Source organism: Nocardia africana NBRC 100379, assembly GCF_001612635.1.
Lineage (GTDB): Bacteria > Actinomycetota > Actinomycetes > Mycobacteriales > Mycobacteriaceae > Nocardia > Nocardia africana.
The window spans coordinates 341,003-396,688 of sequence record NZ_BDAV01000006.1 but is presented as its reverse complement, the minus strand read 5'-3'; the positions used below and the strand labels follow the sequence as shown (position 1 = coordinate 396,688).

The window sequence follows — 55,686 nt, the reverse complement described above, 5'->3', positions numbered from 1 at the left end:
ATCGTGGCCCGGGCCCTTCGACATCGTGCTCGACGGTGTCGGCGGTGAGCTGGTGCAGCGCGGGGTGGACAGCCTGGGCCCGCACGGCACGCTGGTCGCCTTCAGCGCCGGTGGTGGCGCGGTCGATACCTCCACACTGCTGGGTGAACTCAAAACGGTCACCGGCTTCTCGATGGGACTGCTGTCGCGAACCGAACCCGAACTGATCGAGCAGTACCGGGCGCAGCTGTGGAAGCTGGTGGAGGAGAAGGCGTTACGTCCCCGGGTGGAGGTGCGTGACTGGACCGAGCTGGACACCGTCGTCGATCTGATCGCCACCCGCCGCACTGTGGGGCGGATGGCGATCAGCGCCGGTTCCGGCGTGTGACGAGGGCGCTCGCGCTCACAACACCGCTTGCGTCTGGGTGACCTTGCCGACGAGTTTGCCTGCGTCGTCGTGGATTTCGGTCTCCACCACGATGAAGCTGCGTCCCGCGTGCAACGGCGTCGACGAGGCCACCGCGTAGCCGGACTTGATCGCCCGCAGGAAATTCGTCTTCGACTCCACCGTCGTGGTGCCCTGTTTGCCCTCCGGCAGATTCAGGTACGCGCACACCGCGCCGGTGGCGTCGGCCAGCGACATCAGCACTCCGCCGTGCAGGACGCCGCCGAGGGTGCACAGGCTCTCGTCCCAGGCGAGCCGGCTGCGCACCAGCTTGGGTCCGTGCTCGAGGACCTCGACGCCGAGCTTTTCGGTGAACGGCATGGTGCTGTGGAACAGCCGGGTTCCTTCGGTATCGATCATGATGTCGAGCTTGCCCGCACGCGTGCGCGAGGTCCATTACCTTCGGGGTAACGATCGCGGGCGGGCCGCATCGGCCACCAGTTCATCGGGCCCATCAACCGAACCAGCGCCGGCACCAGCAGCATCCGCACCAGCGTGGCGTCGATGACCAGCGCCAGGATCATGCCGAGGCCGAGAAATCGCATCGGCGTCAACGGGGACAGGGTGAAGGCGCCGGTGATGATCACCAGCAGCGTTGCGGCGGCGGTGATCACGCGGGCGGTGCGGACCGTGCCGGTGCGGACCGCGGTCACGGTGTCGCCACCGGCGTGACGGGCCTCGACCATGCGCGAGAGCAGAAAGACCTCGTAGTCGGTCGAGAGCCCGAAGACGACGGCGATGATCAGCACCATCATTCCCGCCGAGAGTGGTCCCACGCTCACCTGCAGCAGGCCGGCGAGATGGCCCCGGCAGAAGATCCAGGTCAGGATGCCGAAGGTTGCGGCCAGGCTGAGGAAGGCCAGCAGTACCGCTTTCACCGGCAGCACCGCCGAGCGGAACGCCGCGCCGAGCAGGATCAGCGTGGCGAGCACCATCACCGCGATCATCAGCGGCATCCGGGAGGCGATGGCCGCGACGCTGTCCACGGTGGCCGCGGTCTCGCCGCCGACCTGGATGTCGACGCCGGTGGGTGGCTCGAGATTCCGGATCCGCGTGACGGTGTCGGTGGCGGCGGGGGAGCGGTCCGGATCGTCGAAGGCCGCGTGCAGCACGACCGCGTCGTCCACCGTGGCGAGTCGCTGCACGTCGTGTACACCCGGAACCGCGCCCAGCGCACGGATCGCGGCGGCGGTGGGCCGGGAGTCGGGTGGGGCGCCGTCACCGCGCAGCAGGACGGTCGCGCCACTGCCGGCCTCCGGGAAACGCGCGGCGAGTTCGTCGACACCGGCGCGCACGGCATTGCCCGCCGGGAGGGCCGTGTGGTCGACATCGCCCAGCCGCACGCTCAGCACCGGGGTGGCGAGCACGAGCAGCAGTCCGCCGACCGTGACGGCCACGAGACCGGGCCGGCGCATCACCGCGTCCACCACCCGGCCCCACCACCGCTCGGCGCGCCGCTGTCCGCGGTCGAAGGCGTCGCGCCGCCAGCTCCAGGCGCCGACGCGATGACCCAGCAGGGCGAGTGCGGCGGGCAGGACGGTCAGCGACAGTCCGGCGGCCAGCAGCACCGCCGCGATGGCCCCGAAGCCCAGCGATCGCAGTACCGCCTGCGGGAAGACGAACGTTCCGGCGAAGGCACAGGCCAGCAACAGCGCCGAGAATCCGACGGTGCGACCGGCGGTGGCCAGGGTGCGGATCACCGCATCGGACACCGCGGCGCCCGCGGCGAGTTCCTCCCGGAACCGGGTGACCACGAACAGTCCGTAGTCGATGGCCAGGCCGAGTCCCAGTAGCGAGGCGACGTTCACGGCGAAGACACTCACCTCGGTGACGTGCGCGATTACTCCGACCGCGCCCAGTGAGCCCACGACGGTGAGCACACCCACCAGCAGCGGCAGGCCGGCGGCGACGACCCCGCCGAACACCAGGACGAGGATGGCCGCGGTGACCGGCAGCGAGACGGATTCGGCGAGCACCAGATCGTGCCGGGACTGCCGGTCGATCTCGTCGGCCAGGGCGCTGTAGCCGGTGAAGCGGACCGAGACGCCGGGAATGTCCAGTGCCGCGGCGATGTCGTGGTAGGCCGCGATGCGCTGATTGTCGTCGCCGGCGGCGAACACCACGGCCAGCCCCTGCCGGCCGTCCGCCGACCGCAGGAAACCCTGTCGCGGTGGGGCATTGTTCCAATAGGTCTGCACCGGCTGGTCCAGCAGCGCCGGATCGATGTGGTCGACCGCCTGCTGGACGCGCGGGCCGAGTGCGGTGAGGTCCTGTCCTTCCGGTGCGGTGAAGATCGCGATCACATCGGGGTTCTGGCGGCCCAGCTGCGCGGTGACCACCCGGTCGACGAGCGCGGATTCGCTTCCGGGATCGGCGAATCCGGCCGCGCTCACGCGCTGCTGGACGTCGGCGCCGAACAGCCCGCACACGATCGCGAACCCGATCGCCGCGAGCAGTACCAGTTTCGGTCGGGTACCGACCAGCCGCGCCCAGCGCGTCATGCGAGGGCCGGATCCCGCTGCGGCAGTTCGCTTTCCAGGCTGGCTGCGATGCGGTCCAACAGTGCCTCGAGCCTATCCTCGATGCCGCGGCCGTTGCGTGCGGAGACCGTCAATTCGGTGCGGCCGCCCGCCTCGACCATCGCGAACAGCAGCGGCATCGCGACGCTGTGCTGGGGCAGCACGCGCACCGATGTGGGGGACCAGCCGGGCACCGCAAGTTCGCCGAGCTCGAAGCGGCCCATGTGCGAGACCGTCGCCGAGGCGAGGTTGCGCCCGAAGCGGGCGCCGAGCGCGTTGGTGGTGCGCAGAATGGTGCGGCCGACGGCGTGCGGTGCGTTGGCGATCGTGCTAGCGGCCATTTGGTTGAGTTCCGTACGGTCCCGCAGACCCGCCCGCATGTGTTCGCGCACCTGCCGCCAATCCCGGCCGGGGCGGATGTCGAGGAACAGCGGCAACGCCAGATTCGCCGTCGACCGCAACTGTGCGTCGTGGCGGCGCAGATCGACCGGCACCATGATCCGCTGCGTGCTGCCCGCGGCGTCGGCCAGCAGCGCCGACACCCGTGCCACCGCACCGGGACCGGTGGCCGCGATGGTGCGATGCCGCAGCAGATGCCGGGAGTTGCCCACCTCCTGACGGCCGTGGCCGACCGCCGAGCGGAATCGGGGAATCATGGCGGTGGGACGGCCCGGTGCGCCGAGGCGCCGCACCAGTTCGCGGTCGGCGACCGGGTCGCGAAGTTCTTCCGGCTGCTCACCGCGCAGCGCGGCGAGGACGTTGCGAGCCCACAGCACCATGCCCATCCCGTCCATGACACCGTGGAACACCCGGAAGATCACGGTGACCGGATCACCGGTCAGCAGCAGCACCTCACAGGTGCTCTCGGGAGTGGGGCCGATGGGCGAAGCGAGTACCGGATCGGCCTCGAGACGGCCGTAGTTCACGACGTGACCGGGAACCTCGCGCACGGCGGGGGGTACGCCGGTGTCCACCCAGTACGCGCCGTCGCGTCGCAGCCGGGCCCCTGGGCAGGCGGCGGCCGCGACCGCGACCGCCCGGCGCAGCCGTTCCGCATCCAGGGTTCCGGTTCCCGGAATCGCCAGTTGCATCAGAAACGGCGGGGCCATGTCGCGCATGGGAAAGTACATCCGCTCGGTGGGCGAGATCCGCCGCCGGAAGACGGTACTCATGATCGGCTCCTGACTCTGCGTTACCGCAGATCGCGGGTGAGTTGCTCGATGCCGCCCTCGGATTCGAGCCAGGACAGGAATCGGGCCAGGCCCTGGTCGCGGTCGATGATCGGCGCGTAACCGAAATCGCGTGCCGCCGCGCCGGTGTCGTAGGTCGCGGTGCGGGTCAGCAACGCCACCACGTAGCGCGACAGCGGTGGCGACCAGCGCCGTGCGATCGCCGGTATGCGCCAGACGGTGTCGATCACCGACACGGCTGCCGCCAGCACGCGCGGATCGGGGCGGCGGCTGGGGGCCGGGTAGCCGAGACCGCTCGCCACCTCGGCGAGAAAGGCCCAGACGTCGGTCTTCTCCGCGTCGGCGACGAAATACGCCTTGCCGCCGACCCGATCGGAGCCGGCGGCGCCGAGGCAGGCGTGCACGATGTTGTCCACATGGCACAGCGACGCCTGGACCGAGCGGCCGAACGACAGATCGGGCAGGCGCCCCTGTGCGGTCCGGCCGAGCAGGCGCACGATCGGGCCGGAGCGGTCGCCGGCTCCCCAGATCGCGCGCGGCCGTAACGCGCAGGTGGTGAAACCCGGAGTGTCGGCGGCCAGTACGGCACGCTCGGCGGCGGCCTTGGTCTCGGAGTACAGGTTCAGATAGTGGCGCGGATACGGCACCGATTCGTCGATGTCGATCTGATCGCCGCCGTCGCGATCCATCAGGGCGCTCGGGCTGGAGATGAACACGAAACGCGTGGCTCCGGCGGCGCGGGCGCCGCGCAGCAGAACTTCGGTGGCGCGCAGGTTCTCGGCGCGAAACTGTGCGCGGGTGCCGCGCTCGTCGACCCGGGCGGCACTGTGGAACACGACATCGACTCCCGCGCAGGCGCTTTCTAGAGACGCCTCGTCGGTGAGGTCGCCGTAGGCGATCCGCACACCGTCGAGATCGGGCAGATCGCCGAGATCGCTGGTGCGCCGCGCGAGCACGGTCACCTCGTGGCCGCCCTCACGGACCAGGCGCCGGACCAGCGCGCCGCCGAGGAATCCGGATGCGCCCGTGACGAGTGCCTTCATCGCGTCTCCTCGAAAGTGCCAGTGCCACGAATGGTTTCGGTGCGCCACCAGGTGAGCCCGAACAGCTGCGTCATGACCGCGGTGTACACGCGGGACCGGCCGTTGCCTCGCCCGGCGCGCACGGCGACCGGAATCTGGGCGGCGTGTACCCCGATGCTCAGCACCGCGTCGATCCACCACAGCGCGCGTAGCCAGCGACGGCCGGAGTCCCGGACCGCCGGACCGGCCAGCAGAAACCACCACCCGGCAATCGGAACAGCGCGCAGCGCAACAACTTTCACATTCATCGAGCCGCCTTCGCGCTCTGCCGGGCCGCCCACACCGCGAGCTGTTCGCGCCCGATCTTGGCGTTGTGCCGGATATCGACGGGAAATCCCGGATGGAACAGGAACTCCGAGATCTTCGTGGTGAGCTCGAATTCCGCGCCCCGCGCGCGCAGCACGGCGGCCACGTCGTCGCGATCGGCATCCGGGCGTAGTTCCACGCACAGCACGGGACGTTGTGCTCCGGCCGGGCCCACCCCGACCAATGCCGTGCGCGCCACACCGGCGACGGCATTGAAGATCTGCTCGACCTGCACCGTGAACATCGGCCCGTCGGCGGTGCGGACCCGCTGGGATTTGCGCCCGCAGAACCAGATTCGCTGCTCATCGTCGATCCACGCGAGGTCGCCGGTGCGGTGCCAGACGGTCTCGCCGTCGACGATCTTGCCCGTCGCGTTCGCCGCGGCGGGCCAGTAGTAGCGAGTGCTCACATTCGGCCCGGCCACCACCAGTTCGCCGATGCCGCGGGTGGCCGCCAATTCCCCCTCCCGGGCCTGGGCGTCGGCCCAGGTGGGCAGCGGGTCGTCGGTGATCGCCACGACTCGCGCCCGCACCCGGTCGGCCGGTCGGCCGAGGCAGGTGCCGGCGCCGGCGCGGGCGCGTTCGGACGGGCCGGCCAGGAGCTCGCGCGATTCGATCGTCGACATCGGCAGCGCCTCGGTCGACCCGTATCCGGCGTAGACCAGCACATCCTCGTCGAGCACCGCGCGCAGGCCGGCGATACACCAATCCGGGACCGGCGCGCCACCGGAATAGATACTGCGCAGCGTCGGCAGCCGGATGCCGGTCTGCTCGAGGTGGCGCAGCAGCGGAATCAGCACCGCGGGGGAGGCGAACATGGTGTGTACGCCGAACCGGCCGATGGCGTCGGCCACCTGCGCCGGATCGGTCGAACCCACCTTGCTGGGGATCAGCGGCGGCAGCACGCACTGCGAACCGAGCAGCAGATCCAGAATGCCGACCAGCGGCAACGTGATCAGCGAGGTTTGCGGCGGCACATGCCCGCGTGCCGCGTGCACCTGCTCGACCATGGCCGACAGATTGCCGTGGGTCATCTCCACGGCCTTGGCCGGTCCGGTGCTGCCGGTGGTGAACGCGATCATCAGCAGGTCGTCGTCGGGCGCCGGAGTGCGGTCCGGCGCAGTGCCGGAGGGGTGACGACCCCAGCTGTCGAAGGTCGCGCCACCCCAGAACCAGCGCCGCCCGACCGTGACCGCGACCCGCACTCCCCGGAAGTAGCGGCGGAACAGCACCCGCGCCGCATGCGCCTGCGGAATGCCGATGAACGCCTCGGCGTCGGCCGCCTGCAGGCATCGCAGCATCCGGCGCAACCCCATACCCGGATCGATGACCACCGGCACCGCCCCGATCTTCAACAGCCCCAGCATGATCGCGTAGAGCTCCGGCCCCGGCAGTACCAGCACGATGGTGCGGGTTCCGCTGCCCACGCCCGCGGCGGTGAGCCGCTCACCGACCGTGTCGGACCAGCGATCCAGGTCGGCGTAGCTCAGCCGCCGGTAGTGCGGCGTGCCCGCGTGTCCGGCATCGGCGAAGTACACCGCGGTGCGGTCCGGTTCGGCGGCCGCGACCACGCGGAACCGGTCGACCGCCCGCCAGTAGGTACCGCTCACGCCGCCGCACCCGCGGCGACCGGCAGGCGGTACACCGCGGCCGCCGCGGCCGGACCCGCGCCCGCCGCCACGAACAGCACGGTGCCGAAGCCGATGAGCGAATCCTCCTCCACCGCACGGTGATAGGCCAGCGGCAGCGAGGCGGTGTGCGGATCGCCGGCGGACAGGTCCGGGGTGCGGACCGCCCCGATACCGAGGGTCTCGGCCAGCAGTTGCGGGAACTTCGGCGTCGGTGTGGACGCGATGAGAACCGTTGCGTCGGGATCGATGTCGTCGGCGTCCAGGGCGCGGCGGCCGGCCTCGGCCGCGACCTCCAGCAGCCGATCCTCGAATCCGGGTTCGCGTTCCACCGTCATCAGTCCGCGTCCGGCCGTGCCCATCGTGGTGACGTCGACGTACGACCGCACCGCGGGGGAACCCGAACCGGCGACGGTGTGCACGCGGCCGAAGCCGACCGGCTCGTCGGTGTGCGCGAGCAGCAGCGCGGCACCGGCGGTGGCATAGGGGAATTCGTCGTCGGCCGCCGACCGGGCCAGCGACGGATGGGTGTCCCCGGAGACGATCAGGACGTGTCCCGAACCGGCGGTCTCGAGAATCGATTGGGCGACCTGAACCGCGTTGAGCACACCGGTGGCGCCGTTCATCAGGTCGAAGGAGAACGAGCGCGGATCGCCGAACCGGTAGTCCAGTCCGATTCCCGCCTCCTTCTGGATCAGCGCCGACACCGCCGGTTCCACGGTGTTGGAGTCGCGGAAGATTCCCGCGTTGATGAGCACGCCGACCTGCTCCGGCGCCACCCCGGCGCGTTCGAGGCTGCGGCGCGCGGCCCGGCCACTGTGCTCGACGATGCTGAACGTGTCGCCCTCGCGACTGATTCCGGTGGATGTGATGGCAACGCCCATGACCAGTACCTCAGACCTTCAGAGACGAAATCGTGGTGGACAGGAAGCCGCCGACCACCCCGGAGGCGGCCGGAACCATCAGCAATTTCGAGCCGGCCGGAATCTCGCCGCGGCTCAGATGGTCGTGCAGCACGATGAAATGCGAAGTGCTGGAGGTATTTCCGTATTCGGTCAGCACATTGAGGTCGGGCGGCATCGGGGCGCCGAATTCCCGTTCGGCGATGGCGTTCATGTACGGGATCGCCGCCGCGCCGAACTGGTGGTGGATCACGAAGTCGAAGTTCTCCTCGGCGAACGTGGTGCCACGCTTCTCGTAGAACATGCGCTGGGTGTCGGTCCACAGCAGAAACCGCGCCTCGTTGTGCATCTTGCGGTTGTCGGTGTAGAGCGCCACACCCTGGGTCTTGTCGCTGGGCATGCCCAGGCACAGGTGGGAGAACTCCGAGGCCGTGACCAGTTCGATGTAGTCGATACGGTCGGCCTCGTCGACGGAACGGTCGAGCACCACCGCGGCCGCGGAATCACCCACGGTGAGCGACGCGAATTGCAGATCGTAGGTGTCGGAAATTTCGCGCACCGCGGTATCGGCGATCGGAGTAATCGCCTCACCGCTCACCACGATGCCGTTGCGCACCATTCCGGATCGAATCATGCGATCGAGAATGTAGGTTCCGCTGAGCATTCCGGCGCAGGCATTCGAAAGGTCGAAGGTAATTGCGTTCTGTGCGCCGATCCGTTGGGCCAGAGCCGAGGCGAACGAGGGCTCCATGTATATTTTGTCGGCATCTTTGCTCCGGGTGATGGAGGTGGAGATGATCACCTCGATCTCGGAGCCGGAATACTGTGACCTCGATAAACACTCGTCGAGAGCCGTGCAGGCCAGCACGAAGGAGTCCTCGTAGGATTCCGGGCGAGTGTCGTGAACGCGGCGTTCGCGCACGCCTGTGATTTTTTCGAGATCGAAGGCGGGCGGGACGGCGAGGCGCGATATCAATTCCTCCGTGGTGACCCGTTTTTCGGGTAGATATGCGCCGATCGCTTCGAAACGAGAATGCGGCACGCCGCCTCCTGAATTGGCATGACGAATGCTTGCGGAATTTGTTCGGGACGTGATGCTACCCGAGAGTAACTAGCGCATTCTCGAGCCGCATCTCGGCGCTTCGGCCGGCCAGGGGTGGAGGCGTTGTATTTGTGACATCGAGTCGCGGCAAGTGGTAACTATCCGGCAATCGGCGAATAGCCTCTCTACATCGATGCTTCTGCCGCGTGGCGACGCTAAGCGGCGAGTCCGCTAACTCGCAGTGTGTCGGATCGGTGGTGAAACTTCACATCGATCGGGGCGGTCGATTGTGAGAGACCTCACCGGGTGTGGGGCCGTCCGGCCCGGTTCAGCCGAGCCGTGCCATGACCGCCCGCGGCAGCCGTGGCAGCACGAGGTTCAGTGCGCGCCAAGGCCATTGCGGAACACAGGCGCGCACCGGTTCGGCCTCGATCGCGGCGACCATCGCGGCCACACCGCGTTCGAGCGGTACGACCAGCCGGGCGTCGTCGGCGCGCGCCGACATCTCGGTGGCGATGAAGCCCGGCTGCACGGTGGTCACGGCGATCGGGCCGCGTCGCAGTTCGATCGCCAAACCCTCACCGAGAGCGGACAATCCGGCCTTGCTCGCCGCATACGCGGCCTTCTTGCCGGGCAGTCCGCGCACCGCGCTCATCGACGAGATCAGCACCAGATGTCCGGCATTCTGTTCGCGGAAGATCTGTAGGGCGGCCTCGGCCTGGGCCAGCGCACTCACGAAATTCGTTGTGGCCGTCGCGATATTCGCATCCGCACGCCCGGTGCCCAGCGCCGCACCCTTGCCCAGGCCGGCGTTGACGATCACCCGATCGAGGCCGCCGAATTCCTCGCGGAATTCCTCGAAGACGCGTGGGACCGCGTCGTGGTCGTCCACATCGAGGGCCCGCAGCGACACCCGGATATCGGGATGGGCCGCCAGCAAATGGTCTCGCAGTGTGCGCAGGTTATCCACGCGGCGCGCGCACAGCGCGAGATCGCGTCCGCGCGCGGCGAACTGCCGAGCCATTTCGGCCCCCAGGCCCGCACTCGCTCCGGTGATGAGAATTCTGCGCCTGGTCATGGCATTCCACCCTAGTGCCGCCCGGCCGCCCGATCAGGAAATCCGGCGGGCTCCGGGGGCGGGGACGGCGACGAAGAATCGCGGCGGGGAGAAACCGTCGTCGCGAAACCGGCGCCGGATCGCGGCTGCGGTCGAATCGGTCCGCTCGATATCCGTCACGGCGATGATGCTGCCGCCGAATCCGCCGCCGACCATGCGCGCACCGTAGGCCCCGGCGTCGAGCGCGGCCGCCACCGCAGCGTCCAGTTCCGGCGTGGAGACCTCGAAATCGTCGCGCAGCGAGGCGTGCCCGCTGGTGAGCAGCGGCCCGATCGCGCGCGGATCACACCCGTCGCGCAGCAACTCCACCACGGTCAGCACCCGCGCGTTCTCGGTGACGACGTGGCGGGCGCGCCGCCGCAGCACCGGATCGGCCGGCCGCTGCGTTTCCGCCACGTCGGTGACGGCCCGCAGTGAATGCACGCCCAGAGCGTGCGCGGCCTGCTCACATTCGCGCCGGCGCCGGCCGTAACCGCTGTCGGCGAGCCGGTGCGGGGTGTGGGTGTCGGCCACCAGCAAGTGCAGTCCGGCCGCGGCGAGATCGAAGGGAACCTGCGCGGATTCCCCGGTGGCGAAGTCGAGGAACAGGGCGTGACCCGCCGTGCAGAGCAACGAGGCGGACTGGTCCAGGGTCCCGGTCGCGGCACCGACATAGGAGTTCTCGGCGGCCCTGCCGATGTCGATCAGCTCGGCGCTGTCGGCGTCGATCGCGAACAGATCGCGAATCGCCAGTGCCACAGCGCATTCCAGCGCGGCCGAGGACGACAGCCCGGCGCCCACCGGGACCGCCCCGTCGATCTCCAGCACCAGCCCGGACAGGTCGTGCCCGCGGCGCCGATATTCGTGCACCACGCCCAGGGGATAGCGGGCCCAGCCGGTGACCGCCGAATCGGCGAGTCCGTCGAGCCGTTCGCACACCTGCCCGGCGTGTTGTTTCGAACTCACCCGCACCGTGCCGTCCGTCGCGGCCTCGGCGGTGCAGGTCACGACCTGAGGCAGCGCGATCGGCAGGGCGTAACCGTCGTTGTAGTCGGTGTGCTCGCCGATGATGTTGACCCGGCCGGGCGCGACCCATACCCCGCGCCCGGGTGCCGCGCTCACCGCACCTCCCGCAGCTCGGCGGCCACCGTCTCCGGTGTGGTGTCACTGATGAAGACGTTCATCCCCGCAGTCCTCGCCCGGCGCACCGGCCCACGCGTCCACCACCAGGCGCGCCCGGCTCGAGCCCGGCGAACGAACTGTTGTGGTCGCTGGTGAAGCACACCACCTCACAGCGCCCGAAACCGTTGCGCAGCAACATCTCCGGCGCCCCTTCGACGTGATCGGGAAGTTCGGCGCGACCGGTGGACAGCGACGGAAAGCGATTCTCGAACACCACCACCTGATAGTCGGCCTCCGGAACCTCGGTGGGATGACCGGGGCGCGAGGGGCACAGCGGGCCGTCGGCCAGCGACCGACGACTCATCACCGGACTCGGCCGCGCCATCGCATCCCTCCGCTCGATCCACCGGATCTCAGCGGGACACTAACATCGCGGCCGCGGCGTGCGCCGGATCCGGCGCGGCGCACCCGATCGGATATACCGCGCCGGACGGGGCCCGACTCAGACCTCGCTGCCGAACAACCCTCCCGGCCCGTAGGAGCCGGTCGGCGGCGGGGCCGGCATCATCACCCAGCCGCCGCAATTGGCCGAGGCGAACGCGACATCGGATGGTTTGATCAGCACTCGCACGGGAGCCGTGTGGGTGCGATCGCTGGCCACGATGGCGGCGTTCGGGTCCGGCGGATCACCGGCTTCCGGAATCTTCCACAGGCGTTCCCAGGAACAGTCGTGCGCCGGGTCCGCCGGTCCCGCCGACTGATAGATACCGGGCGCGATATCGACCCCTACCCGGTACATCCCGTCTCCGGGAATGGTCGTCGCCGGATCAGCGGCCGCGGTGCCGGATCCGAGCATCGTCGCCGCGGACGCGACGGCCCCGGCGATCACAAACGTGCGTCCACGCACGGCGGTCCTCCTCGATATAGCAGACGGCCGTCGACTATCGGGCGGCCGGAGAAGATCCCCGCATCTTCCGGGGCCTTGGTCTATCAGAAGTCCGGTAGGTGCGGACCGGATCGAGGAAATATCTGGAGATTCGACAACGCCCCGGTGGGCGGTGGGCAGGCGACCGGAAAATACGGTCGCAGAACGTCCCCGCGGGATCCCCTCGCGCCCACGGGGACGGCACCCGCGTGCGGTTCGACCGCCGAGGTGCGAGATGGGAACGTACTGCAGCGCCGTCGGCACGTGCAACACAGTGGTATTTCAGAATTAAATTACTACGGCGAATGATTCGGATTCAGCATTCCCGCATTTTCATCTACGGCCCTGGCTAGCGGCGGATCACGCGGATTCGAACGGCCGCAGCGACATTCGGGCAATGATGCGCATTCCCTCCGGATTCCCCCAGATGTGGTCAGCAACACAAACCTGCCGGTTGTTCCGTGACTCGGGTGACCGTGGCAGCGGTGAGATAGCTAGCGATGTCCGTTTATCTCGCTGTCTGACGCCAGTTCGACCGCTCGACCGGCGTGTCTGTGGAAATGGCGCGTCGCAACGGCTCTAATGGGGGTAACGGTTCGGTAACTGAACTTGCGCATGTGATGCTGCCGTTGCAACAGTGAACCACTGGGTTTGATGTTACTAGTGGGAAGGGAGGGGTGCGCCCGTCCCGGGTGCGCCGTCCGAACATGAACCATCCACGCATCATCAAGACCGGAGTCAGGCTCGCCGTCGCCGCGGTCACCACGGCCGGTGTGCTGGCGCCCGCCGCGGCCCTCGCCGCGCCGGCCGCGCCCGCAGATCCCGATATGTCGACCACATTGGCGGGTAAGACGGTATTTCTCGACCCGGGCCATCAAGGCAGCAACCACAGCGAAGACCTCAATCGTCAAGTGAACGACGGCCGCGGTGGCACCAAGGAGTGCCAGACCACCGGAATGACGAGCCGCGGCGGCGTACCCGAGCACACCATCAACTGGAATGTGGCACAGCTGGTCCGGCAGTCGCTCGAGGCGCTCGGCGCGCACGTGGTGATGAGCCGCCAGGACGACACCGGCTGGGGCGGATGTGTCGACGAACGCGCCGCGGCGGCCAACAACTCCGGCGCCGCGGTGGCCGTCAGCATCCACGCCGACAGCGCACCGGAACAGGATCACGGCTTTCATCTGATCGTGCCGCAGTTGCCGGTTCCCGATGCCAAGGCGAACGAAGCGCAGTCGGGCCCCGGTCAGGTCGCCACGAAGGCCGTGCGCGACGCGTACAAACAGGCGGGGTTCACGCCCGCTGATTACGCGGGCGCGGTCGACGGTCTGCAGACCCGATCCGATATCGCGGGCCCGGCGCTGACCGAGGTGCCCGACGTCTTCATCGAAATGGGCAACGGCGCGAATGCCGACGACGCGAAGACGCTCGAATCGCCCGACGGGCAACTGAAGCACGCCATCGCGATCACGACCGGGCTGGTGAGTTATCTGATCGGAGTGACCCCGGGCGGTACCTCGCCGGCCGCGTCACCCGCCGACAGCCCCGCGAGCGCGCCGCAGACCGGTGCGTCCGAGGGCACCACGTCGCCGAGCACTACCCCGCAGAGTCCGGCACCGCAGAATGCCGCACCGGAAAGTGCGTCCCCGCAAGGATCGGCGACACCGAATTCCGGCGCTCAGAATTCCGGCACCCAGAATTCGGTTGCACCGCAGCAGAATTCGGCAACCGATGCGTTGCGTGGCGCGCCCAACTCCGGCACCACGCAGTCCGCGCCGGCGTCCACCTCGCCGTCCGCGCCGGCCACGACGCAGCCGGGTTCGAATCCGGCGGGCGCTCCGGCCGGTACCTATCGAACGGCGCCGGGGACCTATTCGAACACCGATCCGGGCACGTCCGGGGCCGCACCGCAGACCTCGACCGCGCCCGGCGCCAGCGGCACTCAGAAAACGCCGCAATCCGGTTCCGCCGCCGGTAATCTCGTTACCACCGCCATGCAGTTGCTGTTGCCGCTGGCAAAATCGCTCGGCCTGGGCAACGGCGCGCTCGATTCCGAACTGATGAATCTGGCCTACACCCTGGTCGCCACCCTCCTGGGGTCGAGCAAGTAATCGGCCCCGCTCGTGCCCGCCCCTCCGCACGAAGGGGCGGGCACGACCTCGTCCGGGCCTCGGTAAGCTCGGCCGAATGGATCGGCGCATACCTGTTCTGGTGGTCGCGGGATTTCTGGGAGCCGGTAAGACCACGCTGCTGAACCATCTGCTGCGGCGACGCGAGGCCCGGATCGGGGTCGTGGTCAACGACTTCGGCGCGGTGAATATCGACGCGATGCTGGTGGCGGGCCAGGTGGACGCCATGGTCTCGCTGGGCAACGGCTGCGTGTGCTGTGCGGTGGACGTCACCGAACTCGACGAGATGTTCGCCCGGCTCGCCGAGCCACGCCACGGCATCGATGTGATCGTGGTCGAGGCCAGCGGCCTCGCCGAACCCCGCAACCTGATCCGCATGGTCATCGGCAGCGACAATCCGCGCATCCGCTACGGCGGATTGGTCGAGGTCGTGGATGCCGAGCATTTCGACGACAGCCGAGCCCGCCATCCCGAACTGGCCACACATCTGCGCCTGGCGGATCTGATCGTGCTGAACAAGGCGGACCGGGTACCGGGTGCGCGGCTGGACGAACTGCGCGCGGACATCGAGAGAATCGCCGCGGGAGTGCCGGTCTATGCCACCGCGCACGGCCGCATCGATCCGCGGCTGCTGTTCGACGTTCCCGAACGCGGCGCGTCGACGGTCGCCCGGCAGTTGTCGTTCGACGAACTGCTCGACGACCACGACCACGATCACGATCACGATCACGACCACGAGGCGCCCGGCCACCGCCATCTGCACGACGGCTACGACAGCGTATCGTTCACCACCGCAACCGATCTCGACCCGCGCCGCCTGGTCGGATTCCTGGAGGATCCGCCGTCGGGGCTGTTCCGCGCCAAGGGCGCCACCGCTTTCCGCGTGCGCGGTGAAAGCCGAAAGTTCCTGCTGCACATGGTCGGCCGGCATGTGGTGTTCGAGCCGGCCGCCTGGTCGCGCGGCGAAACCCGCGAAACCCGGCTGGTACTCATCGGATCCGGTCTCGACGCGGAATCCGCGACGGCCCGCCTGCACGCCACCGCTCACACCGGACCCGAACCGCTGGACGAGCAGGCGTTGTTGCCGGTGTGGCGGTACGTGCCGAGGGACGCCTCGGATCAGAGCGCGTGAATCTCCGGCGCCATCTCGATGAGGCGTTGCAGGCGCGCCCGCGTCCACGGCCCGTCCGGTCCGAGAATCGCGTGGTCGATGCCCGTGGCGGCCAGGGTTTTCAAATGGTCCAGCACCGGTCCGCGATCCGCGTCGATATCCAGGGCCGTGGTGACGGTCTTCTCGATCGTGGAATAGTCGCGTCCGATCTCGTCGCACAGCCGCCGCAGCACCGCGAGTTTGTGCGCGAGGTTGTCGGCGTAGCCGCTACCGGGAAGGTCGAACAGATTGCAGGCGTCGGCATATCGGGCCACCAGCGGCAGGGTTTTGCGCTCGCCACTGCCGCCGATCAGGATCGGCGGATGCGGGCGCTGAATGGAATTCGGTGAGTTGAGCGGCCGCGCCAACTCGTAATGCCTTCCCTGATAGGGCGTCTCGTCCTCGCTCCACATGCGATGTGCGATCTGCAGCAGTTCCTCCAATTGTTCGAAGCGTCGCGGCAGTCGCGGGAACGGAATGCCCAGGCCCTCGGCCTCGAAGGTGGTGTTCGGGCCCATCGGTTCCGGATCGAAGGGCGCCCCGGCGCCGACGCCGAAGATCAGGCGGCCGCCGCTGAGTACGTCGAGGGTGGTCGCGGATTTGATCAGCACTCCGGGATGGCGATACGGCACCGCCGTGACCAGGGTGCCGAGCCGGATGCGGTCGGTGATTCCGGCGAGAAATCCCAGCGCGGCGTAGGCCTCGAGCATCGGCGACTCCGGCGGATGTCCGCTGATGCCGATCTGGAAGAAGTGGTCCATCACCCAGAGGCTGTCGATACCCGACGCGTCGGCCGCCTGCGCGAGTTCCGTGACCGCCGAACCGATTTCGCTACCCGGGACGGGCCAGGAGAAGTCGGTGAGCGCGATGCCGATTTTCACGTATATCTCCCGTTCAAAGTTATTAGCCGGGTAACGACTATAACGTGAGTCGGCTAACGAATACAATACCTCTACGCTGAACACACCATGACCGACGACGACTTCCAGACCGCGTTCTGGTCCACCAAACACGCCCTCGCGGTGGCGGCGGCCGCCGCCTACGCCCGGCACGGCGTGTACGAGGGCCAGCAGTTCATCCTGCGACAGCTCTGGCAGGAGGACGGACTGACGCCCGGTCAGGTGGCCAAACGACTCGGCCTGGCGACGCCCACGGTCACCCGGGCGACCACCCGGATGGAAGCGGCCGGACTGGTCCGGCGCGAACCGCATCCGACCGACCGCCGGCTGGTCCGTCTGCACCTGACCGCACGAGGGCGGGAGCTCGAGCACGAGATCGAAGCCGAGAGCGCGCGGCTGACCGAACGGGCGCTGACCTCGTTCAGCGCGGCCGAACGCGCCGGCCTCTTCAGGGCGCTGCGCCGCATCGAGGCGAATCTCACCGAGCCGACGCCGGCCGAGGCGAATCCCGGCCACGAACCACGCTGACGCCGTGGCCTAGCCGCAGGCGTTGACCCACTCGGAGAGGCCGTCGGCGAACAGCTGGCGCTTCCAGATCGGGACCTCGTGCTTGATCCGGTCCACCAATTCCGCGCAGGTCTCGAAGGCCTCGCGGCGGTGCGGAGCGGCGACGGCCACCGCGATCGCCAGATCGCCGACGGTCAGCGCGCCCACCCGGTGCACCGCGGCGACCGGGAGGCCGGCGGACTTGCCGACCTCGGCGCACACTCGGGTCAGGAACTTCTCCGCCTCGGGGTGGGCCGAATACTCCAGGGCCGAAACCGACTGTCCGCCATCGTGATTGCGGACCTTTCCGGTGAAGACGACGACCGCGCCGTGTTCGGGGCCGGTGACCGCGCGCTCGACCTCCTCGGGCCGCAACGGCTGATCGCTGATGCGGGTGAGCGGCGTGTACTCACTCATGGCGGCCTCCTCCGGCGACCTGGGCCAGCAGATGATCCAGCAACGGTTCCAGGACCGTGATCCCATCGCGGACCCCGCCCGGCGAACCGGGCAGATTCACGACCACCGTAGTGCCGGACAGGCCGGCGACGCCACGGCTCAAGGCCGCCAACGGAAAGGCGGCCGCACCGCGCTGACGGATCGCCTCGGCGACGCCCGGCAATTCCCGATCCAGCACCGCCAGCGTCGCTTCCGGAGTGGCATCCGAGGGTGAGGCGCCGGTGCCGCCGGTGGTGATCACCAGTCCCGGCGTGCCGTCGAGTGCGTCGCGCAGACCGGCCGCGATATCGGCATCGGCGTAGACCAGCGGCCCGCGCACCGAAAAGCCCAGCCCCGCAAGCCATTCCGCCAGCACCGGACCGGTCGTGTCGACCCGAGTGCCGGCCGCGACGCCGGTCGAGGCGACGACCACGACCGCGGTCCGGGATCCCTCGCCGATGTGCGTCGCATCGCCGTGGCTCGGGCCGGCGGGGGAGTGCGCGCCCCCGGGCGATTCCGTGTGATGGTGAACCGGCCGGTCCTCGGTCGCCGCTCGGTGTTGTGTGTCCGCCGTGGCCGCGGTGTGCGGCTGCGGAGACGTCCCGGCGTCGGGTCGCTCCCAATGACCGTGCTTACCACCGTCTTTCGTCAACAGGCGCACACCGTCCAGGACGGCCGCCGGATCCACCGCCTTCACCATGTCGTGCAGTGTGAGGCCGGCGATCGCGACCGCGGTCAGCGCCTCCATCTCGACGCCGGTGGGGCCCTTCGTCTTCGCTCGCGCTTCGATGGTGATGGCGGACTCGGCGAAACCGAAGCGCACATCCACCGACGACAGCGCCAGCTGATGGCACAGCGGAATCAGCTCCGAGGTCTTCTTCGCGCCCGAGATACCGGCGATGCGAGCCGTCGACAGCACATCGGCCTTCGGCAGATCGTCCGCGCGCACCAGCGCCACCACCTCCGGCGTCGTCCGCAGCAGGCCGGCCGCGACCGCCACCCGGGTCGTCTCCGCCTTCGCGCTCACATCGACCATGCGCGCCCGGCCTTCCGCATCGACATGCGACAAGGTGCCGGCGTCGGCTTCCGGCACGGCGCCGGATTCGGCAGGGGACAGTTCGTTCACAGTTCGCGCACCCTCACCAGCGAACCGGCCGCCACCGTCGTGACCTCGGCCGGGATTTCGATCAGAACATCGGCCTGCGCCATCGCCGCCACGAGATGCGACCCGGGGCCCGATACCGAACGAACCCCCGCACCTTCTCGCCGCCCCCGCAGGAACTGCCGCCGGCCTGCCGGGGACCGCACCGGATCCAGCAGCGCCACCTCGTAATTCGGCACCGGGGCCCAACCGCTCAGCTGCCGCAGGATCGGCCGGGCGAACACCTCGAACGACACCATCGTGCTCACCGGATTTCCCGGAAAGCTCAGAACCGGAATCCCGTCGACCACACTGATGCCCTGCGGGCCGCCGGGCTGCACGGCCACCGAACCGAACTCGCCGCCGACCTCGGCCAGCACCTCCTTGACCACTTCGAAATCGCCCTGCGACACCCCGCCCGACGTGAACACCACATCCGCGGCCGCCGTCGCGACCGACAACTTGCGGCGGAACTCGCCCGGATTGTCGCGGCTGTGGGAAACATCCACCACATCGATTCCGTTGGCGCCCAACGCAGCAGCCAGCGCGATGCCGTTCGAGTTGTAGATCTGGCCCGGGCGCAACGCGACACCGGCCGACACCAGCTCGTCGCCCGTCGTCAGGACCGCCGCCCGGATCGGCCGCGCGACCGTCACCGCGGCGATGCCCACCGCCGCCAGCGCCGCGATCCGATGCGGCGACAACAGCGACCCGGCCGCCACCAGCAGCTCACCGCGCCGAATATCGGTTCCCGCCTCCCGCACGAAATCGCCTGCGTTGCGGCCCCGTTCGATCGACACCCCGCCGTCGACGGCGCGGGTGTCCTCCACCGGCACCACACAGTCGGCGCCCGGCGGAATCGGCGCGCCCGTCATCACCTTGACCGCCGCCCCGTCCGGCAACCGATCCGGACCACCTTGCCCGGCGGCCACCACACCGGCCACCGGCAGCGTCACCGGCGTCACCGCGACCGACTCCGCCCGGACCGCATATCCGTCCATGCCCGAATTGCGGAAGACCGGGAGATCCAGCGGCGACCGCACATCCTCGGCCAGCATCCGGCCCCGCGCCCCGTGCAAGGCCAACTGCTCCACCTGCCGCACTGCCAGCGGTCGCAGCAGCTGTTCGATCCGCTCCCGATGATCCTCGACGGACCGAGCCACAGTCTTGGCAGGCTGACTCATAGCCGTCAGCCTAGCTGTGTATATGGCCTTCGCTTCGCTGCGGCGGGTCTCGGCCCCTTGGGCCTCGATTTTTCACTCCTCCGCTCGGTCGCTGCGCTCCCTCGCTCCGTCGCTGCAAAATCGAGGCGGGCCGAGACCTTTGGGGGTTCACCGTCGCGGATGGGGCGGACGATGCATGGGTTTCGCGTTCACCGGCTCCGGCGGTGCTCACCTACCTCACAGGTGGTGACTTGCGGGACGTGAGGTGGCGGCGGCCCCCATAATGGAGGAGTGACCGTCGTTCTCATGGGGATTCCCGCCGTCCGGGGCGGGCGGCCCTCGCTGGATGGACGGCCCGATACGGACCTGCTCGTCGACAAATTCGGTCGCACGGCCCGGGATCTGCGAGTGTCGATCACCGAGAAGTGCTCGTTGCGGTGCACCTATTGCATGCCGGAGGAGGGGTTGCCGGCCATCCCCGCGGACGAATTGCTCTCGGCCGCGGAGATCGTGCGGTTGGTGGAACTCGCGGTGCGGCGCCTGGGGGTACGCGAGGTGCGATTCACCGGCGGCGAACCGCTGATGCGGCGCGATCTCGAGCAGATCGTCGCCGGTTGCCATGCCGCCGTTCCCGACACGCCGCTGGCGATGACCAGTAACGGCGTCGGGCTGGAACACCGCGCTCGCGGGCTGGCGGACGCGGGGCTCGGGCGGGTCAACGTCTCCCTCGATACGGTCGACCCCGCCGGATTCGCCCGGCTCACCCGCCGGGACCGGCTCGGCTCGGTGCTCACCGGCATCCGCGCCGCCCATGCCGCCGGTCTCTACCCGGTCAAGGTGAACGCCGTCCTGATGCGCGAAACCCTGTCCGGCGCGGTCGATCTGCTGCGGTGGTGCCTGAACGAGGGATGCGAACTGCGCTTCATCGAGGAGATGCCGCTCGATGCCGACCACGAATGGGCGCGGACCAATATGGTCACCGCGGCCGAACTGCTCGACGTTCTCGGCACGGCCTTCACCCTCACCGAAGCAGGACGCGGCGACCCCTCCGCCCCGGCGGAGACCTGGCTGGTGAACGGCGGTCCCGCCACGGTCGGCATCATCGCCTCGGTCACCCGCCAATTCTGCGGCGACTGCGACCGCACCCGCCTCACCGCCGACGGCATGATCCGATCCTGCCTGTTCAGCGACCAGGAATACGATCTGCGCTCACTGCTGCGCGCCGGCGCGAGCGACGACGAACTGGCGCAGCTGTGGCGCGGCGCGATGTGGAACAAATGGGCCGGGCACGGCATCGACGCCGCCGATTTCGTCCCCCCGGAACGGACGATGGGAGCCATCGGTGGTTGAGGTCAGATATTTCGCCGCGATCGCCGACGCGGTCGGCAAATCCAGCGAACATCTCGACCTGCCCGAGTCGGCAACGGTCGGTGACCTGCGCGCGGCCTTGCGCTCGGCCTACGGCGCCGATCTCGATCCGATGCTGAAGGTCTGCGCCTATCTGGTGGGCGAGGAGCTCACCCGCGACGACAGCACTCCCCTCACCGCCCGCGTCGACGTCCTACCGCCGTTCGCGGGCGGCTGAGCAGCGCCCGTTCTCTCGTGCGGTGGAGTCGCTCTCAGTTCTTCCACCAGCTGTCGAGCGGCGACACCGGCACGGTCCGCTTGTGCCGGGTGTTGCAGTAGATCGTCTCGATGCGCTCGGCCACCTCCGGCGCCACATCCTTGCCCTCGAGATAATCATCGATCTGGGCGTACTTCAGGCCGAGCGCCTCCTCGTCCGGCAGGGCCGGGCGATCGTCCTCGAGGTCGGCGGTGGGCACCTTCTCCCACAGGCTCGGCGGAGCGCCCAATTCCTGGAGCAATGCCGCACCCTGGCGCTTGGTCAGGCCCGTCAGCGGAGTGATGTCGACTCCGCCGTCACCGTGTTTGGTGAAGAACCCGGTGACCGCCTCGGCCGCGTGGTCGGTGCCGACGACCACCAGATTCAACTGCCCCGCGATCGCGTACTGGATGATCATCCGTTCGCGCGCTTTGATGTTGCCGCGGACGAAATCACGCAGCTCTGTCTCATGTCCCAGTAGTTTGCGCACACCCTCGGCGGTCGCGGCCGCCACCGCGTCCGCCCCGGGCTTCACATTGACCTCGACCACATGGTCCGGGCCGATGAAATCCAGTGCCCGCTGCGCGTCGTCGGCATCGGCCTGCGCACCGTAGGGAAGCCGGACCGCGACGAAGGTCGCCTCCTGTCCCCGGGCGCGTAACTCGTCCACGGCCAGCTGGCACAGTTTGCCGGTCAGCGAGCTGTCCTGACCACCGCTGATGCCGAGAACGAAACCCGTTGCCGGGGTGGAACTCAGATAGTCGGCCAGGAATTCGACGCGGCGCCGCACCTCGACCTTCGGCTCGATCTCGGCCGCGACACCCAATTCGGCGATGATCTGTTCGCGCAGGTTCCCCATGCGGCCACTCTACTGGGCGGGCGCTACCAGTGCGCGGACCACGTTTTCCCAGTGGTCGGCGATCTGTTCGGGCCGATAACCGAGGACCCGCAGTTGATGCAGTACCAGGCCGGCGTCGAGGATGGCCAGCAGCGTGTCCGCCGTCAGCGCGATATCGCCGCTCACGTCGAGCTGCCGAAGCAACAGCGAGACATGGGTTTTCGAGATGTTGTACGGAGCGCTGGCGTAACGGCCGGATTCGTCGGCGGCGCGGCGCATTTCGCCCTCCACCTCGATCCCGGCCAAACGGGCGCGCCCGTAGGCGATCAGCCGCTGCAGCGGCGGAGCGCCCGGGCCCAGCGGCGGGGGCCCGAACATGAACGCCGCCTGCAATTTCTGCTCGGACTGGTCGAGCAGCGCCAGCATGAGACCGGCCCGGTTGCCGAATCTGCGGAATACGGTGCCCTTGCCGACGCCCGCGCGTTTGGCGACCGCGTCCATCGTGACGCCGTCGGCGCCGAATTCGCGGACCAGTTCCTCGGCGGCGTCGAGTAGCAGCTGCCGGTTGCGTACGGCATCGCTGCGCTCGGAGTGTTCGGCTACCGGCAGCGCGGTGGTGAGCGCCGTCGGTGGCAGCTCGACGGCCACGGCCTCGAGCGGCAGCGCGCCGGGACGCGGCACGGCGGCGAAGGCCGGATCCGAGACGTGCGGATCGGACGAATGGGACGAATTCGACGGCGTCGAATCCGGAGTGTCGCAGTTCACAGTTCGTTACCCCATGACCCGGGAATGAAAGCGGACCGTAGTCCGGTTATCGTGTCGTGACAGCGGAAGCCACCGCCGCCCCACCGCACAAGGAGTGATCATGTCACAGACTCGCATCCTGGCTCTCGTCGGCAGCTTGCGTGCCGGTTCGATCAACCGGCAGCTGGCCGAGGCTGCCGCCCAGACCGCACCGGAAGGTGTCGAGGTCGATATCTACGACGGTCTCGGAGATATTCCTTTCTACAACGAGGACATCGATGTGCCGGGTCAGGTGCCCGCGCCGGCGCAGGCGCTGCGTGACGCCGTCGCCGCCGTCGACGCTCTGGTGCTGTTCGTTCCCGAATACAACGGCACCATCCCGGCCGTGCTGAAGAACGCGATCGACTGGGCCTCGCGGCCCTACGGCGCCGGTTCGATCAAGGGCAAGCCCGTCGCCGTGGTCAGCGCCTCGATCAGCCAGAACGCCGCGAAGTGGGCGCACGGTGACACGGTGAAGGCGGTCGGCGTGGCCGGCGGCACCGTCGTCGAGAGCGCGCACCTGCACTTCGGCACCATCGGCCAGCGCTTCGGCGAGGCGCATCCGCGCGACGACGCCGAGGCTCTGACCCAGCTCGCCGCCGCGGTCACCGAACTGGTCGCCGCGCGGGAATCGGTCAACGCCTGAGCGTGAGACGGTAACCGGCTTCGAGCCGTTCCGAGGGGTCGCACCCGATGGTGCGGCCCCTCGACGGCGTTGGGGCGGGCAGTCGCCGGCCGATGAAGGGTGACGTGACGGGCGTCCTAACGCTCTCGCCGCACACCTCTATAGGATATGAAAACCATTTCCAATAGGAGGCTGTCATGAAGGTGCGGAACTCGCTGCGTTCGCTGAAGGACAAGCCGGGCGCTCAGGTGGTGCGACGCCGTGGCAAGACCTATGTGATCAACAAGAAGGAGCCGCGGTTCAAGGCTCGCCAGGGCTGATCCGGTCCGGCTGCGACACGCCGGAGTAAGCGACCGAATGCCGCGTTCGTTCCCTGGGAACGGGCGCGGCATTCGGGCGTTCCGAGTGTGCCGATACGGGCCTGCTGAGGTTGGCGTGACCGATGTGACCAGAGGTGACATTGGGTTTGCTGGGAGAGAGCTGCGACATGAAATCGTGATCTGCGCCACTGTCGTGTCGGGTTGCGAATCGACTGTCCTGGTACTTACGGCCGTCGAATTTCATCTTTGTGGTTCGCAACATGTCGTGTTGTATGAATCTGTCGGCCACTAGGTGTAGTGTCTACGGCACTGGAAGGGGAGACGAATTCCGAGCCGATCGCCGCAGCGTGATTGCCGGTGGTGCCCCTACTTCCAGGGGTTTGCGCAGTACCAGATGGATCGTGCTCAGTACGGATGCTCACAGCAGAGGGCGTACCGATTCAAGGCTGCATCGGATAAGGCAAGGAGAGAGGGTCACCCATGAGTATCACGGTCTACACCAAGCCCGCTTGTGTCCAGTGCAACGCCACCTACCGCGCGCTCGACAAGGCCGGTGTGGAGTACGAGGTCGTCGATATCTCCGAGAACCCCGAGGCCCGCGACTACGTGATGGCGCTGGGATATCTGCAGGCCCCCGTCGTCGTCGCCGGCGACGAGCACTGGTCCGGTTTCCGTCCGGACCGCATCAAGTCCCTGGTGACCGCCGCGGCCTGATCCGCTCCGGTCACCGTTCGTCCGACGAGCAGAGTAAGGGGGAGTGGGATGGCTGGGTTGTCCGGGGAAGGAGCCCAATCGACGCCCGCTCTGGTCTACTTCTCGAGCGCGTCGGAGAACACGCACCGCTTCGTCGAACGGCTGGGTTTGCCGGCCGTTCGCATTCCGCTCCACACCGCCGATTCGCTGCGCGTCGACACGCCCTATGTGCTGATCTGCCCCACCTACGGTGGCGGCCGGCACGTGTTCGACGCGCAGCGCGGCGAGGGGGCAGCCGGTCGTTCGGACAAGGAGTTCGTCCCCAGGCAGGTGGCGAAATTTCTCAACGATCCGCATAATCGTGCGCTGTTGCGCGGGGTGATCGCGGCCGGCAACACGAACTTCGGCGATACGTATTGCTATGCGGGAGAGGTCATCTCGCGCAAATGCGGGGTGCCGTACCTGTATCGCTTCGAACTGATGGGAACCGCCGAGGACGTCGAGCGCGTCCGAGAGGGATTGGGATTGTTTTGGCAACGACAACAGCACCGGCCGGAAAGACGGCCCGCCTAGAGCGCCCGGTCAGCACCGAGACCTCGACCGAGGGCCTGGACTACCACGCGCTCAACGCGATGCTGAATCTGTACGGACCCAACGGTGAGATCCAGTTCGACAAGGATGTCGCCGCCGCCCGGCAGTACTTCCTGCAGCATGTCAACCAGAACACCGTCTTCTTCCACAACCTCGACGAGAAGCTCGACTACCTCGTGGAGGAGAACTATTACGAGCCCGAGGTTCTCGACCAGTACAGCCGCGCGTTCGTCAAGAAGCTGTTCCAGCAGGCCTACGCCAAGAAGTTCCGGTTCCCCACCTTCCTCGGCGCCTTCAAGTACTACACGTCCTACACGCTCAAGACCTTCGACGGGAAGCGCTATCTGGAGCGCTTCGAGGACCGGGTCTGCATGGTCGCGCTGACCCTGGCCGCCGGGGACGAGATCCTGGCCCAGCAGCTGGTCGAGGAGATCATCGACGGCCGCTTCCAGCCGGCCACCCCGACCTTCCTGAACTCGGGCAAGAAGCAGCGCGGCGAACCGGTCTCCTGCTTCCTGCTGCGCATCGAGGACAACATGGAGTCGATCGGGCGCTCCATCAACTCGGCACTGCAGCTGTCCAAGCGTGGCGGCGGAGTCGCGCTGCTGCTCAGCAACATTCGCGAGCACGGCGCGCCGATCAAGAAGATCGAGAACCAGTCCTCCGGCGTCATCCCCATCATGAAGCTGCTCGAGGACTCCTTCTCCTACGCCAATCAGCTCGGCGCGCGTCAGGGCGCGGGCGCGGTGTACCTGCACGCGCACCATCCCGACATCTACCGCTTCCTCGACACCAAGCGGGAGAACGCGGACGAGAAGATCCGTATCAAGACGCTCTCGCTGGGCGTGGTGATCCCCGACATCACCTTCGAACTGGCGAAGAAGAACGAGGACATGTACCTGTTCTCGCCCTATGACGTCGAGCGGATCTACGGCCTGCCGTTCGCCGACATCAACGTCACCGAGAAGTACTACGAGATGGTCGACGACAAGCGCATTCGCAAGTCGAAGATCAACGCGCGCGAGTTCTTCCAGACCATCGCCGAGCTGCAGTTCGAATCCGGTTACCCCTACATCATGTTCGAGGACACGGTGAACCGGGCCAACCCGATCAAGGGCAAGATCACCCACTCCAACCTGTGCTCGGAGATCCTGCAGGTCTCCACCCCGTCGGTGTTCAACGACGACCTGTCCTACGCGAAGGTCGGCAAGGACATCTCCTGCAACCTGGGCTCGCTCAACATCGCCAAGGCCATGGACTCACCGGATTTCGGGAAGACCATCGAGGTCGCGATCCGGGCGCTCACCGCGGTCTCGGATCAGACCCACATCTACTCGGTGCCCTCGATCGAACAGGGCAACAACGAATCCCACGCGATCGGCCTGGGCCAGATGAACCTGCACGGGTATCTGGCGCGCGAGCGGGTCCACTACGGGTCCGAAGAAGGTGTGGACTTCACCAACATCTACTTCTATACCGTCGCCTACCACGCGGTGCGGGCCTCCAACAAGCTCGCCATCGAGCGCGGCAAGGCCTTCGGCGGCTTCCCGGAGTCCAAGTACGCCAGCGGCGAATACTTCGACAAGTACACCGAACAGGTATGGGAGCCGAAGACCGACCGCGTGCGGGATATCTTCGCCGAAGCGGGCGTGCACATCCCGACCCAGGAGGACTGGCGCGAGCTGAAGGCCTCGGTCATGGAGCACGGCATCTACAACCAGAATCTGCAGGCGGTGCCACCGACCGGATCGATCTCCTACATCAACCACTCCACCAGCTCGATTCACCCGGTGGCGTCGAAGATCGAGATCCGCAAGGAAGGCAAGATCGGCCGCGTCTACTACCCGGCCCCCTACCTGACCAACGACAATCTCGACTACTTCGCCGACGCCTACGACATCGGCTACGAGAAGATCATCGACACCTACGCAGCGGCCACCCAGCACGTGGACCAGGGCCTGTCGCTGACCCTGTTCTTCAAGGACAGCGCCACCACCCGCGACGTCAACAAGGCCCAGATCTACGCCTGGCGCAAGGGAATCAAGACCCTCTACTACATCCGCATCCGCCAAATGGCGTTGGAGGGCACCGAGGTGGAGGGCTGCGTCAGCTGCATGTTGTGACGGTTGCCCAACGGGCGTCCCGGTTCCGGCCGGGGCGCCCGTCCGACGGCGCGTGCCGAGTGTCGTGGTTCGGCGCGGCGGCAATCGGAGGTGTAACCTGCATGCGGGCGCTGTGCGCCCGGGCGGTGGCCAGGCGACGGTGCGGGTCATCGGGATGCCGGGATGGCATCCGAAATTCTCTGACGGTGGAGTGCTGGCAATGAGGAGGTGGGTGGCTGTGCGTAGCGAACCCCCGAGTCGAAGGCCGCGCGGCACCGTCCTCCTGTTCTGCCGGTAGAGCTTTCGGTAGCGAGGTCGGTGCCTCGCGGTGTGATCCGTGATCCCGTACCCACTCGCAGTATGCCGAGGTTCTGTCATGTCGACCGATCTGTTCTTTGCCGCGCCCGCACGCCCGGATGACGGCCGCCCGGCCACCGAAACGTGTGCCGCCGAAACCGCCGGCGCCGAACAGCATTCGGACCACGTCTCGCTCCGCGACCTCATCGACGACCGCCGCGTCGACGCCGCGCTGACCTGGCTGGACGACCACGCACCGCACCGGATCGCCGACGAACTCGCCCGCATGGACGCCGTGCACGCCGGCATCGCGTTCCGGCTGCTGGACAAGGACCGGGCGCTGGCGGTGTTCGAGGAGCTCGAGCCGGTGGACCAGCAGCAGATCCTGTCCGGCATGCGGGATCAGAGCTTCCGGGACCTGGTGGAAGGGATGGACCCCGACGACCGCGCCCGGATGCTGCGCGAGGCCCCCGCCACGGTCGCCAAGAAGGTGCTGGCCGGGCTGAGCCCGCGCGAACGGCGGATGACCGCGGCGCTGCTCGGCTATCCCGAGGGTTCGGCCGGTCGCTACATGACCCCGGAAGTCGTTGCGCTGCATCGTGATCTGACCGTCGGGCAGGCGCTGCGGGTGGTTCGCGCCAAGGGCGCGCACGCGGAGACCGTGTACACGTTGCCCGTGGTGGACGGCGGTCGCCGGCTCACCGGCGTGGTCGAGATGCGTGAACTGGTTCTCAGCGATCCGGAGACGATGCTGACCGAACTCGTCGTCACCGCACCGGTTTTCGCCCGCGCGACCGACGCCGCGGAGAAGGCCGCGCGGCTCATGCGTGAGACCAACCTGATCAACCTTCCGGTCGTCGACAGTGAGGATCGGCTGGTCGGGCTGCTGACCATCGACGACGCGGTGGAGGTCATCGAGGCCGCCGACAGTGAGGATGTGGCGCGGCAGGCCGGCGCCAGCCCGTGGACCGGGCACTACATGGCCGCCGGTGTGTTCCAGTTGGCCCGCTACCGCGCGATGTGGTTGCTGTTGCTGCTGGTCGCGGCCACCTTGACGGTCACGGTGACCGACGCGTTCGAGGCGACGCTGGCACAGGCCGCGCATCTGGCGCTGTTCATTCCGCTGCTGATCGGCGCGGGCGGCAATGCCGGTGCGCAGGCGGCGACCTCGTGCGTGCGGGCATTGGCCGTCGGCGAGGTGCGGGTATCGGATCTGCTGAAGGTCATCTGGCGCGAATGCCGGGTCGGTTTGGTGCTCGGATCGATGCTGGCGGTGGTCGGCATGGTCATCGGCGCGGCGTTCGTCGGCGCGCAGATCGCGCTGGTCGTCGGCATCACCCTGGTGATCATCTGTGGCTGGGCCGCGACCATCGGCGGCACGATGCCGTTGCTGGCCAAGAAATTGCGCATCGACCCGGCGGTGATCTCCGCGCCCATGGTGACAACCTTGGTCGATGCGACCGGGCTGATCATCTACTTCACGACGGCGAAGCTCGTACTGGGGATCTGAATCGGGACCGCCGACCATGTAGTCCGCTGTCGCCGGCAGCCGTCCACGATGCCTCGCGGGCGGGTACCCGTCGCCGTCGGCATGGTCGCACGAGCGATGTCGGAGAGCGGCGGAAACATCGCGAAACTGGTTCTGCGGCAATGCTTTACGGTGCACCGTTCGCGGCCCGGTCGATCTTGGCGGCCATCGGGTATCACCTGGCTTTCCATCGGTAGCAGGCCACACTCGCCGCCGGTGAGACTGTCTCCACCCGAAGTGATCGAGGCGGTGTGCCTCGAGGCCGCGGCTGGAGAGAAGGAAAAGCACATGGGGACATACCTTTTGGTGCCCGGCGGTTGGAAGGGCTCCTGGTCGTTCGAGGCGGTGGTGCCGCTGCTGGAACGTGCCGGTCATACCGTCCACGCCCTGACCCTGACCGGTCTGCGGCCGGACGACGACGCCGCGACGGTCGCGACGGCCGACCTCGACACCCACGCCGACGACGTCGTGCGATTCCTCGATCGGGCCCACCTCACCGGTGTGACGCTGGTCGGGCACAGTTACGGCGGGATGGTGATCGCCGCTGCCGCCGACCGCGCCGGCGGCCGGATCTCCCGCCTGGTGCATCTCGACGCGTACGTCCCCCGTGACGGCGAATCGTGCTGGTCGGCAACGAACGACCATTTCCGGCAGGTATTCGCCGCTGGTGCCGCGACCACCGGGTACTCCGTCCGCCCGCCGGGCACCGGCGACCCCCGCCGCCGTCCCCACCCCCTCGCGTCCTTCATGCAAACGATCCGGCTCACCGGCGCGTTCGCCCGAGTCCCGCGCCGGGAGTTCGTCTACTGCTCGGGCTGGGAGGACCGCACGCCCTTCGCCGACCTGCGCGCCCGCCTGCTAGCCGACCCCGAGTGGCTGGTCCACGACCTCCCCACCGGCCACGACGCCATGCACGAGGCCCCGGAGGCCGTCGCCGAACTGCTGCTGAGCGAGTGAGGGCGGCCCGTCCGGGCGAACTTTTCGTGCAAACCTCCGCGAAAATGCGAGAAAACCGCTGAAGCCGACGAGGTTTGCACGATTAGTGCACGCCACCGGCACGTCCGGGCGGTGGAACGCGAGGGCAAACTTTCGGCATCTTTGCTGCGATCGCGGCGGCGGCAGTAGCCTGTGCGTCGCGCGCTCGTCATTCGCACCCGGCCGCGGTGTGGAACTTCCCACCCCGGAACGCATTTGCCCAGGACGTGGGAGACACAAGCCCTTGTGCTGTGCCGAGCCGAGGCCCACTAGGAGTAGTGTCCGAGCGTACAATGACCGGCGACGTCAGAAGGGTGAGTGAGCGGGCGTGAAGCTGATCGATCGAGTGTCTGCGATCAACTGGAATCGGGTGCCCGACGAGAAGGATGCCGAGGTCTGGGACCGGCTCGTCGGCAACTTCTGGTTGCCGGAGAAGGTTCCGGTGTCCAACGACATTCCGTCGTGGAACACGCTGAACGCGCACGAGAAGCAGTTGACCATGCGCGTGTTCACGGGTCTGACCCTGCTGGACACCATTCAGGGCACGGTCGGCGCGGTGAGCCTGATTCCGGATGCGCGCACCCCCCACGAAGAGGCGGTGCTGACCAACATCGCGTTCATGGAGTCGGTGCACGCCAAGAGCTACAGCTCCATCTTCTCCACGCTGTGCTCCACCCGCGAGATCGACGACGCCTTCCGCTGGTCGGAGGAGAACCCGAACTTGCAGCGCAAGGCCGAGATCGTGCTCGAGTACTACCGGGGCGACGAGCCGCTCAAGCGCAAGGTGGCCTCCACGCTGCTGGAGAGCTTCCTGTTCTACTCCGGCTTCTACCTGCCGATGTACTGGTCCTCGCGCGCCAAGCTCACCAACACCGCCGACCTGATCCGCCTGATCATCCGCGACGAGGCCGTGCACGGCTACTACATCGGCTACAAGTATCAGAAGGGCCTCGAGGACCTCACTCAGCCCGAGCGCGACGAACTCAAGAACTACACCTTCGAGCTGCTGTTCGAGCTGTACGAGAACGAGGTCGAATACACCCAGGACCTCTACGACGAGGTCGGCCTCACCGAGGACGTCAAGAAGTTCCTGCGCTACAACGCCAACAAGGCGCTGATGAACCTCGGCTACGAGGGTCTGTTCCCGCGCGACGAGACCGACGTCAACCCGGCCATCCTGTCGGCGCTGTCCCCGAACGCCGACGAGAACCACGACTTCTTCTCCGGCTCCGGTTCCAGCTACGTCATCGGCAAGGCGGTCAACACCGAAGACGAGGACTGGGAGTTCTGAGTTTCGCTCCCGCGTGACGAACCCGGGCGTATCGCAGTGCGTACGTCCGGGTTTCGTGTATCTGGAGGCTCCGGCCGACCCTGGCCGAAGGATCCGCTCAGTGCTTCGTCGGATCGAGAGCTTCCGCGCACGTGGTCAGGTCTCGGTGCAGGCGTTCGGCGTTGCCTGCGGGCAGGGCCGCGATCATTCGGCCTTCGACCTCGGCGACGACGTGACTGGCGCGTGCGAGCAGGCGGGCGCCCTCGTCGGTGAGCCGAGTCGGTAAGGCCCGCCCGCGTGGTGCGGCGGACGGGCGGGCCAGGAGGCCGCGATCCTCGAGTCCTTGCAGCACCGTATGCATGGACTGGCGGGTGACGAACGCGCCGCGAGCCAGTTCCGCGGCGGACAGCCCGGGTCGCTGGCCCAGCAGTTCGAGGCATGCGTATTGCGGCACGCTCAGGCCCAACGGCCGCAGGGCGGCATCCATCGCGCCGCGCAGGGCCGCGGCGGCCTGTTTGAGGGCATAACCCACGGACGAATCGAGATCCACTTGCTCTTGCGGCATGTCAGGATTCTGACATACTCTTCTATGTCAGAACCCTGACATAGAAGGAGGAACCCCATGTCCACTGTCACCGGACCGGACTTCATCGCCCTGCAAGTACGTGATGTGGAGGCGGCGGCCGCGTTCTACGAGACGCACCTCGGATTGCGCCGCGCTCCGGCGAGCCCGCCGGGTGCGGTTGTATTCGACACCGCCCCAGTGTCTTTCGCGGTACGGACGCCGTTGCCGGGCCTCGACCTCGATGCCGTCGCGCCACGCCCGGGCGCCGGCGTCGCGCTGTGGCTGCACGCAGGCGACGCGCAGCACCTGCATGATCAGCTGGCCCGCGCCGGAGTCTCGATTCTCGCCGCACCCGCGGACGGCCCCTTCGGTCGAACCTTCACCTTCGCCGACCTCGACGGATATGCCGTCACCATCCACGACCGCGCCTGAGGTGGGCGACGTTCCGGGGGGCCGCGGTGTCGCACTCATGGGCTCGCGGCAGCAAGTGCTCCGGATGTGGGGGGCGGCAACGGCCGGTAGTCGAGGCCGAGGCGCTGTGCGCAAGCGCTCCGATGTTGTCCGCGCCGAGGGCTCGGGGCGGGCGCAGGGCGCTGCCGAAAGCTGGATTCGGTCAAGTGCGCTGGGCTGGAAAGAGATTCGATGCCGTATCGGGCTGCGTATCGTCGGTGGCCCGCTCGATTCGTTCGCTCAGATCGGTGTAGTCGACCGGGACGGTCGTGTCTACGACGACGAGCGGGACGAGTCGCAAGGGCGTCGCCTGGTCCGCCCAGAGGTCCCAGTGCGTGCTCAGGCGCTCGTTGTCGTGGAAGAAGCCGGGACGGCGCCGCCGTGTGTAGCGGTCCCTCGCGACATGTGCCGGCACGTCGCACCAGACTTCGACGGCCCGGTCGGCGCCCACCTTCTCGATACCGGCGCGGGCGAATTCCCGGTCGCGTGGTGCGAACCACCAGGAATCGATGACGACCGAGGTGGGGCTGGTTCGCGCCAGCGACCAAACCGCGTCCATCGCCACACCGCCCAGATCCGGGAGACCGGCGGGGTCGTCGACGCAGGCCGCCAACGCCGCCTTGACCGCGTCCTTCGAGAGGAATCGGGCGCCCAGGACCCGCGCCAACGCCTGTCCGACGGTCGATTTCCCGGCGCCCGGAAGACCGTTCACCAGCACGAGAAGTCTGCCCACCCGTCCCATCATGACGGGCCCGGACCAGGTACGGCCCGGATGCGGTGGGGCGGGTGCCGATCGGGCCGACCGCTCGGTATTATTCGAATATGTGTTCGAGTGCCGGTGAGGGTGTGTCGTCGGAGGGGACGGGCGATGGGTTCTCCGGCCGGGCGCCGCGACGGCTTCCGGGCGGTGTTCCTCGGACCGAGGGGACCGAACCGCAGCTGCAGTATCCGAACGAGGCCGGCTATTACTACCGGGTGCTCGTGCAGCCGCCGAAACCGGTGTGGGTGCGGTTGGACGCGATTCTCATCCGGGATCCGGGCACGCCTCGGCACGTCAACGGGGCGGGGCTGGATATGACGGGGGAGCGGCCGGGGACGTTGACGCGCTGGGTGCCCTCGTTCAGTGGCGAGTGGCTGGGCCGGGTGAATTTCTCGGTCTGTTACGCGGACGGAAGGGCGCCGCTGCATCTCACCGACCAGTTGGTGCCCGCCTACGCGCTACGCCCCCGCGCGGCCGTCGACGATCCACGCCGTCCACCGACGGGCCGATCGAGCACGTCGTCGCGTATCGAGAGACGGACGGGCGAAGCGGACGGTCGATGAACCGGTGCGACGCCCGCCGCGCGCACCGGATCAGTCCGTCACGTACCCGTTGAGGGTCTTGCGCAGGTCGTCGAGGATCGCCCGCGCGGCGGTGAGCCCGGAACCGTGCCAGAGGTCGTCCTCGACGGCGAAATCGCGCTTGTCGGAGACGGCGCCCAGCGCCTTCCAGTCATCGCCCTTCATTACTGATTCGCCATGGCTCTTACCGTCGGGGCCGTCGAACATCAGATAGACGATGTCGCCCTCGATCTTGTTGCGATCGCTCTCGGTGGCGAGGCTGTCCACCGTGAACGAGCGATCGCGCTGGGGGCCGGGGCGCTGCACGCCGGCGTCGGCGAGCACCTGCCCGGCGAACGAATCGGCGCCCTGGACCTGAATATCCTTGGGGGAGAAGCGGATCACCGATGCTTGCGAGAAGTTGGCGGCGATCGAGGCCCCGGTTTCGCGCGCGTCCGTGCGGTAGTCCGCGAGCGCCTTCGCGCCGGCCGAACCGCGGCCCAGGGCGTCGGTGTAGGCGGTGAAATCGTCCTGCCAGCCGTGGTGGTCGACCAGTACGGTCGGGGCGATCCCGCGCAGCGCGGCGAGATCCCCGTCACCCGCGGCGCCCAGGATCAGATCCGGTTGCAGCGCGGAGATTTTCGCCGGGTCGACCGCCCCGGAGGCGCCCACGCTCGAAATCTTCAGCACGCCGGTGCCCAGGTAGTTCGGCTGCGGCGCCGGGCCGGGCTGTGTGGTCGCGCCGACGACCCGCTCCCACAGGCCGACCGCGCAGACCGCGTCCAGCGCCGCGGTATCCAGGACGACAATGCGTTTCGGATCCGCGGGCACCTGGGTGCCGGCCACCGTGCGGGTGCCCGACGCCTGATCGGGGGCGCTGGGCAGGGCGCAGGCGTGGGTGGTGTCGCGCTCGATGCCGACCACGCTCGCGCCCGCGATGTTCGTGGTGGTCCGGACGATCGAACTCGCCGCGTCGTCGCCCCCGGTGCCGCACCCGGTGACCAGGGCGACCACCGCGCCGACGGCCGCACCGCCGAGCGAGAGCCGGCGCGCACTGGTGCGCTTGCGGGTCTTGGGCTTTCGGGTGGAGACGCGTTCGCTCACCGGCATGCAGCGTAGGGTACATGCGCCCGTGTGCAGGATCGTTGCGGCACCGTCCGCACCGCGAATACGACACAGAGTAGGACCCCGTCGGACGCCTGCGACGCCACGGTTTACGATGCCTCTAGCGCAAGCCACCGTCGTTTCGTCATGCGCCGGAACGCACGAGCGTGCGAAACGAGCAGAAGGCACACCTTCAGGAGGATCAGTGACTGCTGTAGAGCCCCAGCCAGTCCCCAAGCTGGAAGCGACACGGCCGTATCCGGCACGACTGGGCCCGAAGGGTTCGTTCATCTACAAGGCCGTCACCACCACGGACCCGAAGGTCCTCGGTGTGATGTACCTCGTGACCGCGATGTCGTTCTTCATGATCGGCGGCCTGATGGCCCTGCTGATGCGTGGTGAGCTCGCTCGTCCGGGTCTGCAGTTCCTGTCGCCGGAGCAGTTCAACCAGCTGTTCACCATGCACGGCACGATCATGCTGCTGTTCTATGCGACCGCGATCGTGTTCGGCTTCGCCAACATCGTGCTGCCGCTGCAGATCGGTGCGCCCGACGTTGCCTTCCCGCGTCTGAACGCGTTCAGCTACTGGCTGTACCTGTTCGGCGCGACCATGGCGACCGCGGGCTTCATCACCCCCGGTGGTGCCGCCGACTTCGGCTGGACCGCCTACACCCCGCTGTCGGACATCGTGCACTCCCCGGGTGTCGGCGGCGACCTGTGGATTCTGGGTCTGGCCGTCTCCGGTCTGGGCACCATCCTCGGTGGCGTCAACATGCTGACCACCGTCGTCTGCCTGCGCTGCCCCGGTATGACCCTGTTCCGGATGCCGATCTTCACCTGGAACATCGCCGTCACCAGCGTTCTGATCCTGCTGGCCTTCCCGCTGCTGACCGCCGCGCTGATGGCGCTGGCCTACGACCGGCACCTGGGCGGCCACATCTACGACCCGGCCACCGGCGGTTCGCTGCTCTACCAGCACCTGTTCTGGTACTTCGGCCACCCCGAGGTGTACATCATCGCGCTGCCGTTCTTCGGCATCGTGTCCGAGATCTTCCCGGTCTTCAGCCGTAAGCCGATCTTCGGTTACACCACCCTGGTCTACGCGACCCTGGGCATCGCGGCGCTGTCGATCGCGGTGTGGGCGCACCACATGTACGCCACCGGCGCGGTGCTGCTGCCGTACTTCTCGTTCATGACCTTCCTGATCGCGGTCCCGACCGGTGTGAAGTTCTTCAACTGGATCGGCACCATGTGGAAGGGGCAGCTGACCTTCGAATCACCGATGTTGTTCTCGGTCGGCTTCCTGGTCACGTTCCTCTTCGGTGGTCTGTCGGGCGTCATCCTGGCCAGCCCGCCGCTGGACTTCCACGTGTCCGACACCTACTTCGTGGTCGCGCACTTCCACTACGTGCTCTTCGGCACCATCGTGTTCGCCACCTTCGCCGGTATCTACTTCTGGTTCCCGAAGATGACCGGCCGCATGCTGGACGAGCGCCTGGCGAAGTGGCACTTCTGGGCGACCATGGTCGGCTTCCACACCACCTTCCTGGTGCAGCACTGGCTGGGTAACGAGGGCATGCCGCGTCGTTACGCGGACTACCTGCCGACCGACGGTTTCACCGCCCTGAACACCGTCTCCACGATCGGCGCCTTCATCCTCGGTGCCTCGACGCTGCCGTTCATCTGGAACGTCTTCAAGAGCTACCGCTACGGCGAGGTCGTGACCGTGGACGATCCGTGGGGCTACGGCAACTCGCTGGAGTGGGCCACCACCTGCCCGCCGCCGCGGCACAACTTCTACGAGCTGCCGCGGATCCGGTCCGAGCGTCCGGCGTTCGAGCTGCACTACCCGCACATGGTGGAGCGCATGCGGGCCGAGGCGCACGTGGGCTGGGGCTCGAAGTCCCATCACGTGGCCGAGCTCGAGAAGGTGTCGAGCTAGTACCCCGCATCGAAGAGAGCAGTCCCGGCGCGGCGGCCGTCCAGTGCGACGGCCGTCGCGTTCGGCGTTTCGGGGTGCCGCGCCGGGTCGGGGGTGCGGCGCCGACTCCGGCGACCGGTGCGCGCCGGTGACCGCACCCGACCTGAGAGAATGTCTGCTGGCCGTCGCGGACCGCGATCGCCGCGCTAGTGGAGCTGTGACGAAGAGATGGAGTTGCGCGTGGGCACGTCCGAGTCCGATCGTGGCACTGCCACCGAGACGACGGTGCTGATCACGGTCACCGGGCCCGACAAACCGGGCGTGACCTCGGTGCTGCTGGCGGCGCTGTCCCGGCACGGCGTGAGCCTGCTGGACGTGGAGCAGGTCGTGATCCGGGGCCGGCTGACCCTCGGAGTGCTGGTGACGAGTCCGGGCGATCCGGAGGATCTGCAGGATCAGCTCGAGGACGCGATGGCGACGGTCGGCATGCAGGTCGACGTCGAGATCGGCGCCAATTCGGTCTCCGGGGCGCCGCTGTCCACACACGCCGTGGTGGTGCTCGGCAGCCCGGTGACCGCTCGCGCGTTCAGTACCATCGCGCGCACGCTGGCCGCCCAGGAGGTCAACATCGACTCCATCCGCGGCATCGCCGACTATCCGGTGACCGGCCTCGAGCTGATGGTCACCGCACCGGCCACCGAGGACGCGCTGGCCGAGACCCGCCTGCGCACGGCGCTGGCCGAGGTCGCCGCGAAGGAGAAGGTCGACGTCGCCGTCGAGCGCGCGGGGCTGGCCCGGCGGGCCAAGCGGCTCATCGTCTTCGACGTCGACTCCACCCTGATCCAGGGTGAGGTGATCGAGATGCTGGCCGCGCACGCCGGTGTCGAGGAGGAGGTCCGCAAGGTCACCGAGGCCGCGATGCGCGGGGAGATCGACTTCGCCGAATCGTTGCGCCAGCGTGTCGCCACTCTCACCGGATTGGACGAGACGGTGATCGATCAGGTCGCCGAGCGGATCGAACTGACCCCCGGCGCGCGGACCACCATTCGCACGTTGCGCCGGCTCGGATTCCGCTGCGGCGTGGTCTCCGGCGGATTCCGTCAGGTCATCGAACCGCTGGCGCACGAGCTGGAACTGGATTTCGTGCACGCCAACACTCTCGAGGTGGTCGACGGCAAGCTCACCGGTCAGGTCATCGGCGAGATCGTCGACCGGCCCGGAAAGGCGGTGGCGCTGCGGCGTTTCGCGGCCGAGGCCGGTGTGCCGATGGAACAGACCGTCGCGGTCGGCGACGGCGCCAACGACATCGACATGCTCAACGCCGCCGGACTGGGTATCGCCTTCCAGGCCAAGCCCGCGCTGCGGGAGGTCGCCGATACCGCGTTGTCGCATCCGTTCCTGGACGCGGTGTTGTTCATCCTCGGGGTCACCCGCGACGAGGTCGAGGCCGCGGACGCCCGCGACGGTCTGCTGCGCCGGGTGCCGCTGAGCTGATGACCGAACCCGAGATCGACGCGCCCGGCCCCGCCGCCGCACCGCCGCTCGTGCTGGATTCCGGTTTCCGCGCCCGGCATGCGGAATTGGCGCGTGGCTACGGGGGCGGTGGCGATCCCGACGATCCCGCGCAGGTGCAGGCGATGCAGATGGTCCTGCACATTCCGAAAGCCGAACCGCCGCTGCGCAGTGCGGTGCTGGAGGCGGCCGCGGCGGCGGCCGTGGCGCTGTGCCTGGACCCTCGCGTGGGCCCCGGTGGCGAGTGGGAGTCGCGCTATCTCGCGTGGAAGCGGTCGCGGATCCGGAAGGTGGCGCGCCGGGCCCGGGGAGCCCAGTGGGTCTCGGCCAACGACGTCGACGGCGTCACGATCGAGGTGGACGGTGCTCAGGCGCGCGCCCTCGTACCCGGCCCGGTCGGCGACATCGACGCGCGCATCCGCAAACTGCAGATCGGCGGCACCGACCTGGACCACGACGAACCCGGCCCGCCTGATCCGGAACTGCCTGTGCTGTGGGTGAATTCGGGCCTGGGCATGACCGTCGGCAAGGCGGCGGCGCAGGTCGGTCACGCGAGTATGTTGCTGGCCGGTGCACTCTCGGTGGACCGGGCCTTCGCCTGGGCTCGGCGTGGATACCGCTGCGCCGTCCGGGATGCGGAGCCGCAGCACTGGGCCCGGCTGTGTGCGCGGGTGAACGGCGGCGCTGGACCGGAGACGGTCGCCGCCGTCCGCGATGCCGGCTTCACCGAAGTCGCACCGGGGTCGATGACGGTGATCGCGGTAGCACCGTAAGGTGCTCAAACGTGCGGAATCTCACTGCGGCAATGGTCGATTCGGATCGTGGGGGAGCGGGTGGCCGACTATGACGGATAGCGTGCACACCGACCACGTTGGCAACGGATCGAGCGCGTCGGCAAAGATGGAGCTCGTGCCGCAACCGGATCCCGATCTGCTCATCGATTTCAACGAGGTGACCGTCCGGCGGTCGGGCCACACCCTGGTGGGTCCCGTCACCTGGCAGGTGGAGCTCGACGAACGCTGGGTCGTGCTCGGCCCCAACGGCGCCGGCAAGACGTCGCTGCTGCGGATGGCCGCCGCCGAGCTGTATCCGACCTCGGGGTCGGCCACGCTGCTGGGCGAGGTGCTCGGCAAGATCGACATCAGCGAACTGCGGCCGCGCATCGGCCTGTCGTCGGCGGCGGTGGCCAGCCGGATCCCGGCGGACGAGAAGGTGTCGGATCTGGTGGTGTCGGCCGGGTACGCCGTGATGGGCCGCTGGCGCGAGCGCTACGACGATGTCGACACCGATCGCGCCGTCGACATCCTGGAAAGCCTGGGCGCCGAACATCTTTCCGACCGTGCCTACGGAACCCTGTCCGAGGGCGAACGCAAGCGCGTGCTCATCGCCCGCGCCCTGATGACCGATCCCGAACTGCTGCTGCTCGACGAACCGGCCGCCGGGCTGGATCTGGGTGGCCGCGAGGAACTGGTCGAGCAACTGGGCGATCTGGCCGCCGACCCGGATGCGCCGGCGACCGTGCTGGTCACCCATCACGTCGAGGAGATTCCCCCCGGCTTCACCCACGCGCTGCTGCTCAACGAGGGCGATGTGATCGCGCAGGGCCTGCTCTCGGATGTGCTGACCGCCGAGAATCTCAGCGAGGCCTTCCGCCAATCCATCGCCCTCGATCGCATCGACGGGCGGTATTTCGCGCGCCGCTCGCAGCGTTTCGGCCGCCACCGCGCCTGAGCAGGTGCCCGCAGGGCCGCATTCGGGCACCTGCTGCCGATCGGAACCAAGCGCGCGTTAGGGTGCGATGGTGAGTGAATCTGTTGCGGAAACCCCGGCCCAGCCACCGGCGCCGAAGGACGCTTCGACCGTAGTGCTCGTGCGTGACGGCGCATCCGGACCGGAGGTATTTCTGCAACGACGGGTCAAGGCGATGGCCTTCGCGGCCGGGATGACGGTCTTTCCCGGTGGTGGGGTCGACCCCTCCGACGCCGATGCGGAAATCGGCTGGGCCGGACCGGACCCGGCGTGGTGGGGCCGGAGTTTCGGCGTCGACCGCGCTCGCGCGCAGGCGCTGGTGTGCGCCGCGGTCCGGGAGACCTTCGAGGAATGCGGTGTCCTGCTGGCGGGCCCGACCGCCGACACCGTCGTGTCCGACACCGTCGCCTACCGCGGTGCCCGGGAGAAGCTCGAGCGCCGCGAACTGTCGTTCGGCGATTTCCTGGCGAACGAGAATCTGATCCTGCGCGCGGATCTGCTGCGCCCGTGGGACAACTGGATCACCCCGGTGGTGGAGCCGCGTCGCTACGACACCTACTTCTTCGTCGCGGTCCTGCCCGAGGGGCAGCGCGCCGACGGCGCGACCACCGAGGCGCACGAGGTGGCGTGGCGGACTCCGGCGCAGGCACTGGACCGCTGGCGGGCCGGCGAGGACGTGCTGTTGCCGCCGACCTGGACGCAGCTGAGTTCGATCGCCGAATTCGCCTCCACCGCAGAGATTCTCGCGGCCGAGCGCTCGATCAGCCCGATCATGCCGGTCTTCGAGCCGGTCGACGGCCGGCCGATGCTGCAGTTCCCGAACAACACCAGCTATTTCGCCGATATGCCGGACGCGTCCCGGTTGCAGGGTTCGAAGCGAGACTGATCCGGCAGCGCGACCGCGAACATCCCGACGTCGGAGGAGTCCCACCGCGCACAGTAGGCTCGCCGCCGTGGCCGAATTCGTGACCGTGGACCGTGTCGAGGCGGGAATCGCCGTACTGCGTTTCGCCCGGCCGCCGCTGAATCTCGTCGATCTGCAGCTGGCGCTGGAGCTGGCCGCGGCCGCCGCGGACCTCGCGGCGGACGACCAGGTGCGGGCGGTGGTCGTCTACGGCGACGAGCGAATCTTCAGCGCCGGCGACGATATGGCCGAACTCGCGGGCTGGACGCCCGCGCAGGCCGGCGCCGTCGCCGCGGATCTCCAGGAGGCACTGGGCTGCCTGGCCCGGATTCCGCAGCCGACGATCGCGGCGATCACCGGTTACGCGGTGGGGGCGGGGCTCGAACTCGCTCTGGGCGCCGACCGCCGGCTCATCGGCGACAACGTCAAACTCGGCCTGCCGCAGATCCGGGCGGGCCTGATTCCGGTGGCGGGCATCCGCCGGCTGGGTCTGCTCGTGGGCCCCGGCCCGGCCAAGGATCTGGTGTACACCGGCCGTTACGTCGATGCCGACGAGGCGGCGGTGATCGGGCTGGTCGACGAGGTGGTCGCGCCCGACGACGTCTTCGGCGCGGCGCTGCGGTGGGCACGGCAGTTCACCACCGGTCCGGCCCGCGCGCTGGCCGCCGCGAAACGGGTCTTCGAGGCCGGTCCGCACGGCCTCGACCGCGCCCGCGCCGAGTGGGCGGAGCTGTTCGAGACCGAAGATCGCAGCGTAGGAACACGTTCTTATTCGGCGTTCGGTCCGGGCGTCGCGGAATTCCTGGGCCGCTGACCCACTCCGCGTGATCACTCGATACGCTGTGCCACCATGACCGCACGTCTTGACGACCCCGCGCCGAACCCGCACGCCACCGAGGCCGAGGTCCAGGCCGCGCTCACCGACAACAAGCTCGCGCAGGTCCTCTACCACGACTGGGAGGCCGAGACCTACGACGACAAATGGTCCATCTCCTACGACGAGCGCTGCATCGAGTACGCGCGCGGCCGCTTCGACGCCGTCGCCCCGAATGCCCCGCTGCCGTACGAGCGGGCCCTCGAACTCGGGTGTGGCACCGGCTTCTTCCTGTTGAATCTGATGCAGGCCGGGGTGGCGAAATCCGGTTCGGTGACCGATCTTTCGCCGGGCATGGTCAAGGTCGCCACCCGCAACGCGCAGAACCTGGGTCTGGATGTCGACGGCCGCGTCGCCGACGCCGAGACCATCCCCTATGAGGACAACACCTTCGACCTGGTCGTGGGACATGCTGTGCTGCACCACATTCCGGATGTCGAGCAGGCGCTGCGGGAATGCCTGCGGGTGCTGAAGCCGGGCGGCCGTTTCGTCTTCGCCGGTGAGCCGACCACCATCGGCAACTTCTACGCCCGCAAACTGGGCCAGATCACCTGGAAGGTCACCACCGAGGTGACCAAGCTGCCGTTCCTCTCCGACTGGCGGCGCCCGCAGGCCGAACTGGACGAGTCGTCGCGGGCCGCGGCCCTCGAGGCCGTGGTCGACCTGCACACCTTCGATCCCTCCGAACTCGAGCAGATCGCCCGCAGCGCGGGTGCGGTGCAGGTGCACGCCGAGACCGAGGAATTCGCCGCCGCGCTGTGGGGCTGGCCGGTGCGCACCTTCGAGGCGGCGGTGCCGGAGGAGAAACTCACCTGGCGCTACCGGATGGCCCAGTACAAGGCATGGCTGGGGCTGAGCAAGCTCGACGAGAAGGTGCTGCGCCACGTGGTGCCGCGCCAGTTCTTCTACAACGCCATGATCACCGGCGTGAAGCCGGGTGCCGCCGGGAAGTAGTGGGCGGCAGGCTGTTTCGCACCGGCCGGGGCCACGCTGATGGGATATTCGTTCACCTCGCGAGACGTCGACTATCTGGACAGCGTGGCCGGCCGGGACGCGCTGTCCGCGGTCGCGGGATTCGTGCTGACTCCCGCGACGATGCTGCGGGATCTGGACACTCTGCGACGCGACTACGGTGACCGCACGGCCGCGCTGGTGGAGACCGTGCGGCTGCGCCGGCGTGCGGCGGCCAAACTCGACGACGCGGCCGAGTGGCTGTTCACCGACGACGCGCTGCAGCAGGCGACACCGAGTCTCGTGGCGCGACATCGGGCCCGGCGGCTGGCGGGGCGTTTCGTCCACGATGTCACCTGCTCGATCGGCGCGGAACTGGCCGCGCTGCGGCGGGAATGCCCGGCCGTGCTGGGCGGCGATCTGGACCGGGTGCGGCTGGAAATGGCCGCACACAATCTGGCGGATGCGCCGAATGTCGCACTGGTGCAGGCCGATGCGCTGCGGCCGTGCAGTGCCGGCGCCGTGGTGATCGCCGATCCGGCGCGGCGCGCGGGAGGTCGGCGCACCCACGATCCGGATCAGCTGCAACCACCGTTACCGGAGCTGTTGGCTGTCTACCGCGACCGCGACCTGGTCGTGAAATGCGCTCCCGGACTGGATTTCGACCGTTTCGCGCTGCGGCGGCCGGACGCACAACCCTTGCCGGGCCGCGCCGACCGGACGGCCGCCGACGGCTACGCGGGCCTGTCGTGGGACGGGGAGGTCGAGGTGGTCTCCCTCGACGGTGCCGTGCGCGAAGCCTGCCTGTGGTCGCGCGGGCTCACCGAATCCGGGGTGACCAGGCGGGCGACGGTGCTGCGCAGCGACGGTTCCTCGTGGTCGCTGACCGATGCCGAGCCCGGCGACCTTCCCGAGCGCGAGCCCGGAACCTGGCTCGTCGACCCGGACGGCGCGGTGGTCCGGGCCGGCCTGGTCCGCCACTACGCCGCGAGATACGGCCTGTGGCAACTGGATCCGCGCATCGCCTATCTCACCGGCGATACGGTGCCGCCCGGGGTGCGCGGTTTCCGCATTCTGGACCGCCTGGACTTCCGGGAGAAGCCGCTGCGCGCCGAACTACACCGCCGCGACTGCGGGCCGCTGGAGATACTGATCCGCGGCGTCGACGTCGATCCCGATGCCCTGCGGCGCCGGATCAAACCGCGTGGCAGCACCCCGCACACCGTGGTGATCACCCGGATCGGCCGGACCGCAACGGCATTCGTCTGCGAAACCCCGCGCGTGGAGTCGGCGGCGGACGCTACCGATCCGGTGTGAAGGCGAACAGTTCGCCGATCCGGGTGCCGACCACGACCTGGCCGTCGGGCCCGATCGCGGTGGACACCGTCGTGCCCTGCGCACCCGGCAGTGCGGCGGAGGCGATCGTCTTACCCGACTTCGTCTCGAAGGTCAGCAGATGCAGCGCATCACCCATCGGCACCACCACGTAGCCGGTGCCGCCGGCGGTCTGCACCGGGCGGCCGCGCAGGGTGAGATCCTTGCGTTCCCAGGCGATATCGGCACGGTCGCCGTTGTCGCGCAACGCCAGCAGATGACCGTCGTCGCCGCCCGGAATCAGCAGCCCGTCGAGTTCGGAGATGCCGCCGCGCGGGGTGAAGCCCAGCGGCTGCGTCCATTTCGTGTGGCCGTCGGCGGTGTCGACGGCGAGCAGGCGACCGCTGTTGTCGCCCACGTAGAGCGTCTTGCCGTCCGACGACAGCGTCGGGCTCGTCGCGCTGCCGTCGGTGAGGATGTCGACACTCCAGTCCTGGGCGACCTTCTTGTCGGCGTAGTGCAGCGCCACCAGGGACGCCGCGGGGGCGCCGGTCCGCCAGGCGGTCAGGTAGAAGCGGCCCGAATCCGGGTCGAGCGCCGACACATTCGCCACCGCGCACTGCGGACCGCCGACGGCGCAGTCGTCGATGCCCTGCCCATCCGGTGGGCGCGTGACATTCGGATGCGCGAGGAAGTCCGGGTCGCCCAGCACCTGATAGGTCGACACCCCGCGGTCGCCGGTCTGCCGGTCCAGCACGTCGACCTGGCCGGACTGCGAGACCGACAGCACGGTGCCGTCGTGGGTGAACTGCACCGAGACCGGAACGCCGGCAACGGGAGTGCGCCAGCGCGGCTGCCCCAGCGCGTTGAACGAGAACACCGCGCCGTCGTCGCCGACGTACACATTGCTCGCCCCGTCGACCGCCGAGGCCGCGGCGACGGCATCCGGTCCCAGCGCGTTGCAGAAGCGCTTGCGCCCGGTGGGCATCTGGAACGAGAAGATCATGCCGGTGGTACCCGGCTTGCCGACACAGTCGGTGGTGGTGCGGGAGGTGACGAACAACTGGCCGTCCGGGCCGATCGTGGTCGCATTCGCCAGCGGGCCGCCGATCGGGCGCGACCAGCTCAGACTCAGATGACGGGCGCCGGTGACGGGACTCGCGCCGCTGTTGCGGGCATCGTGGAAGGCCGACTGCCAGCCCTTGCCGGAACCGACCTTGATGTCGTCGACGGTGGTGCTGCCGCATCCGGTCAGCGCCAGCAGGCCCACGGCACCCACCGCCGCGATCGCGCGCCTCGGGGCGCCTCCCCGAATTACCAAGTGGCGCAACGTCGTCGGGTGGTGTCCGCCGCGGTCGTGCTCGCTGCGCTCGGGTCGCCGGCTGCCGCTTCGCACCTGCTGCACTCCCATCTGTTCGTCACGGGCCTGCACGAGACTACGCTGGTACCTCGATCAGGTGACCACCGAGGTAACCGTCGCCGGAGGAGAGGGAGCTGGCCCGTGACGAGCATGTGGGGCGCACCGTTGCGTTCGCGTTGGCGGGGGTCGCGCCGCCGGGATCCGGAGCAGGCGCGCTTTCTGACGATGGCGTCGCTGCGCTGGGTGCTCGCCAATCGGGCGTACACGCCGTGGTATCTGGTGCGGTACTACCGGCTGTTCAAATTCCGCATGGCGAACCCGCATATCGTGCTGCGCGGCATGGTCTTCTTGGGCCGCAATGTCGAAATCCACGCCACGCCCGAGCTCGGCCGCATGGAGATCGGCAAATGGGTGCACATCGGCGACGGCAACGCGCTGCGCTGCCACGAGGGCTCGCTGCGCATCGGCGACAAGGTGGTCTTCGGTAAGGACAACGTCGTCAACACCTACCTCGACATCGAGATCGGTGAGTCGACCCTCGTCGCGGACTGGTGCTACATCTGCGATTTCGACCATCGGATGGACGATGTGACCATGCCGATCAAGGATCAGGGCATCGTGAAGAGCCCGGTCCGCATCGGCCCCGACACCTGGATCGCGGCCAAGGTGACCGTGCTGCGTGAAACCCGGGTGGGCCGCGGCTGCGTGCTCGGCGCCCATGCCGTGGTGAAGGGGGAGATCCCCGACTTCAGCATCGCCGTCGGCGCGCCGGCCCGGGTGGTCAAGAACCGCAAGAAGGCCTGGGACGACGCCGCCGAGGAGCGCGCCCGGCATGCCGCCGCCCTGGCCGATATCGAACGCAAGAAGGCGGGAGTCGGCGCCGGCTCGGACTGATCCGTCCGGACCGGCATTCCTGCCGTCCTTCGAAGCCCTATCGGCTCGGTAGCGTGCGGGGCAGACCGAACCACGGCAGCACCGTGCTCTCGAATCGGGCCATGGCGCTGATGCGCTCACCGGCGAGCGTGAGCACGTACAGGCCGGTCCCGTGGCTGCTGCCGTCCGGGCCGCGCAGGTAGGCGCCGAACGCCGGTTGGCCGTTGGCCCGCGTCGGAACCAGGTCGAAGCGCCGCCCGGCGCCGAAGATGCCGGCGCAGAAGCGGCCGGCGACCTCGCGGCCCACGTATTCGAACGGGATCGGCGGCATCGAGATGAAGACGTCGTCGGTCAGCAACCGCACGAGCGCGTCCACATCGGCCGATGCCCACGCGTGCGCGAATCTCGCCACGATCGCCTCCTCATCCGCCGACCCCGGCGCCGGTGATCGGCCGATCGGGCGGCGCCGCTCGAGTGCCGCGCGGGCCCGGGCGAGGGCACTGTTGACCGAGTCGACGGTGGTGTCGAGCATCCGGGCGGTCTCGGTCGCCCGGAATCCGAGCACGTCGCGCAGGACGAGGACGGCGACCTGGCGCGGTGGCAGCAGTTGCAGCGCGGTCACGAATGCCAGCGAGACGGACTCGCTCAGCTCGTAGCGTGCCTCGGGGCCGGGCGGCGCCTGCTCGAGCAGTGCGTCGGGACAGGGCTGCAACCACACCACCTCGCCGAGCCGGGAGGGCTCCGGCGGATCCACGTTCGGCACGTCCCACTCCTTCGCCCGGCGCCGGCCCGCGGCCCGGCGCGCGTTCAGGCACCGGTTGGTGGCGATCCGGTACAGCCAGGTGCGCAGCGAGGAGCGCTCCTGAAAGGCGCCGATGCCCTGCCACGCGGCCAGCATCGTGTCCTGCAGGGCGTCCTCGGCGTCCTGGAGCGAGCCGAGCATCCGATAGCAGTGCACCTGCAACTCCGCCTGGTACGGCGCGGTCAGTGCCCGAAACGCCGCACCGTCGCCGGCCCGCGCCGAAGCCATCAGGTCGCCGGTCGATGGGCCCGGCTGATTCACGACGATGTGCTGGACGCGCAGGCGCTGCTGCTGGGCAGGCGCAGTTACGAGTACTTCGCTGCCCGCTATCCGCGGCGCACCGGCGCGACCGCGGACCGCATGAACGAGATGCCGAAATACGTTGTCTCGGCGACGCTGTCGGATCCGGAGTGGAACAACACGACGGTCCTGCGGGGTGATCTCACCGAGCAGGTGTCGAGATTGCGGCACCTCGTCGACGGCGAGATCCGGGTCTACGCGAGCACCGAGCTGGTGCACGCGCTGACGGGCCACGGCCTCGTCGACGAGGTGCGACTGGCCGTGTTCCCGGTGGTGATGGGTGCGGGGAGCCGGCTCTTCGCCCGCGGCGCGGCACCGGTATCGCCGCGCCCCTCGCGCCTCATCGGCGTGCGCGCGGTCGGCACGAACCTTGCCCACCTGACCTACGCACGCCTGCCGGAGGCGTCCGCCGGATAGGCCGTACATCCGGGCAGCGGAACCGGAGCCTTCCTGTCGGTGCCGCCGGGTAGCCTTCGCTCATGAACCGGTACGCGGCCTGGTTGCGGGGGATCATGCCCAGCAACCCCAATATGCGCAACGAGAAGTTGCGGGCGGTCTTCGAGGGCCTCGGCTACGAGGGGGTGGGGTCGGTGCTGGCGAGCGGGAACATCGTCTTCGGCAGCACCGAAACCGATATCGCCGCAATGGAATCCCGGATTCAGGCGGCGTTGCAGGCGGAACTCGGCATCGGCGGGGGCACCATCATCCGCAGCCGGGAGGAGTTGCAGAAGCTGGTGGACTCCGATCCCTTTCCCGGCCTCACCCATTCCCGCGGCACCTATCTCACCGTGACCTTCGTGAAGGATCGCGCGGGGGCACCGCCGCCGGAACTGCCCGGCGGACTGGAGTCGGCGGTGCGGATCGTGCGCTTCGACGAACCGGCCCGGGCATTGCTGGCGGTCATCGACAACTCCGTCGCCGGGACGCCCAACCACATGGCGTGGATGGAGACCGTCTACGGCAAGGACATCACCACTCGCACGTGGCTCACGGTCAACAAAGTGCTGGCCAAGCTGTAGTTTTTACTTCCTGAGGTCTTGACTGGAGAAAAATCAGGAGGAAACTAGGTGATACACCGGAACACCGGAAATCACCACGGAGTCGAACGAGACGTCGGACGACTCACGAGATGGTTTCCAGGATCTGGCCAGGCCCCCGGCAAGCCAGTCGAATATCCGGACCGTCAGCGACGACTGAGGTTCAGGAATCGATGGAGACTACCGGGGACTGCTGTGTTCGGGGTCTTCCGATGTGACGGCCGAGTCTCCTCCTGCGGACCCTCCTCCGGCCGAGCCCCTTCTGTCGATAGCCCTACCGCCGAGAGTCATTGCCGCGCGGACCTGTTCGGGGTCGAGCGCGCGTCCCGGCAGAGGATGTGCGGCCTCGGCGCGTAAGCCGTCGAGCAGAACCGCCAGATGCCGGCGCCACGCCCCGGGGGCGACGTCGCGCACGCCGTCGGTCGCGCGCACCACCGACCACAGCAGGAGGCCGAGATCGGCTTCGGTGATGTCGCTACGCAGCCGCCCGGCCTCCTGCGCCCGCGTCACCAGCCGCTGGAACAGGGTGTGGCCCCGCTGTTTCGCCACTTCTATCGGGCTGTCGGCGGGCAGCGAGTACACGCAGATATCGGTGAAGCCGCGATCGCTCGCCTGCCACTGCGCCAGCGTCGTCAGATGGTCGACCAACCCGGTCCACGGATCGGCCGCCCGCAAGGCCTCCTCCGCGCTGCGGCCCGACGCCACGACCAGCTCCATGAGCGCGTCCTCGATCAACGCCTCGCGAGTGGGGAAGTGGTTGTAGAGCGTGCCGATACTGACCCCGGCATCGCGGGCGATCTGATTCAGCGAGGCGTCGAGGCCCTCGGCCCGGAACCGCCGCCGGGCCGCCGCGGCGATCTTGTCCCGGTTGTCCCGGGCGTCACAACGCCGCCGTCGCGCGCCGGCGGCCGTTTCCCCGGTACTCGCCACCTTCTCGACCATGACGCTCACACTAACAACTTGAAAACCCACTCGACTTCGCCTTAACTCGAGAGGGCACTCAAATTTGAGCGCCCCCTCGAGTTATGGAGGTACGTCATGCCCCATCTGGCGGTGTTCGGTGCGGGTCCCGCGCTCGGATTGTCGGCGGCGCTGCGATTCGGCCGTGCGGGCTGTTCGGTGACGCTGATCGCGCGCAACGCGGAGACCCTCGAACGGTTGCGGGCGCGGCTCGCGGCCGAGGAGATCGAGGTGGACGTGCTGCTCGCCGACCTCACCGACGACGCCCGGATCGACCACGCGCTCGCCGAATTGCGCGCCGCGCACGGACTTCCGGACGTGGTGATCTACAGCCCGGGTGACGTGAGCCGGCTACCGGTGGATGCGTTGTCGCTGGACGCGGACACCTTGCGCAGCTGGCTGCCGATCAACCTGACCACGCCGGTGCGCATCATGCACGCGCTGGTGCCCGCCATGGCGGCCCGCGGCTCCGGCGCGGTCCTCATCGCCCAGGGCGGATCGGTGCGCGAACCACAGGCGGCCCTGGCCAGTTCGAGCGTGCCGCAGTCGGCCTTGCTCAACTACCTGCACTCGATCGACCAGCAGGTCCGCCCGAACGGCGTGCGGGTGGGCGCGCTGCTCATCAGCCGCCTCATCGAAAACAGTGCGGCGCAACAGCTGTTCGATTCCGGCCGCTTCGCCACGGTGGAACCCAACGCCATTCAGCGCGTACATCCCGATGCCCTCGCCGAGGATCTGTTCGCCATGGCCACCACCGACGCGGACGTCGAGCGGGCGGCCTGAGACTCCGAAGCCGCGCGTTCCGGCCCGCATCGTTGGCGCGGGCCGGACGGTGGAACTTCGGTGGGGTGACGCTAAGCCGCGTGCCGGTGCTCGGGAACCGTCGTCGCCCGCGGCTTGTCGCTCTCGTCGAAACCCGGGCGGCCCGTGCCGATGAAGGCCACCAGCCAGGACAGGACCGCGACGAAGCGGTTGCGGAAGCCGACCAGATAGAACAAGTGGACGGCCAGCCAGGTGGCCCAGGCGATGGTGCCGGTGAACTTCACCCGGTCGTTGAGTTTGGTGACCGCGCTGAACCGGCTGGTCACCGCCATCGAACCCTTGTCCCAATACACGAACGGGGTGCCGGGCTGCTTCTTGCGGCGGATGATGTCGGCGACGTGGCGGCCCTCCTGCATGGCCGTCGGCGACTGGCCCGGGTAGCCGTTCAGCGAGGTCATATCGCCGATGGCGTAGATGTCGGCGTGTCCGCCCACGGTGCAGTCCGGGTTGATGAGAAGCCGTCCGGCACGGTCGGTTTCGCAGCCGGTGGCCTCGGCCAGCAGCGTGGCGAATCCGCCGGCGGCCACACCCGCCGACCACACCACGGTCTCGGCGCCGATACCGCGCTCGACACCGTCCTTGGTCTTCACGGTCACCTTGCCGGCGTCGATATCGGTGACGAAGGTGTCCAGCAGCACCTCGACGCCGTTGCGGCTCAACGACTTACGCGCATACTCCGACAGGCTGCCACCGAACGGCGGCAGCACCGCGCCGGCGCCCTCCACGAGGGTGACCGAAATCTCCTGGTGGTAGTGGCGTTTCGCGAGCTCCTTGAGTTGACCGGCGACCTCGACGCCGGTCGGCCCCGCCCCGACGACCACGAAGCTCAGCAGCCGTTCCCGGGTTTCCGGATCGGCCTTCGCCGCCTCGGCGAAGACGCGCTCGATCTGCGCTCGCAGCAGCTTGGCATCGTCGATGGTCTTGAGTGAGAACGTCTTCTCCGCGAAATCGTCGCGGCCGAAATACGATTGGGTGGCTCCGGTGGCCGCGATCAGCGAGCCGTAGCGAATCTTGCGCGGCCCCTGCTCGGTGTCGTAGGTGAGTACGGCGGCATCGGCGTCGATATCGACGACCTTGCCCAGTCGCACATCAGCGCCCTTGTGCCGGCGCAGGATCTGCGCGATCGGCGGGGCGATGTCGGTGGACGGGAGCACACCCGTCGCTACCTGATAGAGCAGCGGCTGGAACAGATGTTCCGGCGTCGCCGAGATGAGAACGTAGTCGATCCCCGATTTGCTGAGCTGCTTCGCGGCGGCGAGCCCGCCGAACCCCGAACCCACGATGACCACATCGGTGGTTTCGATTCCCGCATCCACGTCTTGCATGACAGCCTCCTTCTGTCATGAGTAAACGCGATTCATGCACTGGATGTTTCGGGGGTCAGGGCGCATAATATTGATGACTCTTATCTAGATCGTTCATGAATGGAGATCTTGATGGAACTTCGTCAGCTCACCTACTTCGTCGCGGTATGCGAGGAGTTGAGCTTCAGTCGCGCCGCTGTGCGCTGCTTCATATCGCAATCGGCTATCAGTCATCAAATCGCGCGGCTCGAACATGATCTTGGTGTACAGCTCTTCGAACGCTCCACGCGCTCCGTCGTGCCTACTGAGGCAACTGTTCGGCTACTTCCTCTTGCGAAACAAATGCTGAGCCTCGAATCCGCTATTCGCGCAGCTGTACGCGACTCGGGACCGCGAATTCGCCTGGCAGCGAATATGTCTTTCGCAACAAGATCGCTATCTGCGATAGCCGGAGCACGCGAAGCGCATCCGGGTGCCGAAATCGAGTTCGTCATCAAGCCTTTCCGGCAGCGCATCGCCGCGGTCGCCGACGGCGATTGTGATCTCGCTCTCATCCGCGGCAGTGTCGAACAGCCCGGTCTGACAGTCGAACAACTGTGGGTGGAGGACCTCGTCATCGCCGCCTCGACCGCCCACCCGCTGGCCGGCCGAGGTGATGTGACATTGGCCGAGTTGGGGAAGTATCCGCTGTTGCTACCCCCGGAGACCGAGCAGGTGCTCCTGCACAACGTCGTCCGGCACGCCTTCGCCGAATTGCCGACCCGCCCGAGTTACGGCCCGCCGATCCCGCCGGACCACACCGCGACGATGGAGTTGATCAACAGGCCGGACGCCTGGACGATCCTGTACGCCGACAGCGCCACCGAAGGGATCGCCACCCTGAGACTCGCGGGACGGCCGCTGCGCATTCCGGTCTCGGCCGTCCTCCGCAGCGATATCCGGCGCTCACCCATCCTGGTCACGCTGCTGGCCGCCCTGCACAGTTCTTGAAAACCCTGCACAGTTCCTGAAAACACAGCAACGCCGCACCGGAGTCCGGTACGGCGTTGCCGAGGAGAACGGTCAGGGACGAGGTTCGAGCCGGTGGAACAGGAATTCCACCAGCGTGATCAGCGATCGCAGGCAGGTGCCGCGGTCACGAGCGTCCAACGCGGTCAGTGGGGTGCCCGGTTCCAGGTCCAGCGCATCGCGGATCTCGCTGAGCGGGAAGCGATGCGCACCGTCGAATTCGTTGATGGCCACGGAATACGGCACGCCGCGTTCCTCGAGGATGGAGAGCACCTCGTCGGCCTTGTCGATGCGCCGGGTGTCGACCAGCACCAGCGCACCGAGTGCGCCGTTGGCCAACTCCTCCCACAACGGCAGGAACCGGCGCTGGCCCGGCGTGCCGAACAGGTACAGCGCCAGTTGCGGATTGAGCGTGATGCGCCCGAAATCCATGGCCACCGTGGTGGTCTGCTTGCCGGGGAGACCGGCCATATCGTCGATACCGACGCTGGCCTCGGTGATGGTCTCTTCGGTGCGCAGCGGACGGATCTCCGAGACGCTGCTGACGAAAGTGGTCTTACCGACACCGAAATTGCCTGCTACCAACAGCTTCACCGACCGCGTGACCGTTTCCGGTACATAGTCGACCGTACGGTCGGTCACGGCGGCTGGTCGTTCGGACAGGGCGGTCGGGCGCTCAGACGGCGAGAGCGCGGAGCCCATTCAGTACCTCCTCGAGCAGGGCGACCTCCGGCACATGATCAGCCGGGGTCGGATTGACCAGATGGCCGCTGTCGAGCAGGTCCGATACCACGATCTTCACTACCGAGGGCGGCAGGTCGAGATATGCCGCCACTTCGGCGAGCGACAGTGCAGCGTGCCGACTGCAGACATTCAAAACCCGGCGCGCGTCCGGACTGGCACCGGGCGTCGGATCCTGTGCTGCCACAACAAGTGTCACCAGGTCGACCGAGCGAGTCGCACGGGTACGTCCGCCCGTGCGTACGTAGGCACGGACCAGGTCGGGATCGCGCCGGTGCTTGCTCATGCCCGATCGCTACCGGGCCTGTGGCGGGGCAGGCTGCCGAGTTCGCGGCCGACTCTCACGGCGAGTTCGTTCATCCGGTGAGCGACCATGCTGACGTCGACATCGGGCATGGTCGACACGCCGATCAGGGCGCCCTCACCGGCGGCGGTGATGAAGATCATGCCCTCGTCGTACTCGGTCATGTTCTGCCGCACCGTATTCGCGGGGCCACAGAACTCGCTGAGAGCCTTACCCAGAGATCTCAGGCCGGAGGCCGCGGCGGCGAAGCGTTCGGCGTCGTCGAGGGAGATGGCGCCGACGTGGGCGATGCGCAGGCCGTCTTCGGACAGTAGTACGGCGAATCGGACGCCGGGAACGGTCAGATCCTCGAGCATCCACGACAGCTTGTTATCGCCGTCGGTCACAGTGGTGCCGGGTGTGGCCATCAGGATGTCATCCCTTCGGAGTTGTCATGTGCGGCTGCACGTCCGCTGGTGGAACCGGTCTGCCAGGCTTCGGCGATATCGACCCGGGGCAGGCCGGTATCGGTATGCGGCTGTCCGGTGTCGGTGCGGGGCCCGCGGGCGGAGGCGGGCACGGCCACGCTGCGCCGCCGCCGGCGGGGCAGCCCGCCCGGCGTGATTTCGTGCACCGTGGACGACTGGCCGGTCGGTGTCGGGTCCGCGGCCGGCAGCGGTTCCGCCTCGGCGACCGGGGCGGCCGGTGCGGCGGAGAGGGTCACCGGGGCGGGGGCGGCAGTGGCGCTCCCGACCGCGGCGGGTACCGCGGCGACCTCGATCGGTGTGGAAATCGGTGGGGCCGTGACGCTTTCGAGGTTGTCGGGCCGCGCGGCCAGCAGTCCCTCGGGTACGTAGACCATCGCGCGCATACCACCGTAGATATTGGGTCCGTCGATGTACACGGTGAAGCCGTAGCGGCGGGCCAGCGCGGCGATGCCCGGGAAACCCACCCGCGGGGTCGGGCCCAGTTGGTGGATGTCGACGGTGCGCTCGCCGGCGAGGACCTGGCGGGCCTCTTCCATCTGTTCGGGGTTCATCCGCACGCCGGCGTCGTCGATGATCACCGTCAGGCCGTGGTGGCCTTCCTGGAAGGTGACGTCCACGAAAGAGGTGGGCGGCGAATAGCGCAGCGCGTTGTCCAGCAGGGTGGCCAGCGTGTGCACCAGCGGTTCGACCGCGCGGCTGATGATCACCCGGTCGAGCTGCTGCGGCCGGATCCGGGTGAAGTCGCGGACGCGGCCGATCGCGCCGCCGACGATGTCGGTCAGCGACTGCTGCGGCCAGCGGCGACCGGGCAGACCGCCACAGACGATCACGTACGACTGCGCCTGGCGGATCATCTGCTGGACGCTGTGGTCGATGCGGATCAGCGTCTCGTAGACGTCGTCCCCGCGGTGCTGGCGCAGCGCTGCGCTCACCACCTGGCCGACGTCGGCGCCCAGGCTGACCACGGAGGTGCCGAACGCGCGCACCGCGGCGCTGGTCGCCTCGCGGGAGGCGTTCTCGACCTGTTCGCGGACGCCGGCCTCGGTGGCGGCGATCGCCTGCTGCTTCTCGTATTCCAGCTCGCGGCTGGTGCGCTCGTGGGTTTCTGCGGCCACTCGGTGCAGGTCGTCGGCGTAACGCTCGGTCAGCCGCTGCAGCAGCTGGGCGAAGCGAGAACCGCCGCGGTCGATGGCGGGCAATTCGACCGTCGATTCGGCGCGGCGCACCGAGTCGGCCACCAAACCCATTGTGGTGCTCGTGAAATGTTCGAGCTCGTCCTCGTGGGCGCGCAATTCCGCCTCGGCACTGCGGGCACGGGCGCGCTGCTGCGACGCGTAATACGCGGCGTACAGAGCTCCCGCGATCGTCAGTATCAGAATGGCGGCGAGGATCCACGAAAGAGTCACGGCGGTAGCTTGATTCATCAGTTCCCTCGGTGCCGGATTTCCGGCCGCTTCGTCCTTTCCAGCTCGACGACCGCGATCGGCGCGGCCGGGATAACACTCAGGTCGGACGGCGGGAACGCGGCAGGCAGGATGATACTGCACCTAACCTGGAGGGGACCTCGAAGCGCTTACCGGACAGGCGAATTCAGCATCGACCTACCGGCGGAGGATCCCGATCGGCCCCAGCACCCGACGACAGCAAAGATAGCAGCAATTCCGTGTGGCAGCGACCGATTCGTTATCTACGGCTCGGTAGGAATATCTTCATCGCCGGTG

57 protein-coding genes and 1 pseudogene (1 of these 58 running past the window's edge) are annotated in these 55,686 nt (G+C 68.1%); 29 read left to right on the top strand and 29 right to left on the bottom strand.

Features of this window, described 5'->3' with window-relative positions:
* Positions 1-367, top strand: the final stretch of a protein-coding gene (locus NA3_RS10015) for a quinone oxidoreductase family protein (protein ID WP_062963268.1). 563 nt of this gene lie to the left of the window's left edge; the window shows 367 of its 930 coding nt (coding positions 564-930); the start codon falls outside the window, past its left edge; the stop codon is at positions 365-367.
* A gap of 15 nt (positions 368-382) precedes the next feature.
* Here the strand turns inward: NA3_RS10015 and NA3_RS10010 are convergent, their stop codons facing one another.
* The 12 genes and pseudogenes from NA3_RS10010 to NA3_RS09955 form a co-directional block, all read right to left on the bottom strand.
* On the bottom strand, positions 383-784 hold the full coding sequence (locus tag NA3_RS10010; RefSeq protein WP_062963267.1) for a PaaI family thioesterase: 402 nt from the start codon (positions 782-784) through the stop codon (positions 383-385).
* Entirely contained in the window at positions 781-2,925 is a 2,145-nt protein-coding gene (locus NA3_RS10005) for an MMPL family transporter (protein WP_063917402.1), read from the bottom strand. The genes NA3_RS10010 and NA3_RS10005 overlap by 4 nt, the downstream gene beginning before the upstream one ends.
* A complete protein-coding gene (locus NA3_RS10000) occupies positions 2,922-4,115 on the bottom strand; it encodes a hypothetical protein (RefSeq protein ID WP_062963266.1) in 1,194 nt (397 codons plus the stop codon). The genes NA3_RS10005 and NA3_RS10000 overlap by 4 nt, the downstream gene beginning before the upstream one ends.
* A 20-nt stretch (positions 4,116-4,135) precedes the next feature.
* A complete protein-coding gene (locus tag NA3_RS09995; RefSeq protein WP_062963265.1) occupies positions 4,136-5,176 on the bottom strand; it encodes an NAD-dependent epimerase/dehydratase family protein in 1,041 nt (346 codons plus the stop codon).
* Positions 5,173-5,463, bottom strand: coding sequence for a hypothetical protein (locus NA3_RS09990; RefSeq protein ID WP_062963582.1), 291 nt, complete (start codon positions 5,461-5,463; stop codon positions 5,173-5,175). Before NA3_RS09990 ends, NA3_RS09995 begins: the two co-directional genes overlap by 4 nt.
* Positions 5,460-7,130 carry a fatty acid CoA ligase family protein gene (locus NA3_RS09985; RefSeq protein WP_062963264.1) on the bottom strand — a complete coding sequence of 557 codons (1,671 nt, stop codon included), beginning with the start codon at positions 7,128-7,130 and terminating at the stop codon, positions 5,460-5,462. Before NA3_RS09985 ends, NA3_RS09990 begins: the two co-directional genes overlap by 4 nt.
* Entirely contained in the window at positions 7,127-8,032 is a 906-nt protein-coding gene (locus tag NA3_RS09980; RefSeq protein WP_062963263.1) for a beta-ketoacyl-[acyl-carrier-protein] synthase family protein, read from the bottom strand. The genes NA3_RS09985 and NA3_RS09980 overlap by 4 nt, the downstream gene beginning before the upstream one ends.
* A 10-nt stretch (positions 8,033-8,042) precedes the next feature.
* Positions 8,043-9,092 carry a 3-oxoacyl-ACP synthase III family protein gene (locus NA3_RS09975; RefSeq protein WP_062963262.1) on the bottom strand — a complete coding sequence of 350 codons (1,050 nt, stop codon included), beginning with the start codon at positions 9,090-9,092 and terminating at the stop codon, positions 8,043-8,045.
* 328 nt (positions 9,093-9,420) lie between these two features.
* A complete protein-coding gene (locus NA3_RS09970) occupies positions 9,421-10,170 on the bottom strand; it encodes an SDR family oxidoreductase (RefSeq protein ID WP_062963261.1) in 750 nt (249 codons plus the stop codon).
* A gap of 33 nt (positions 10,171-10,203) precedes the next feature.
* A complete protein-coding gene (gene galK, locus NA3_RS09965) occupies positions 10,204-11,310 on the bottom strand; it encodes a galactokinase (RefSeq protein WP_084491415.1) in 1,107 nt (368 codons plus the stop codon).
* Positions 11,311-11,397: 87 nt separating this feature from the next.
* A pseudogene (locus NA3_RS09960) lies at positions 11,398-11,647 on the bottom strand (galactose-1-phosphate uridylyltransferase); the annotation flags it as partial.
* A 165-nt stretch (positions 11,648-11,812) separates the two neighbouring features.
* The gene (locus tag NA3_RS09955; RefSeq protein WP_062963259.1) at positions 11,813-12,217 is read right to left on the bottom strand and encodes an Rv1352/Rv1906c domain-containing protein; all 405 of its coding nucleotides are present in this window, start codon (positions 12,215-12,217) and stop codon (positions 11,813-11,815) included.
* Between the two features lie 725 nt (positions 12,218-12,942).
* On the opposite strand from NA3_RS09955, the gene NA3_RS09950 reads away from it, so the two are divergent.
* Both NA3_RS09950 and NA3_RS09945 read left to right on the top strand, forming a co-directional pair.
* On the top strand, positions 12,943-14,346 hold the full coding sequence (locus NA3_RS09950) for an N-acetylmuramoyl-L-alanine amidase (RefSeq protein ID WP_062963258.1): 1,404 nt from the start codon (positions 12,943-12,945) through the stop codon (positions 14,344-14,346).
* Positions 14,347-14,422: 76 nt separating this feature from the next.
* Entirely contained in the window at positions 14,423-15,496 is a 1,074-nt protein-coding gene (locus NA3_RS09945; RefSeq protein WP_062963257.1) for a CobW family GTP-binding protein, read from the top strand.
* Here the strand turns inward: NA3_RS09945 and NA3_RS09940 are convergent.
* The gene (locus tag NA3_RS09940) at positions 15,484-16,395 is read right to left on the bottom strand and encodes an LLM class F420-dependent oxidoreductase (RefSeq protein WP_062963256.1); all 912 of its coding nucleotides are present in this window, start codon (positions 16,393-16,395) and stop codon (positions 15,484-15,486) included. The two genes, NA3_RS09945 and NA3_RS09940, sit on opposite strands and share 13 nt — an antisense overlap.
* Positions 16,396-16,482: 87 nt before the next feature.
* Here NA3_RS09940 and NA3_RS09935 point away from each other — a divergent pair, with 87 nt between their 5' ends.
* The gene (locus tag NA3_RS09935; protein WP_062963255.1) at positions 16,483-16,941 is read left to right on the top strand and encodes a MarR family winged helix-turn-helix transcriptional regulator; all 459 of its coding nucleotides are present in this window, start codon (positions 16,483-16,485) and stop codon (positions 16,939-16,941) included.
* A 9-nt stretch (positions 16,942-16,950) separates the two neighbouring features.
* Here NA3_RS09935 and NA3_RS09930 read toward each other — a convergent pair whose 3' ends face one another.
* From NA3_RS09930 to NA3_RS09920, 3 genes are all read right to left on the bottom strand, one after another.
* Positions 16,951-17,376, bottom strand: a complete 426-nt coding sequence (locus tag NA3_RS09930; RefSeq protein WP_062963254.1) for a molybdenum cofactor biosynthesis protein MoaE — start codon at positions 17,374-17,376, stop codon at positions 16,951-16,953.
* The gene (gene moaCB / locus NA3_RS09925) at positions 17,369-18,430 is read right to left on the bottom strand and encodes a bifunctional molybdenum cofactor biosynthesis protein MoaC/MoaB (RefSeq protein WP_062963580.1); all 1,062 of its coding nucleotides are present in this window, start codon (positions 18,428-18,430) and stop codon (positions 17,369-17,371) included. The genes NA3_RS09930 and moaCB overlap by 8 nt, the downstream gene beginning before the upstream one ends.
* A gap of 86 nt (positions 18,431-18,516) precedes the next feature.
* A complete protein-coding gene (locus NA3_RS09920; RefSeq protein ID WP_062963253.1) occupies positions 18,517-19,719 on the bottom strand; it encodes a molybdopterin molybdotransferase MoeA in 1,203 nt (400 codons plus the stop codon).
* A 270-nt stretch (positions 19,720-19,989) separates the two neighbouring features.
* Between NA3_RS09920 and moaA the strand changes: the two genes are divergently transcribed.
* On the top strand, positions 19,990-21,048 hold the full coding sequence (moaA, locus tag NA3_RS09915; protein WP_062963252.1) for a GTP 3',8-cyclase MoaA: 1,059 nt from the start codon (positions 19,990-19,992) through the stop codon (positions 21,046-21,048).
* A complete protein-coding gene (locus tag NA3_RS09910; RefSeq protein ID WP_062963251.1) occupies positions 21,041-21,283 on the top strand; it encodes a MoaD/ThiS family protein in 243 nt (80 codons plus the stop codon). Before moaA ends, NA3_RS09910 begins: the two co-directional genes overlap by 8 nt.
* A 34-nt stretch (positions 21,284-21,317) precedes the next feature.
* Here NA3_RS09910 and nadE read toward each other — a convergent pair whose 3' ends face one another.
* Together nadE and NA3_RS09900 are read right to left on the bottom strand one after the other, a co-directional pair.
* Positions 21,318-22,160, bottom strand: coding sequence for an NAD(+) synthase (gene nadE / locus NA3_RS09905; protein ID WP_062963250.1), 843 nt, complete (start codon positions 22,158-22,160; stop codon positions 21,318-21,320).
* A gap of 9 nt (positions 22,161-22,169) precedes the next feature.
* Positions 22,170-22,787: a TetR/AcrR family transcriptional regulator gene (locus NA3_RS09900; protein WP_227995484.1), complete on the bottom strand. Its 618-nt coding sequence runs from the start codon at positions 22,785-22,787 to the stop codon at positions 22,170-22,172.
* Positions 22,788-23,004: 217 nt separating this feature from the next.
* On the opposite strand from NA3_RS09900, the gene NA3_RS09895 reads away from it, so the two are divergent.
* The 8 genes from NA3_RS09895 to nrdF all read left to right on the top strand — a co-directional run bounded on the left by NA3_RS09895 (position 23,005) and on the right by nrdF (position 31,344).
* Positions 23,005-23,568, top strand: coding sequence for an NAD(P)H-dependent oxidoreductase (locus NA3_RS09895; protein ID WP_062963249.1), 564 nt, complete (start codon positions 23,005-23,007; stop codon positions 23,566-23,568).
* A 176-nt stretch (positions 23,569-23,744) separates the two neighbouring features.
* Entirely contained in the window at positions 23,745-23,867 is a 123-nt protein-coding gene (ykgO, locus tag NA3_RS09890) for a type B 50S ribosomal protein L36 (protein WP_036504093.1), read from the top strand.
* 480 nt (positions 23,868-24,347) lie between these two features.
* Positions 24,348-24,581, top strand: a complete 234-nt coding sequence (locus NA3_RS09885) for a redoxin NrdH (RefSeq protein ID WP_030515663.1) — start codon at positions 24,348-24,350, stop codon at positions 24,579-24,581.
* A 48-nt stretch (positions 24,582-24,629) separates the two neighbouring features.
* Positions 24,630-25,133 carry a class Ib ribonucleoside-diphosphate reductase assembly flavoprotein NrdI gene (nrdI, locus tag NA3_RS09880; RefSeq protein ID WP_062963248.1) on the top strand — a complete coding sequence of 168 codons (504 nt, stop codon included), beginning with the start codon at positions 24,630-24,632 and terminating at the stop codon, positions 25,131-25,133.
* Between the two features lie 59 nt (positions 25,134-25,192).
* The gene (gene nrdE / locus NA3_RS09875) at positions 25,193-27,274 is read left to right on the top strand and encodes a class 1b ribonucleoside-diphosphate reductase subunit alpha (RefSeq protein WP_233427289.1); all 2,082 of its coding nucleotides are present in this window, start codon (positions 25,193-25,195) and stop codon (positions 27,272-27,274) included.
* A 355-nt stretch (positions 27,275-27,629) separates the two neighbouring features.
* Positions 27,630-29,060: a magnesium transporter gene (mgtE, locus tag NA3_RS09870; RefSeq protein WP_084491414.1), complete on the top strand. Its 1,431-nt coding sequence runs from the start codon at positions 27,630-27,632 to the stop codon at positions 29,058-29,060.
* Positions 29,061-29,366: 306 nt separating this feature from the next.
* A complete protein-coding gene (locus NA3_RS09865; protein ID WP_062963577.1) occupies positions 29,367-30,035 on the top strand; it encodes an alpha/beta fold hydrolase in 669 nt (222 codons plus the stop codon).
* Positions 30,036-30,381: 346 nt separating this feature from the next.
* The gene (gene nrdF, locus NA3_RS09860) at positions 30,382-31,344 is read left to right on the top strand and encodes a class 1b ribonucleoside-diphosphate reductase subunit beta (protein WP_030515669.1); all 963 of its coding nucleotides are present in this window, start codon (positions 30,382-30,384) and stop codon (positions 31,342-31,344) included.
* Positions 31,345-31,441: 97 nt separating this feature from the next.
* On the opposite strand, the gene NA3_RS09855 is transcribed toward nrdF, so the two are convergent.
* The gene (locus NA3_RS09855) at positions 31,442-31,888 is read right to left on the bottom strand and encodes a MarR family winged helix-turn-helix transcriptional regulator (RefSeq protein WP_062963246.1); all 447 of its coding nucleotides are present in this window, start codon (positions 31,886-31,888) and stop codon (positions 31,442-31,444) included.
* A 57-nt stretch (positions 31,889-31,945) separates the two neighbouring features.
* Between NA3_RS09855 and NA3_RS09850 the strand changes: the two genes are divergently transcribed.
* Positions 31,946-32,320 carry a VOC family protein gene (locus NA3_RS09850; protein ID WP_062963245.1) on the top strand — a complete coding sequence of 125 codons (375 nt, stop codon included), beginning with the start codon at positions 31,946-31,948 and terminating at the stop codon, positions 32,318-32,320.
* Positions 32,321-32,501: 181 nt separating this feature from the next.
* On the opposite strand, the gene NA3_RS09845 is transcribed toward NA3_RS09850, so the two are convergent.
* A complete protein-coding gene (locus tag NA3_RS09845; RefSeq protein ID WP_167354976.1) occupies positions 32,502-33,071 on the bottom strand; it encodes a P-loop nucleotide/nucleoside kinase family protein in 570 nt (189 codons plus the stop codon).
* Between the two features lie 89 nt (positions 33,072-33,160).
* On the opposite strand from NA3_RS09845, the gene NA3_RS38020 reads away from it, so the two are divergent.
* Entirely contained in the window at positions 33,161-33,661 is a 501-nt protein-coding gene (locus NA3_RS38020; protein WP_063917400.1) for a hypothetical protein, read from the top strand.
* 30 nt (positions 33,662-33,691) lie between these two features.
* Here NA3_RS38020 and NA3_RS09835 read toward each other — a convergent pair whose 3' ends face one another.
* The gene (locus tag NA3_RS09835) at positions 33,692-34,768 is read right to left on the bottom strand and encodes an ABC transporter substrate-binding protein (RefSeq protein ID WP_062963243.1); all 1,077 of its coding nucleotides are present in this window, start codon (positions 34,766-34,768) and stop codon (positions 33,692-33,694) included.
* A 199-nt stretch (positions 34,769-34,967) separates the two neighbouring features.
* On the opposite strand from NA3_RS09835, the gene ctaD reads away from it, so the two are divergent.
* From ctaD to NA3_RS09795, 8 genes are all read left to right on the top strand, one after another.
* Positions 34,968-36,704: an aa3-type cytochrome oxidase subunit I gene (gene ctaD / locus NA3_RS09830; protein WP_062963242.1), complete on the top strand. Its 1,737-nt coding sequence runs from the start codon at positions 34,968-34,970 to the stop codon at positions 36,702-36,704.
* 219 nt (positions 36,705-36,923) lie between these two features.
* A complete protein-coding gene (serB, locus tag NA3_RS09825) occupies positions 36,924-38,177 on the top strand; it encodes a phosphoserine phosphatase SerB (RefSeq protein WP_227995335.1) in 1,254 nt (417 codons plus the stop codon).
* Positions 38,177-38,968 (top strand): peptidyl-tRNA hydrolase, encoded by a 792-nt coding sequence (locus NA3_RS09820; protein WP_062963240.1) that lies wholly within the window; start codon positions 38,177-38,179, stop codon positions 38,966-38,968. Before serB ends, NA3_RS09820 begins: the two co-directional genes overlap by 1 nt.
* A gap of 127 nt (positions 38,969-39,095) precedes the next feature.
* On the top strand, positions 39,096-39,926 hold the full coding sequence (locus NA3_RS09815; protein ID WP_062963239.1) for an ABC transporter ATP-binding protein: 831 nt from the start codon (positions 39,096-39,098) through the stop codon (positions 39,924-39,926).
* Positions 39,927-39,993: 67 nt separating this feature from the next.
* Positions 39,994-40,830 carry an NUDIX hydrolase gene (locus tag NA3_RS09810; protein ID WP_062963238.1) on the top strand — a complete coding sequence of 279 codons (837 nt, stop codon included), beginning with the start codon at positions 39,994-39,996 and terminating at the stop codon, positions 40,828-40,830.
* A 67-nt stretch (positions 40,831-40,897) separates the two neighbouring features.
* A complete protein-coding gene (locus tag NA3_RS09805) occupies positions 40,898-41,662 on the top strand; it encodes an enoyl-CoA hydratase-related protein (protein ID WP_062963237.1) in 765 nt (254 codons plus the stop codon).
* Between the two features lie 36 nt (positions 41,663-41,698).
* Positions 41,699-42,676, top strand: coding sequence for a class I SAM-dependent methyltransferase (locus NA3_RS09800; RefSeq protein WP_062963236.1), 978 nt, complete (start codon positions 41,699-41,701; stop codon positions 42,674-42,676).
* A gap of 39 nt (positions 42,677-42,715) precedes the next feature.
* Positions 42,716-43,990, top strand: a complete 1,275-nt coding sequence (locus NA3_RS09795) for a THUMP-like domain-containing protein (RefSeq protein WP_062963235.1) — start codon at positions 42,716-42,718, stop codon at positions 43,988-43,990.
* Here the strand turns inward: NA3_RS09795 and NA3_RS09790 are convergent.
* Positions 43,974-45,266, bottom strand: a complete 1,293-nt coding sequence (locus tag NA3_RS09790) for an outer membrane protein assembly factor BamB family protein (RefSeq protein WP_227995334.1) — start codon at positions 45,264-45,266, stop codon at positions 43,974-43,976. The genes NA3_RS09795 and NA3_RS09790 overlap by 17 nt on opposite strands.
* A gap of 231 nt (positions 45,267-45,497) precedes the next feature.
* Between NA3_RS09790 and NA3_RS09785 the strand changes: the two genes are divergently transcribed.
* Positions 45,498-46,241, top strand: a complete 744-nt coding sequence (locus NA3_RS09785) for an acyltransferase (protein ID WP_174561070.1) — start codon at positions 45,498-45,500, stop codon at positions 46,239-46,241.
* Between the two features lie 37 nt (positions 46,242-46,278).
* On the opposite strand, the gene NA3_RS09780 is transcribed toward NA3_RS09785, so the two are convergent.
* Positions 46,279-47,250 carry an RNA polymerase subunit sigma-70 gene (locus tag NA3_RS09780; protein WP_062963233.1) on the bottom strand — a complete coding sequence of 324 codons (972 nt, stop codon included), beginning with the start codon at positions 47,248-47,250 and terminating at the stop codon, positions 46,279-46,281.
* Between the two features lie 39 nt (positions 47,251-47,289).
* Between NA3_RS09780 and NA3_RS09775 the strand changes: the two genes are divergently transcribed.
* Together NA3_RS09775 and NA3_RS09770 are read left to right on the top strand one after the other, a co-directional pair.
* Positions 47,290-47,739 carry a dihydrofolate reductase family protein gene (locus NA3_RS09775; RefSeq protein ID WP_062963232.1) on the top strand — a complete coding sequence of 150 codons (450 nt, stop codon included), beginning with the start codon at positions 47,290-47,292 and terminating at the stop codon, positions 47,737-47,739.
* A 62-nt stretch (positions 47,740-47,801) separates the two neighbouring features.
* Positions 47,802-48,341, top strand: coding sequence for a DUF1697 domain-containing protein (locus NA3_RS09770; protein ID WP_062963231.1), 540 nt, complete (start codon positions 47,802-47,804; stop codon positions 48,339-48,341).
* 198 nt (positions 48,342-48,539) lie between these two features.
* Here the strand turns inward: NA3_RS09770 and NA3_RS09765 are convergent, their stop codons facing one another.
* Positions 48,540-49,301, bottom strand: coding sequence for a TetR/AcrR family transcriptional regulator (locus NA3_RS09765; RefSeq protein ID WP_063917398.1), 762 nt, complete (start codon positions 49,299-49,301; stop codon positions 48,540-48,542).
* Between the two features lie 96 nt (positions 49,302-49,397).
* Between NA3_RS09765 and NA3_RS09760 the strand changes: the two genes are divergently transcribed.
* Positions 49,398-50,102 (top strand): SDR family NAD(P)-dependent oxidoreductase, encoded by a 705-nt coding sequence (locus NA3_RS09760; RefSeq protein WP_062963230.1) that lies wholly within the window; start codon positions 49,398-49,400, stop codon positions 50,100-50,102.
* A gap of 71 nt (positions 50,103-50,173) precedes the next feature.
* Here the strand turns inward: NA3_RS09760 and NA3_RS09755 are convergent, their stop codons facing one another.
* Entirely contained in the window at positions 50,174-51,466 is a 1,293-nt protein-coding gene (locus NA3_RS09755) for an NAD(P)/FAD-dependent oxidoreductase (RefSeq protein ID WP_062963229.1), read from the bottom strand.
* A 111-nt stretch (positions 51,467-51,577) separates the two neighbouring features.
* Between NA3_RS09755 and NA3_RS09750 the strand changes: the two genes are divergently transcribed.
* On the top strand, positions 51,578-52,435 hold the full coding sequence (locus tag NA3_RS09750) for a LysR family transcriptional regulator (protein WP_062963575.1): 858 nt from the start codon (positions 51,578-51,580) through the stop codon (positions 52,433-52,435).
* Between the two features lie 72 nt (positions 52,436-52,507).
* On the opposite strand, the gene NA3_RS09745 is transcribed toward NA3_RS09750, so the two are convergent.
* The 4 genes from NA3_RS09745 to NA3_RS09730 are packed head-to-tail and all read right to left on the bottom strand — an operon-like array spanning position 52,508 to position 55,371.
* Positions 52,508-53,155, bottom strand: a complete 648-nt coding sequence (locus NA3_RS09745; protein ID WP_081879507.1) for a GTP-binding protein — start codon at positions 53,153-53,155, stop codon at positions 52,508-52,510.
* Positions 53,130-53,480: a DUF742 domain-containing protein gene (locus NA3_RS09740; protein WP_030515691.1), complete on the bottom strand. Its 351-nt coding sequence runs from the start codon at positions 53,478-53,480 to the stop codon at positions 53,130-53,132. Before NA3_RS09740 ends, NA3_RS09745 begins: the two co-directional genes overlap by 26 nt.
* Entirely contained in the window at positions 53,477-53,905 is a 429-nt protein-coding gene (locus NA3_RS09735; protein WP_051024835.1) for a roadblock/LC7 domain-containing protein, read from the bottom strand. Before NA3_RS09735 ends, NA3_RS09740 begins: the two co-directional genes overlap by 4 nt.
* Positions 53,905-55,371, bottom strand: coding sequence for an ATP-binding protein (locus NA3_RS09730; RefSeq protein WP_227995332.1), 1,467 nt, complete (start codon positions 55,369-55,371; stop codon positions 53,905-53,907). The genes NA3_RS09735 and NA3_RS09730 overlap by 1 nt, the downstream gene beginning before the upstream one ends.
* Positions 55,372-55,686 lie beyond the last annotated feature (315 nt).

What these genes read in the sequence shown, in the direction of transcription:
- NA3_RS09795 (WP_062963235.1), top strand. Translation starts at nt 42,716, where the DNA reads ATGGGATATTCGTTCACCTCGCGAGACGTCGACTATCTGGACAGCGTG.
- NA3_RS09745 (WP_081879507.1), bottom strand. Translation starts at nt 53,155, where the DNA reads ATGGGCTCCGCGCTCTCGCCGTCTGAGCGCCCGACCGCCCTGTCCGAA.
- NA3_RS09990 (WP_062963582.1), bottom strand. Translation starts at nt 5,463, where the DNA reads ATGAATGTGAAAGTTGTTGCGCTGCGCGCTGTTCCGATTGCCGGGTGG.
- NA3_RS09740 (WP_030515691.1), bottom strand. Translation starts at nt 53,480, where the DNA reads ATGAGCAAGCACCGGCGCGATCCCGACCTGGTCCGTGCCTACGTACGC.
- NA3_RS10010 (WP_062963267.1), bottom strand. Translation starts at nt 784, where the DNA reads ATGATCGATACCGAAGGAACCCGGCTGTTCCACAGCACCATGCCGTTC.
- NA3_RS09815 (WP_062963239.1), top strand. Translation starts at nt 39,096, where the DNA reads ATGGAGCTCGTGCCGCAACCGGATCCCGATCTGCTCATCGATTTCAAC.
- NA3_RS09935 (WP_062963255.1), top strand. Translation starts at nt 16,483, where the DNA reads ATGACCGACGACGACTTCCAGACCGCGTTCTGGTCCACCAAACACGCC.
- NA3_RS09980 (WP_062963263.1), bottom strand. Translation starts at nt 8,032, where the DNA reads ATGGGCGTTGCCATCACATCCACCGGAATCAGTCGCGAGGGCGACACG.
- NA3_RS09995 (WP_062963265.1), bottom strand. Translation starts at nt 5,176, where the DNA reads ATGAAGGCACTCGTCACGGGCGCATCCGGATTCCTCGGCGGCGCGCTG.
- NA3_RS09810 (WP_062963238.1), top strand. Translation starts at nt 39,994, where the DNA reads ATGGTGAGTGAATCTGTTGCGGAAACCCCGGCCCAGCCACCGGCGCCG.
- nrdE (WP_233427289.1), top strand. Translation starts at nt 25,193, where the DNA reads ATGCTGAATCTGTACGGACCCAACGGTGAGATCCAGTTCGACAAGGAT.
- NA3_RS09895 (WP_062963249.1), top strand. Translation starts at nt 23,005, where the DNA reads ATGTCACAGACTCGCATCCTGGCTCTCGTCGGCAGCTTGCGTGCCGGT.
- NA3_RS38020 (WP_063917400.1), top strand. Translation starts at nt 33,161, where the DNA reads ATGTGTTCGAGTGCCGGTGAGGGTGTGTCGTCGGAGGGGACGGGCGAT.
- NA3_RS09945 (WP_062963257.1), top strand. Translation starts at nt 14,423, where the DNA reads ATGGATCGGCGCATACCTGTTCTGGTGGTCGCGGGATTTCTGGGAGCC.
- NA3_RS09820 (WP_062963240.1), top strand. Translation starts at nt 38,177, where the DNA reads ATGACCGAACCCGAGATCGACGCGCCCGGCCCCGCCGCCGCACCGCCG.
- NA3_RS09835 (WP_062963243.1), bottom strand. Translation starts at nt 34,768, where the DNA reads ATGCCGGTGAGCGAACGCGTCTCCACCCGAAAGCCCAAGACCCGCAAG.
- NA3_RS09800 (WP_062963236.1), top strand. Translation starts at nt 41,699, where the DNA reads ATGACCGCACGTCTTGACGACCCCGCGCCGAACCCGCACGCCACCGAG.
- NA3_RS09850 (WP_062963245.1), top strand. Translation starts at nt 31,946, where the DNA reads ATGTCCACTGTCACCGGACCGGACTTCATCGCCCTGCAAGTACGTGAT.
- NA3_RS09970 (WP_062963261.1), bottom strand. Translation starts at nt 10,170, where the DNA reads ATGACCAGGCGCAGAATTCTCATCACCGGAGCGAGTGCGGGCCTGGGG.
- NA3_RS09920 (WP_062963253.1), bottom strand. Translation starts at nt 19,719, where the DNA reads ATGAGTCAGCCTGCCAAGACTGTGGCTCGGTCCGTCGAGGATCATCGG.
- NA3_RS09855 (WP_062963246.1), bottom strand. Translation starts at nt 31,888, where the DNA reads ATGCCGCAAGAGCAAGTGGATCTCGATTCGTCCGTGGGTTATGCCCTC.
- NA3_RS09780 (WP_062963233.1), bottom strand. Translation starts at nt 47,250, where the DNA reads ATGGCTTCGGCGCGGGCCGGCGACGGTGCGGCGTTTCGGGCACTGACC.
- NA3_RS10005 (WP_063917402.1), bottom strand. Translation starts at nt 2,925, where the DNA reads ATGACGCGCTGGGCGCGGCTGGTCGGTACCCGACCGAAACTGGTACTG.
- mgtE (WP_084491414.1), top strand. Translation starts at nt 27,630, where the DNA reads ATGTCGACCGATCTGTTCTTTGCCGCGCCCGCACGCCCGGATGACGGC.
- NA3_RS09765 (WP_063917398.1), bottom strand. Translation starts at nt 49,301, where the DNA reads ATGGTCGAGAAGGTGGCGAGTACCGGGGAAACGGCCGCCGGCGCGCGA.
- NA3_RS10000 (WP_062963266.1), bottom strand. Translation starts at nt 4,115, where the DNA reads ATGAGTACCGTCTTCCGGCGGCGGATCTCGCCCACCGAGCGGATGTAC.
- moaCB (WP_062963580.1), bottom strand. Translation starts at nt 18,430, where the DNA reads ATGGTCGATGTGAGCGCGAAGGCGGAGACGACCCGGGTGGCGGTCGCG.
- nadE (WP_062963250.1), bottom strand. Translation starts at nt 22,160, where the DNA reads ATGGGGAACCTGCGCGAACAGATCATCGCCGAATTGGGTGTCGCGGCC.
- NA3_RS09930 (WP_062963254.1), bottom strand. Translation starts at nt 17,376, where the DNA reads ATGAGTGAGTACACGCCGCTCACCCGCATCAGCGATCAGCCGTTGCGG.
- ykgO (WP_036504093.1), top strand. Translation starts at nt 23,745, where the DNA reads ATGAAGGTGCGGAACTCGCTGCGTTCGCTGAAGGACAAGCCGGGCGCT.
- NA3_RS09760 (WP_062963230.1), top strand. Translation starts at nt 49,398, where the DNA reads ATGCCCCATCTGGCGGTGTTCGGTGCGGGTCCCGCGCTCGGATTGTCG.
- NA3_RS09950 (WP_062963258.1), top strand. Translation starts at nt 12,943, where the DNA reads ATGAACCATCCACGCATCATCAAGACCGGAGTCAGGCTCGCCGTCGCC.
- NA3_RS09755 (WP_062963229.1), bottom strand. Translation starts at nt 51,466, where the DNA reads ATGCAAGACGTGGATGCGGGAATCGAAACCACCGATGTGGTCATCGTG.
- NA3_RS09865 (WP_062963577.1), top strand. Translation starts at nt 29,367, where the DNA reads ATGGGGACATACCTTTTGGTGCCCGGCGGTTGGAAGGGCTCCTGGTCG.
- NA3_RS09785 (WP_174561070.1), top strand. Translation starts at nt 45,498, where the DNA reads ATGTGGGGCGCACCGTTGCGTTCGCGTTGGCGGGGGTCGCGCCGCCGG.
- NA3_RS09750 (WP_062963575.1), top strand. Translation starts at nt 51,578, where the DNA reads ATGGAACTTCGTCAGCTCACCTACTTCGTCGCGGTATGCGAGGAGTTG.
- NA3_RS09770 (WP_062963231.1), top strand. Translation starts at nt 47,802, where the DNA reads ATGAACCGGTACGCGGCCTGGTTGCGGGGGATCATGCCCAGCAACCCC.
- nrdI (WP_062963248.1), top strand. Translation starts at nt 24,630, where the DNA reads ATGGCTGGGTTGTCCGGGGAAGGAGCCCAATCGACGCCCGCTCTGGTC.
- NA3_RS09735 (WP_051024835.1), bottom strand. Translation starts at nt 53,905, where the DNA reads ATGGCCACACCCGGCACCACTGTGACCGACGGCGATAACAAGCTGTCG.
- NA3_RS09885 (WP_030515663.1), top strand. Translation starts at nt 24,348, where the DNA reads ATGAGTATCACGGTCTACACCAAGCCCGCTTGTGTCCAGTGCAACGCC.